The organism is Embleya sp. NPDC025285 (assembly GCF_055558835.1).
This window is the reverse complement of the sequence record NZ_JBVHLU010000006.1, coordinates 1-55,588: the sequence shown is the minus strand read 5'-3', so window position 1 is coordinate 55,588 and position 55,588 is coordinate 1. Positions and strand designations below refer to the sequence as shown.

General features: G+C 71.4%; 49 protein-coding genes and 1 tRNA gene (1 of these 50 cut by a window edge). 26 read left to right on the top strand and 24 right to left on the bottom strand.

Features of this window, described 5'->3' with window-relative positions:
• From ACZ4FV_RS05935 to ACZ4FV_RS05915, 5 genes are all read right to left on the bottom strand, one after another.
• Positions 1-208, bottom strand: the beginning of a protein-coding gene (locus ACZ4FV_RS05935; protein WP_465322019.1) for a DUF6745 domain-containing protein. Its footprint begins 821 nt before the window's first position; only the first 208 of its 1,029 coding nucleotides appear in the window; its start codon is at positions 206-208; its stop codon lies off the left edge, out of view.
• A 1,005-nt stretch (positions 209-1,213) separates the two neighbouring features.
• Positions 1,214-1,540, bottom strand: coding sequence for a hypothetical protein (locus ACZ4FV_RS05930; RefSeq protein ID WP_395868965.1), 327 nt, complete (start codon positions 1,538-1,540; stop codon positions 1,214-1,216).
• Between the two features lie 387 nt (positions 1,541-1,927).
• Complete coding sequence (locus ACZ4FV_RS05925; RefSeq protein ID WP_395868963.1) at positions 1,928-2,596, bottom strand: response regulator; 669 nt, start codon at positions 2,594-2,596, stop codon at positions 1,928-1,930.
• Positions 2,593-3,888: a sensor histidine kinase gene (locus ACZ4FV_RS05920; RefSeq protein WP_395868961.1), complete on the bottom strand. Its 1,296-nt coding sequence runs from the start codon at positions 3,886-3,888 to the stop codon at positions 2,593-2,595. The genes ACZ4FV_RS05925 and ACZ4FV_RS05920 overlap by 4 nt, the downstream gene beginning before the upstream one ends.
• 238 nt (positions 3,889-4,126) lie before the next feature.
• The gene (locus ACZ4FV_RS05915) at positions 4,127-6,295 is read right to left on the bottom strand and encodes a putative bifunctional diguanylate cyclase/phosphodiesterase (RefSeq protein ID WP_395868959.1); all 2,169 of its coding nucleotides are present in this window, start codon (positions 6,293-6,295) and stop codon (positions 4,127-4,129) included.
• A 545-nt stretch (positions 6,296-6,840) separates the two neighbouring features.
• Between ACZ4FV_RS05915 and ACZ4FV_RS05910 the strand changes: the two genes are divergently transcribed.
• Positions 6,841-7,695 carry an ADP-ribosylglycohydrolase family protein gene (locus ACZ4FV_RS05910; RefSeq protein ID WP_465322017.1) on the top strand — a complete coding sequence of 285 codons (855 nt, stop codon included), beginning with the start codon at positions 6,841-6,843 and terminating at the stop codon, positions 7,693-7,695.
• A gap of 258 nt (positions 7,696-7,953) precedes the next feature.
• Here ACZ4FV_RS05910 and ACZ4FV_RS05905 read toward each other — a convergent pair.
• Positions 7,954-8,029: transfer RNA gene (locus tag ACZ4FV_RS05905), tRNA-Thr, on the bottom strand.
• Positions 8,030-8,114: 85 nt separating this feature from the next.
• Positions 8,115-8,924, bottom strand: a complete 810-nt coding sequence (locus ACZ4FV_RS05900; RefSeq protein ID WP_395869252.1) for an STM4013/SEN3800 family hydrolase — start codon at positions 8,922-8,924, stop codon at positions 8,115-8,117.
• A gap of 288 nt (positions 8,925-9,212) precedes the next feature.
• Here ACZ4FV_RS05900 and ACZ4FV_RS05895 point away from each other — a divergent pair, with 288 nt between their 5' ends.
• The 6 genes from ACZ4FV_RS05895 to ACZ4FV_RS05870 all read left to right on the top strand — a co-directional run bounded on the left by ACZ4FV_RS05895 (position 9,213) and on the right by ACZ4FV_RS05870 (position 15,807).
• Positions 9,213-10,061: an NUDIX hydrolase gene (locus tag ACZ4FV_RS05895; RefSeq protein WP_465321953.1), complete on the top strand. Its 849-nt coding sequence runs from the start codon at positions 9,213-9,215 to the stop codon at positions 10,059-10,061.
• On the top strand, positions 10,058-11,347 hold the full coding sequence (locus ACZ4FV_RS05890; protein ID WP_395868955.1) for a lipopolysaccharide kinase InaA family protein: 1,290 nt from the start codon (positions 10,058-10,060) through the stop codon (positions 11,345-11,347). Before ACZ4FV_RS05895 ends, ACZ4FV_RS05890 begins: the two co-directional genes overlap by 4 nt.
• A 66-nt stretch (positions 11,348-11,413) precedes the next feature.
• On the top strand, positions 11,414-12,406 hold the full coding sequence (locus ACZ4FV_RS05885; protein ID WP_395868953.1) for a hypothetical protein: 993 nt from the start codon (positions 11,414-11,416) through the stop codon (positions 12,404-12,406).
• Positions 12,403-13,686, top strand: a complete 1,284-nt coding sequence (locus ACZ4FV_RS05880) for an adenylosuccinate synthetase (protein ID WP_402239903.1) — start codon at positions 12,403-12,405, stop codon at positions 13,684-13,686. The genes ACZ4FV_RS05885 and ACZ4FV_RS05880 overlap by 4 nt, the downstream gene beginning before the upstream one ends.
• A 282-nt stretch (positions 13,687-13,968) precedes the next feature.
• Positions 13,969-14,730, top strand: a complete 762-nt coding sequence (locus ACZ4FV_RS05875) for an electron transfer flavoprotein subunit beta/FixA family protein (RefSeq protein WP_395868949.1) — start codon at positions 13,969-13,971, stop codon at positions 14,728-14,730.
• Positions 14,731-14,847: 117 nt separating this feature from the next.
• A complete protein-coding gene (locus tag ACZ4FV_RS05870) occupies positions 14,848-15,807 on the top strand; it encodes an electron transfer flavoprotein subunit alpha/FixB family protein (RefSeq protein ID WP_395868947.1) in 960 nt (319 codons plus the stop codon).
• A gap of 124 nt (positions 15,808-15,931) precedes the next feature.
• On the opposite strand, the gene ACZ4FV_RS05865 is transcribed toward ACZ4FV_RS05870, so the two are convergent.
• From ACZ4FV_RS05865 to ACZ4FV_RS05855, 3 genes are all read right to left on the bottom strand, one after another.
• Positions 15,932-16,354 carry a PIN domain nuclease gene (locus ACZ4FV_RS05865; protein WP_395868946.1) on the bottom strand — a complete coding sequence of 141 codons (423 nt, stop codon included), beginning with the start codon at positions 16,352-16,354 and terminating at the stop codon, positions 15,932-15,934.
• On the bottom strand, positions 16,351-16,566 hold the full coding sequence (locus ACZ4FV_RS05860; RefSeq protein ID WP_395868944.1) for a type II toxin-antitoxin system VapB family antitoxin: 216 nt from the start codon (positions 16,564-16,566) through the stop codon (positions 16,351-16,353). Before ACZ4FV_RS05860 ends, ACZ4FV_RS05865 begins: the two co-directional genes overlap by 4 nt.
• Before the next feature lie 195 nt (positions 16,567-16,761).
• Positions 16,762-17,706 (bottom strand): EamA family transporter, encoded by a 945-nt coding sequence (locus ACZ4FV_RS05855; protein ID WP_395868942.1) that lies wholly within the window; start codon positions 17,704-17,706, stop codon positions 16,762-16,764.
• A gap of 74 nt (positions 17,707-17,780) precedes the next feature.
• On the opposite strand from ACZ4FV_RS05855, the gene ACZ4FV_RS05850 reads away from it, so the two are divergent.
• On the top strand, positions 17,781-18,704 hold the full coding sequence (locus ACZ4FV_RS05850) for a LysR family transcriptional regulator (protein WP_395868940.1): 924 nt from the start codon (positions 17,781-17,783) through the stop codon (positions 18,702-18,704).
• Positions 18,705-18,721: 17 nt separating this feature from the next.
• Here ACZ4FV_RS05850 and ACZ4FV_RS05845 read toward each other — a convergent pair whose 3' ends face one another.
• The gene (locus tag ACZ4FV_RS05845; RefSeq protein ID WP_395868938.1) at positions 18,722-19,672 is read right to left on the bottom strand and encodes a hypothetical protein; all 951 of its coding nucleotides are present in this window, start codon (positions 19,670-19,672) and stop codon (positions 18,722-18,724) included.
• Between the two features lie 346 nt (positions 19,673-20,018).
• On the opposite strand from ACZ4FV_RS05845, the gene ACZ4FV_RS05840 reads away from it, so the two are divergent.
• Complete coding sequence (locus tag ACZ4FV_RS05840) at positions 20,019-21,746, top strand: choice-of-anchor A family protein (protein ID WP_465321952.1); 1,728 nt, start codon at positions 20,019-20,021, stop codon at positions 21,744-21,746.
• Between the two features lie 101 nt (positions 21,747-21,847).
• On the opposite strand, the gene ACZ4FV_RS05835 is transcribed toward ACZ4FV_RS05840, so the two are convergent.
• Positions 21,848-23,065 carry an amidohydrolase gene (locus ACZ4FV_RS05835; protein ID WP_395868935.1) on the bottom strand — a complete coding sequence of 406 codons (1,218 nt, stop codon included), beginning with the start codon at positions 23,063-23,065 and terminating at the stop codon, positions 21,848-21,850.
• Positions 23,066-23,210: 145 nt separating this feature from the next.
• On the opposite strand from ACZ4FV_RS05835, the gene ACZ4FV_RS05830 reads away from it, so the two are divergent.
• Entirely contained in the window at positions 23,211-24,125 is a 915-nt protein-coding gene (locus ACZ4FV_RS05830; RefSeq protein WP_395868933.1) for an SDR family oxidoreductase, read from the top strand.
• Positions 24,126-24,274: 149 nt separating this feature from the next.
• On the opposite strand, the gene ACZ4FV_RS05825 is transcribed toward ACZ4FV_RS05830, so the two are convergent.
• Positions 24,275-25,489 (bottom strand): amidohydrolase family protein, encoded by a 1,215-nt coding sequence (locus tag ACZ4FV_RS05825; RefSeq protein ID WP_020551241.1) that lies wholly within the window; start codon positions 25,487-25,489, stop codon positions 24,275-24,277.
• Between the two features lie 157 nt (positions 25,490-25,646).
• Here ACZ4FV_RS05825 and ACZ4FV_RS05820 point away from each other — a divergent pair, with 157 nt between their 5' ends.
• Positions 25,647-26,555, top strand: coding sequence for a LysR family transcriptional regulator (locus ACZ4FV_RS05820; RefSeq protein ID WP_395868931.1), 909 nt, complete (start codon positions 25,647-25,649; stop codon positions 26,553-26,555).
• A gap of 215 nt (positions 26,556-26,770) precedes the next feature.
• Here the strand turns inward: ACZ4FV_RS05820 and ACZ4FV_RS05815 are convergent, their stop codons facing one another.
• Genes ACZ4FV_RS05815 through ACZ4FV_RS05805 form a run of 3 tightly spaced genes read right to left on the bottom strand, consistent with a single transcriptional unit; the run spans position 26,771 to position 28,805 of the window.
• Entirely contained in the window at positions 26,771-27,541 is a 771-nt protein-coding gene (locus ACZ4FV_RS05815; protein ID WP_395868929.1) for an AIM24 family protein, read from the bottom strand.
• Complete coding sequence (locus ACZ4FV_RS05810; RefSeq protein ID WP_402239970.1) at positions 27,538-28,158, bottom strand: AIM24 family protein; 621 nt, start codon at positions 28,156-28,158, stop codon at positions 27,538-27,540. Before ACZ4FV_RS05810 ends, ACZ4FV_RS05815 begins: the two co-directional genes overlap by 4 nt.
• Positions 28,159-28,181: 23 nt before the next feature.
• Positions 28,182-28,805, bottom strand: coding sequence for an AIM24 family protein (locus tag ACZ4FV_RS05805; RefSeq protein WP_395869248.1), 624 nt, complete (start codon positions 28,803-28,805; stop codon positions 28,182-28,184).
• 472 nt (positions 28,806-29,277) lie between these two features.
• Here ACZ4FV_RS05805 and ACZ4FV_RS05800 point away from each other — a divergent pair, with 472 nt between their 5' ends.
• From ACZ4FV_RS05800 to ACZ4FV_RS05790, 3 genes are all read left to right on the top strand, one after another.
• Positions 29,278-30,138 (top strand): AAA family ATPase, encoded by an 861-nt coding sequence (locus tag ACZ4FV_RS05800; RefSeq protein ID WP_395869246.1) that lies wholly within the window; start codon positions 29,278-29,280, stop codon positions 30,136-30,138.
• Positions 30,139-30,144: 6 nt separating this feature from the next.
• Complete coding sequence (locus tag ACZ4FV_RS05795) at positions 30,145-31,545, top strand: vWA domain-containing protein (protein ID WP_402239895.1); 1,401 nt, start codon at positions 30,145-30,147, stop codon at positions 31,543-31,545.
• A gap of 230 nt (positions 31,546-31,775) precedes the next feature.
• On the top strand, positions 31,776-31,973 hold the full coding sequence (locus tag ACZ4FV_RS05790; RefSeq protein ID WP_395868925.1) for a DUF397 domain-containing protein: 198 nt from the start codon (positions 31,776-31,778) through the stop codon (positions 31,971-31,973).
• Here ACZ4FV_RS05790 and ACZ4FV_RS05785 read toward each other — a convergent pair.
• Positions 31,936-32,958 carry a helix-turn-helix domain-containing protein gene (locus ACZ4FV_RS05785; protein WP_395868923.1) on the bottom strand — a complete coding sequence of 341 codons (1,023 nt, stop codon included), beginning with the start codon at positions 32,956-32,958 and terminating at the stop codon, positions 31,936-31,938. The genes ACZ4FV_RS05790 and ACZ4FV_RS05785 overlap by 38 nt on opposite strands.
• A 251-nt stretch (positions 32,959-33,209) precedes the next feature.
• On the opposite strand from ACZ4FV_RS05785, the gene ACZ4FV_RS05780 reads away from it, so the two are divergent.
• A complete protein-coding gene (locus tag ACZ4FV_RS05780; RefSeq protein WP_465321950.1) occupies positions 33,210-33,872 on the top strand; it encodes a class I SAM-dependent methyltransferase in 663 nt (220 codons plus the stop codon).
• A gap of 107 nt (positions 33,873-33,979) precedes the next feature.
• On the top strand, positions 33,980-34,729 hold the full coding sequence (locus ACZ4FV_RS05775; protein WP_465321949.1) for an enoyl-CoA hydratase-related protein: 750 nt from the start codon (positions 33,980-33,982) through the stop codon (positions 34,727-34,729).
• A 4-nt stretch (positions 34,730-34,733) separates the two neighbouring features.
• Here ACZ4FV_RS05775 and ACZ4FV_RS05770 read toward each other — a convergent pair whose 3' ends face one another.
• A complete protein-coding gene (locus ACZ4FV_RS05770) occupies positions 34,734-35,201 on the bottom strand; it encodes a YbaK/EbsC family protein (RefSeq protein ID WP_402239889.1) in 468 nt (155 codons plus the stop codon).
• A gap of 41 nt (positions 35,202-35,242) precedes the next feature.
• On the opposite strand from ACZ4FV_RS05770, the gene ACZ4FV_RS05765 reads away from it, so the two are divergent.
• From ACZ4FV_RS05765 to ACZ4FV_RS05750, 4 genes are all read left to right on the top strand, one after another.
• Entirely contained in the window at positions 35,243-35,794 is a 552-nt protein-coding gene (locus ACZ4FV_RS05765; RefSeq protein ID WP_402239887.1) for an NADPH-dependent FMN reductase, read from the top strand.
• A 139-nt stretch (positions 35,795-35,933) separates the two neighbouring features.
• Positions 35,934-38,078, top strand: a complete 2,145-nt coding sequence (locus ACZ4FV_RS05760) for an endonuclease/exonuclease/phosphatase family protein (protein WP_465321947.1) — start codon at positions 35,934-35,936, stop codon at positions 38,076-38,078.
• Between the two features lie 134 nt (positions 38,079-38,212).
• Positions 38,213-39,718 (top strand): MFS transporter, encoded by a 1,506-nt coding sequence (locus ACZ4FV_RS05755; RefSeq protein ID WP_395868911.1) that lies wholly within the window; start codon positions 38,213-38,215, stop codon positions 39,716-39,718.
• 9 nt (positions 39,719-39,727) lie between these two features.
• Positions 39,728-40,456, top strand: a complete 729-nt coding sequence (locus ACZ4FV_RS05750; RefSeq protein WP_395868909.1) for an SMI1/KNR4 family protein — start codon at positions 39,728-39,730, stop codon at positions 40,454-40,456.
• Positions 40,457-40,543: 87 nt separating this feature from the next.
• Here the strand turns inward: ACZ4FV_RS05750 and ACZ4FV_RS05745 are convergent, their stop codons facing one another.
• Entirely contained in the window at positions 40,544-42,409 is a 1,866-nt protein-coding gene (locus tag ACZ4FV_RS05745) for an LVIVD repeat-containing protein (RefSeq protein ID WP_465321946.1), read from the bottom strand.
• A gap of 499 nt (positions 42,410-42,908) precedes the next feature.
• Between ACZ4FV_RS05745 and ACZ4FV_RS05740 the strand changes: the two genes are divergently transcribed.
• The 3 genes from ACZ4FV_RS05740 to ACZ4FV_RS05730 all read left to right on the top strand — a co-directional run bounded on the left by ACZ4FV_RS05740 (position 42,909) and on the right by ACZ4FV_RS05730 (position 46,880).
• Positions 42,909-43,856: a LysR substrate-binding domain-containing protein gene (locus ACZ4FV_RS05740; protein ID WP_395868905.1), complete on the top strand. Its 948-nt coding sequence runs from the start codon at positions 42,909-42,911 to the stop codon at positions 43,854-43,856.
• 336 nt (positions 43,857-44,192) lie between these two features.
• Entirely contained in the window at positions 44,193-45,245 is a 1,053-nt protein-coding gene (locus tag ACZ4FV_RS05735) for a fatty acid desaturase family protein (protein WP_395868903.1), read from the top strand.
• 138 nt (positions 45,246-45,383) lie between these two features.
• A complete protein-coding gene (locus ACZ4FV_RS05730; protein ID WP_395868901.1) occupies positions 45,384-46,880 on the top strand; it encodes an MFS transporter in 1,497 nt (498 codons plus the stop codon).
• Here ACZ4FV_RS05730 and ACZ4FV_RS05725 read toward each other — a convergent pair.
• Complete coding sequence (locus ACZ4FV_RS05725; RefSeq protein ID WP_395868899.1) at positions 46,852-48,408, bottom strand: ABC transporter substrate-binding protein; 1,557 nt, start codon at positions 48,406-48,408, stop codon at positions 46,852-46,854. The genes ACZ4FV_RS05730 and ACZ4FV_RS05725 overlap by 29 nt on opposite strands.
• Before the next feature lie 300 nt (positions 48,409-48,708).
• Here ACZ4FV_RS05725 and ACZ4FV_RS05720 point away from each other — a divergent pair, with 300 nt between their 5' ends.
• Positions 48,709-49,842 (top strand): baeRF3 domain-containing protein, encoded by a 1,134-nt coding sequence (locus ACZ4FV_RS05720; protein WP_395868897.1) that lies wholly within the window; start codon positions 48,709-48,711, stop codon positions 49,840-49,842.
• A 114-nt stretch (positions 49,843-49,956) separates the two neighbouring features.
• Here the strand turns inward: ACZ4FV_RS05720 and ACZ4FV_RS05715 are convergent, their stop codons facing one another.
• Complete coding sequence (locus ACZ4FV_RS05715; protein WP_402239872.1) at positions 49,957-50,598, bottom strand: hypothetical protein; 642 nt, start codon at positions 50,596-50,598, stop codon at positions 49,957-49,959.
• Positions 50,599-50,715: 117 nt separating this feature from the next.
• On the opposite strand from ACZ4FV_RS05715, the gene ACZ4FV_RS05710 reads away from it, so the two are divergent.
• A complete protein-coding gene (locus ACZ4FV_RS05710) occupies positions 50,716-50,901 on the top strand; it encodes a DUF5703 family protein (protein ID WP_395868893.1) in 186 nt (61 codons plus the stop codon).
• A gap of 84 nt (positions 50,902-50,985) precedes the next feature.
• Here the strand turns inward: ACZ4FV_RS05710 and ACZ4FV_RS05705 are convergent, their stop codons facing one another.
• The 3 genes from ACZ4FV_RS05705 to ACZ4FV_RS05695 form a co-directional block, all read right to left on the bottom strand.
• Positions 50,986-51,615, bottom strand: a complete 630-nt coding sequence (locus ACZ4FV_RS05705; RefSeq protein WP_395868892.1) for a chaplin — start codon at positions 51,613-51,615, stop codon at positions 50,986-50,988.
• 452 nt (positions 51,616-52,067) lie between these two features.
• Positions 52,068-52,307 carry a chaplin gene (locus ACZ4FV_RS05700; protein ID WP_395868891.1) on the bottom strand — a complete coding sequence of 80 codons (240 nt, stop codon included), beginning with the start codon at positions 52,305-52,307 and terminating at the stop codon, positions 52,068-52,070.
• A 201-nt stretch (positions 52,308-52,508) separates the two neighbouring features.
• Entirely contained in the window at positions 52,509-53,837 is a 1,329-nt protein-coding gene (locus ACZ4FV_RS05695; RefSeq protein WP_465321944.1) for a M20/M25/M40 family metallo-hydrolase, read from the bottom strand.
• A 351-nt stretch (positions 53,838-54,188) separates the two neighbouring features.
• Between ACZ4FV_RS05695 and ACZ4FV_RS05690 the strand changes: the two genes are divergently transcribed.
• Positions 54,189-55,070, top strand: a complete 882-nt coding sequence (locus ACZ4FV_RS05690) for a TIGR04222 domain-containing membrane protein (RefSeq protein ID WP_395868887.1) — start codon at positions 54,189-54,191, stop codon at positions 55,068-55,070.
• Positions 55,071-55,588 lie beyond the last annotated feature (518 nt).

Sequence of the window (55,588 nt, the reverse complement as noted above, 5' to 3'; positions counted from 1 at the left end):
CGAGCGCCGCGGTGGCCTCGGCCTTGGCGGCCGTCCAGGGGCCGCTCCAGAGCCGTTCCTGCACGGGGCGGCCCGGACGGCCGGGCACCTTCACCGACAGCCGGGTGGCGGCGAGGTCGGCGGGCTTGCAACTGCCGGCCGCCACGGCGGCGGCCACCGCCGCCGCGAGGGGCGAGTCGTACCAGACCACCCGCTCCGGCTCGGGCATGCCGGCAGCCCGGTACACGGCCTTGATGGCCGCCTCGGCGGCGGGTCGGTCGGCGGGACCGGTGGCGGCGGCCACGTGCGCCCAGTCGGTGACGGCCTCCGCCAACGCGAGCCGATCCGCGAGGTCGAGCACGGCGAAGTGGCGGGGGACGGTCGCGTGGTGGGCGGTCGCGGTCGGCCCCGGTCGGCGGGTGGCGGCGGGCCGCGGGGTCTCGGGCCCGGTCGGCCCGGGCTCGTCGGCCGTGTGGGTCGGGGCGTGATGCGGGGCGCGCCTGGCGCGGAGGGCGGCCCGTGCCGCCTGGTCGGCTTCGGAGATCGCCGCTGGGGCGGGAGCCTGGGCGTCGGCTGCCGCAGGAGCCGGGGGAGCGGCCGGCGTCGCCCCTTCGGCCGCCCGGGCCGCCCGTGCTACGCGGTCACGGTGCGCGGCCCAGGACGCGGCGGCCGGGTTGGCGGGCGGAGCGGGTGGAGCCGGCGGGGGCGGGACGACCGCCTTGCGCGGCAGCGCGATCCCGGGCAACTTGCGGGGCGGCGTGGCCATCGTGTCTCCCGTGACTTGCGGTTGCGTCTTGGTCGGCTTGGGACGATCGCGCCCACCGGCTCCGCCCGAAGCATCCGAAGGCGGAGCCTACGGTTCTACCGGCAACGCCGTGCCCGCCTCCACCCGGCCGGCTCGATGGCAGTCGGGGAGCGGCTCCCGGCGTTCGGCGGTGATCCACCGGAACACTTCGGCGGGTGCGTTTCGGCGCGCGGTGGGTGTGGCGACCGGTCGTCGTGCCCTGCGCGCCACGCCGGGCGTGCCGCGGTGTCTCCGCTCCGCGGCTCGGAGTTCGGCGCCGAGCCGCGTCCGGCAGGTCTCTCGCATCGCCCACCGCGCCGGCACCGGCGGAGGTTCGGTGCGGGCCGCCGAAAGCCCCGGGCGGGCCCTACACCCGGCTTCAACCCTCGACAGGGCCCCGCGGATGCGATGCCGCGCGTCGCGGCGCTCGGCGAAGCGTCGAATTCGACGCTAGTCCGCCACCATCCGGACCGCGCCCGGGATGTACTCGCGCTGGCGGACCACGCGATACCAACCCATCGGGAGGTCGATCGTGGCGTGCTCCTCGTGCACGATGCGGGTGGCCTCGTCGAGGCGGAGGTGCCCGATCAGCATCGGCTCCGGGGCCAGGTAGAGCGTGCCGCTGCCCACGACGGCGTGTGCGTGCCCGGTGGCCTCGCCGAGCGCGAGCACCAACCGCCCACGCGCGTCACGGGGTTTGGTCGGCAGCGCCTTCACCCCGTTCGGCACGGTCTGCTCATGGATCGGCTGCAACAGGATGTCGCCCTGACGAAACACGGCGAACCTCCATCGTGATAGTCGAATCAGGGTCGGCTCAACCCCACCGCCCCACACGCTAACCACCCCGACCGACACCCGCGCCCCACCCGTGCGCCGGACCCCGCGTGCGCCGAAGAGCGACAGCCGACTCGGCCATCCGCCGGCGATGTCCCCCAAGCACCGACCGGCCCGTACATCCTCGTCGGCGGCACAGCCCCGAGCGCCCGCCGGCGCCGCCCGGCCACGCGCGCTCGGCCGGGCCCGACCGGCCCCACGTGCCCACCGGCGACACCCACCCCGCAGCCCCGAAGGCCCAGTGCGACACCGGCTCCGCCCCGAACCACCCGATCCCGCCCCGCGCGTCCCACGCACCGACCGCACCGCACCGCCCCGCGCGCTCGCCGCTCAATAGCCCGTCGGGCGGATCAGGCCGGATTCGTAGGCGTAGACCGCTGCCTGGGTTCGGTCGCGGAGGCCCAGTTTGATCAGGATTCGGCCGACGTGGGTCTTCACGGTTTGTTCGGCCACCACCAACGCGGCGGCGATCTCCGCGTTGGACAGGCCCTGGGCGATCAGGGACAGGACTTCGGTCTCCCGCTCGGTGAGGTCGCCGAGGCGCTCCTTGAGCGGGGTCCGGGGAGCGCCGCCGAGCCGGGAGAACTCGGTGATCAGGCGCTTGGTGATGTTCGGCGCCAGGAGCGCGTCGCCGGCGGCCACCACCCGTACCGCGTGCGCGAGTTCCTCTGCGGAGGCGTCCTTGAGCAGGAAGCCGGAGGCACCCGCGCGCAGCGCCTCGTACACGTACTCGTCCAGGTCGAACGTGGTCAGCACGAGGACCTTGGCCGAGCCGTCGCCGGCACCGGTGATCCGCCGGGTGGCCTCGATGCCGCCCAGCCGAGGCATCCGGATGTCCATCAGCACCACGTCGGGGGAGAGTTCGGCCACCCGCCCGACCGCGTCGAGGCCGTCCACGGCCTGCCCGACCACCTCGATGTCGGGCTCCGCGTTCAGCAGCACGGTGAAGCCCTGTCTGACCATCATCTGGTCGTCGGCGATCAACACCCGGATGGTCACGAACGGTCCTCCAACGGAAGCCTTGCCACTACCTCGTAACCGCCGCCGGGAATGGGCCCGTCGGCGAACTCCCCGCCCAGCATCGCGACCCGCTCGCGCATCCCGAGCAACCCGTGCCCGCCGGTCGACGCGGCCGGTTGCCCGGGCGGCTCCGACGCCTCGGCCGCGGTGTTGGCGATCCGGATGGCCAACCCGGTCGCCTGGTAGCCCAGTTCCACCCGGATCGCCGCGCCGGGCGCGTGCCGCAGCACATTGCTGAGCGCCTCCTGCACGATCCGGAACCCGGACAGCTCCACCCCCGGCGGCAGCGCCCGCCGCTCGCCGGTGATCCGGGTGTCGACCCGCAGACCCGCGCCGCGCACGTTGTCGACCAACTCGTCCAGCCGGTCCAACGTGGGCTGCGGGGCGTGCCGCATGGCGTCGGACAACTCGTCCTCCGAGCGCAGCACACCCAGCACCCGGCGCAGTTCGGTGAGCGCGTCGACCGCGTTCGCGCGGATGCCGACCAGGTTCTCCTTGAGCGCGTCGGAGGGGTTCTCCACCAGGTGCGGGGCGACCTGCGCCTGGATGGAGATCACCGACATGTGGTGCGCGACCACGTCGTGCAACTCGCGGGCGATCCTGGTGCGTTCCTCCAGGAGGGTGCGCCGAGCCCGCTCCTCGGCGGTCAGTTCCGCCTGGACCACCAACTCGGTCCGGGCCACCCGACGCCCGCGCAGCGCGGCGCCGATCACCGCCGCGGCCGTCATCATCAGCGCGGCCTGCATCAGGTCGGACCGGGACCCGGGGAGGGGGTCCGCCATGCAGCCCAGTCCGGCCAGCACACTGATCAGCAGCGCCTCGGCCGCGATGCGCGGGCGCGAGCGCAGGGCCACCAGGAACAGCACGCCCGCGTGCACCGCGATCCCGGCTCCGGTCCACGGATAGAGCTGCGGGCCGGCCGGATCCGCCAACAGGGCGGTCAGCACCATCGCCGCGGTCGCCACCCACCAGGCCGGCACCGGCCGGAACATCGCGGCCACCACCGCCGCCGGCCCGATCCCGCCGAGCAGCAGGCCGACATCGTTGCCCAGGCCGTACTGCCACGCGCTCTGGTTGACGTTGATCGCCCCGACGGGGATCACCAGGACCACCAACAGCACCGCGGAAGCCGGTTGCCAGTCCCGCCAGCCACGCGGCAGCGGATCGGGTTTCGGGTTCCACAGGTCGTGCCGCAGCACGCGCGCCACCGCGGTCGCCGCCGTCCCGATCCGCCCGATCCTCCCCTTTCGCACAGGATCAACCCTAGGCATGCCCCACCTCCGCCCTCCGGGCGGGCTCCGAGCACGCCCCGGAGGCGACGCTAGGCGCCCTCCGCACCCGCGGGCGTCCCGCCCAGGGGCCCACCCGCGGGGTAGCTCGGAAGTACGACGGGTATCGGGGCGCGCCCGCCCGCGTGGCCGACCCGCGCCGCCCGGCCCTCGGCCGAACCGCGCACCCCGACCCGCGCAGCCCGGCCCGCACCGGCCCGCGCGCCCCGACCCCGCACCCTCAGCTCCGCTCCTTGACCCCCGCCAGCATGCCCTCGATGCGATCGGGCGGCCCCGGCCGGGAGAAGTACCAGCCCTGCCCCGCGTCGCAGCCGATCGCCCGCAGCCGCTCCGCCTGGACCGCCGTCTCGATGCCCTCGGCCGTCACCGTGAGGCCGATCGCGTGCGCCAGTTCGACCAGGGAGGCCACGATCCGGCCGTCCACCGGATCGGAGTCGCCGGGTTGGCGCAGGCCCTCGACGAAGGAGCCGGCGATCTTCAGCTCGCACACCGGCAGTCGGCGCAGATAGGCCAGGTTCGAGTAGCCGGTGCCGAAGTCGTCGATCGCGATCCGGATGCCCATCGCGGCCAGTTCGCGCAGCCGCTCCAGCGGACCACCGTCGGTGGACATGATCTGACTCTCGGTCAGCTCGAATTGCAGCCGACCCGGATCCAGGCCGGTCTCGGCCAGCACCCGCTCCACCTGACGGACCAGGCCCGGTTCGCGGCACTGGCGTTCGGCCAGGTTGACGCTGATGAACGGCGCGCCGTCCGGCTCCAGGTCCTGCCAGCGGCGCGCCTCGCGGCAAGCCTGCTCCAGCACGTGCATGCCCAGCGGCACGATCAGCCCGGTTTCCTCGGCCAGCCCGATGAATCGATCCGGACCGACCAGGCCGTTGCGCGGATGGCGCCAGCGCACCAGCGCCTCGACGCCGAGCACCCCGCCGTCGGCGAGCGAGACGAGCGGTTGGTAGTCGACGTAGAACTCGCCGTGGTGCAGCGCGGCGGGCATCTCCGCGGACAGCGTGTAGCGGGCCACCTCGCGGTCGTTGCGATCGGTGTCGAAAACCGTCCAGCGCCCCCGCCCGTCGGACTTGGCCCAGTACAGCGTTATGTCGGCAGCGCGCAGCGTGTCCGCCGGGCTGGTGCCGGCCACCGGCCGCTCGACGATGCCGATGCTCGCGGTGACCGTCAGGTCGTGGCCGCGGATCCGGAACGGCTCGCGCAACGCCGCGAACACGCCGTCGGCCAGCGCCACCACCTGCCCGGTCCCGGTGGAGTGTTCGACCAGGATGACGAACTCGTCGCCGCCCATCCGGGCCATCAGATGCCCGGCCTGGCCCGCGTACCGGCTCAGCCGCCGGGCCACCGCGACCAGGAGCTGGTCGCCCACGTCGTGCCCGAGGCTGTCGTTGACCACCTTGAACCCGTCCAGGTCCAGGTAGCACAGGCCGACCCGGTCCCCGGGGCCCGGGTGTTCGAACGCCGCGGTCAGCCGCTCGACGAACAACGCGCGGTTGGGCAGCCCGGTGAGCTGGTCGTGCATCGCCTGGTGGCGCAGCCTGGTGTGCAGGCGATGCCGGTCGGTGACGTCCTCCAGCATGCAGACCTGGTACTCCGGGTTGCCCTTGGAGTCGCGGACCAGGGACAGCGACAGATGCGTCCACAACGTCTCGCCGTCGGCCTTCTCGAACTGCTTCTCCAGGGCGAAGTGGTCGCGTTCGCCGCTGATCAACTCGTCGTAGAGCTTCCACATGTGGTCGGTGTCGCCGTCGTGCATGAAGTCGCGGACCTGCCGCTTGCACATCTCCTCGACGCTGGCCGCGAACATCGTGGTCATCGCCTGGTTGACGTCGATCACGTTGCCGTCGACGTCGCCGATCCCGATGCCGAGCGCGGCCTGATCGAAAACCGCCCGAAAGCGCGCTTCACTCGTGTGCAGTGCGTGCTCGGCACTGTCACGAGCGACCAGGACGGCGGCGTGGATGGCCTCCTGCTCGTCCAGGGTCCGTCTGCGCAGCGCCTCCGCGTAGCCCGCCGCGAGGGCGCCCATCAGCGCGGCGATCCGCTCCAGGTACGCCTCGGGGTCCTGGCCGCGGGCGACCGCGTCGCGGCGCAGGATGGGCCACCACGGGCCGACCAGGCCCAGCGTGCGCTCCAGCGTGCCGCTGCCGGTGAAGTGTTCGCCGACCAGGGACGCGCCCACGTCGCGCGCGGCGGCCGGGTCGAACGGCTCGGTGCGCAGCGCCTGCGCCATGCGCAGCGCCTGCCCGCGCAGGTATTGCTCGATCTCGGCACCGCTCAACGGGACGAAGCTGGTGCCCTCGATGGTGCGGGCCCAGTCGCGGGCGAACCGGCTCAGCGACGCCTCGGCCCCGTCGGCCCGCGCGTCGTCCGTTCCGCCGTTCACCCTGCGCTCCCCACGGTGGTCCGGGCGCACGCGCCGGCCCCCCGGCACGCCTGGACCCACGCTGTGCCCGGCGCCCACGATGGTCGATCCACCGCCCCACCTTTCCTCCTCGGGGGCGATCCGCCACCGCGCAATGTCGGTGCGGTCGCCGCTCGGACGAGCCGGCCGCAATCCCCGGCGGCCGTGTGAACGAGCCATATCACCCGTTATCACCCGTTCGGACGAGCCGGTTGGTACGTCCGGTGCGCCCCGACGATCGCGTGATCATCGTTGACGGTATCCGCCGCGGCGCGGAAACGTCTTGCAGTTGGACACGGCGCGAGGAGCATCACTCCGGAGAGGGACAGGTGGTGCGCGCGGGTCCGTACCGAATTGTGGCGTACGCCCTCGTACTCCGGCGCACGCAGGGCTCCCGACGCGACGACTGACGGACCATCAGGTTGCCACCCCCGGGCCACGGTACGCTCTACCGGCTTGCGTCGGCGAGGTGGGGCGCAGCCGCCGCGGGCGAACGACGCACCACCCGAGTGGGGGTCGTGGTCTCGATGTTGGTGGAACTCGCGGTCGGTGACGCGTACGGGGCCGGGTTCGAGTACGCGGATCGGTCGTTTGTGGCGCGAGGCAACACACTCGCCGGTTATGTGCAGCATCCTCGTCATCGTGACGTGCTGCCCGGCCGATACACCGACGACACGCAGATGAGTATCGCGGTCGCGGAATGGATACTCGGCGACGATCACGGAATCCCGGCGCTCGCGGACCTGTTCGTGCGGGCGTACAAGCGCGACGCGCGCGCCGGATACGCGCGGGGCTTTCGAGGCGTTCTGGAGGAAGTCGCGGACGGGGCGCAGCTCCTGGCGGTGCTGCGGCCGGAGAGCGACAAGAGCGGCGCGGCGATGCGCGCGGGTGTGCTGGGCCTGCTGCCCGACCTTGCCGAGGTACGCCGCACGGCGGCGCTGCAGGCCCGGATCACCCACCGCACGCTCGGCGGGATGACCTCGGCGACCGCCGCGGCGCTCGCGGTGCACTACTGCCGGTACGGCCTGGGCCCGGTCGCGGACCTGCCGACCTGGCTGGCCGCGACGTTGCCGGCCTCCACCGGCCCGGCGGTGTGGGCCACGCCGTGGCGCGGCAAGGTCGGTTCGCCCGGCATGGACAGCACCCGCGCGGCGATCACCGCGCTGGCCGCGAACACCGGCACGGCCGCGCTGCTGAAGGCGTGCGTGGCGTACACCGGCGACGTGGACACGGTGGCCACGATCGCGCTCGCGGCGGCGAGTTGCTCCGCGGAGTACGCCCAGGACCTGCCGCCGGCGCTGTTGGCGGGCCTGGAGAACGGCCCGTACGGGCGGGACCATCTCGCGGGCCTGGACGCCCGGTTGACGGCCCGGTTCGGCTGAGTGTCGCCGCCGGCACCGCCCCGACCGTTTCCGGGGGGTGTGGGCCGGTGAAAGGTCGGCGAAAGACCGCCCCCGAGTCGTCCCGAGGCGCGCGCGGGCGACGCGACGGGATGGGCGGAAAGACGGTCGGCCCGAACCGCCGTCGGGCGACGCGCCGGACGGGCCTGCCGGCGGCTCGGTGACACCCCGGTCGGGCGACGAGCCGGACGCGCGAAACACGAGAGGCCCCCCGGCGGACCGGGGGGCCTCTCGCTTGCCTGGAGCCCCAATACGGAATCGAACCGTAGACCTTCTCCTTACCATGGAGACGCTCTACCGACTGAGCTATTGGGGCCTGCGCGGCGAAAACTTACCGGATCCGCGTTCGGTTCGCCAACTTGATCCACGAGCGGGTCCCGGGCCGGTTCGCCGGAGCGTGTTCACCACTCGCCGGGGCTCATCGTGAACTGCGCGTAGGGGACCGTCCAGACCACGTCGCGCGCGTCGGCCGTGTCCGCTTCGCCGCCCTCGGCGTAGGCGGTTCCGTGGTCGCTGGTGACGATCGCGAAGCAGGGCCTGCGGCAGCTCATGGCGCGAAACAACCGCCCGATGTGTCGGTCGACGTACTCCAGCGCGGCGGCGTGGGTGTCGCGGTTGTCGCCGTCGGCGGCGGTGGCACCGGGGGTGTGGAACCAGTTCGGGTGGTGGATGGCCGCGACGTCGACGAGCAGGAACAGCCGGCGGTCCGGGTCCAGGCCGCCGACCACCAGTTCGGCGCGGGCGACCTGGGCCTCGAACGAGATCGGTGAGGTGACGCCGAGTTCGGGGTCCCAGTGGCTCTCGGCGAACATGCCCGGCAGCACGGAGTCGAGCGCGCCCTGCTTGTCGAAGCAGCCGACGCCGCCGATGCACGCGGTGTGATAGCCCGCCTTGGTCAGCGCGCTGGGCAGGTCCGGGGTGTCGAACTGCCACGTGTGCGCGTTCGTGGACTCGGTGTCGCCGAGCCGGGCGGCGAACAGGCGCGGGTGCGGGCCGGGACCCGCGGGGGTGGGCAGGTAGCCCGCGAGGAACGCGGTATGCGCGGCGAAGGCCAGGCTGGCCGGGGTGAATCGGCGCTGCCAGCCGCCCTCGGGCAGGACCCGGGAGAGGTTGGGCAGCCGGCCGGCCGCGGCGAGTTCGACGGCCACGTCGTACCGCAGCGCGTCGAGCGTGACGAGCAGTAGGTCCTGCTCGCCGACGACGGCGTTCATGTCGGGACCGGTCATATCGGACATGCCACCTTCTCCGCTTCTGCTCGGGTGTTCCGGGCCGCCGCCGGTGGCCCGCACGCGGGCGGCGAATGGATCGCCCATGCCTACCAGAGGGAGGCGACTCTTCGAGGGATAACCCCCTCGCCGGTGTCCGGGTCGCCGTGTATGTTGTTCTCAATCTAAGAACATCTCATTCGGAGAACAACCGTCGCGTCGGTATCGGGAACGTGAACCGCCGGGGCCGCGTCGGACGTGCAGCGCAGTGGGCACATCGGAGGGAAGTGCGACATGGCCGACACCGCCATCACCGAACGCGACTGGCTCGCGTCCTACGACCCCAGAGCCTGGGAACCGATCGCGGTGACCGTCGACATCGTGGCGCTGACGATTCGTCAAATCACCGGCGCGGCCGGGGGCGACCCCGACGGCGCGGCCGAAGGCCCGGCCAAGGCGCTGCACGTGCTGCTCGTGCGGCGCGGCGAGATGCCCTTCGCGGGCCGGCTCGCGCTGCCCGGCGGCTTCGTGCGGCCCGTGGTCGACCCGGACGGCACGCGGCGCGAGGAGGACCTCGGCGAGGCCGCCGAGCGCGAACTGGCCGAGGAGACCGGGCTCGCCGCCGGCGCCCGGCTCGACCGGGTGCACCTGGAACAACTCGGCACCTACGGTGCGCCCGGGCGCGATCCGAGGATGCGGATCGTCTCGGTCGCGCACCTCGCGTTCGCGCCGGACCTGCCCGACCCGACCGCCGGCGGCGACGCCGCGCACGCCCTGTGGGTGCCGGTGGCCGACGTCGATCCCGGCGCGCTGGCCTTCGACCACGCGCGCATCCTGGCCGACGGCCTCGAGCGCGCCCGCGCCAAACTCGAATACTCGCCACTGGCCACCGCGTTCGCGGGTGAGGAGTTCACCGTCACCGAACTGCGCGAGGTCTACCAGGCGGTGTGGGGACAGCCCATGCACGCCGGCAACTTCCATCGCAAGGTGCTGTCGGTGCCCGGCTTCGTCCGCGACACCGGCGCCACCACCGCGCGCGGCGGGGCTCGCGGCGGTCGCCGCGCCCGGCTGTACCGCGCGGGCCCCGCACGTCTGCTGCACCCGGCGCTGCTGCGCCCGTCCCCGGAGGAGGACTCCCGATGACCAGGACGCCCGGCACCACCTCGACCACGCCCACCACCTTCGAAGCCGCGCTCGACCTGCTGGTCGGAGCGCCGGATCCGCAAGGTGTCTTCGGGCCCTACGACGGCACGCCGGAGGCCTGTCTGCGTGCGGGCAACCGCACCTACCGACAGTTGGCCCGCCTGCTCCACCCGGACACCGCCCCGGCCGCCCGCCGGGCCGAGGCCGCCGCGGCCTTCACCGAGCTGGGCGAGTTGTGGAACCGCTATCAGCAGGACATCACCGGCGTGACCGGCCGCCAAGTGGTGATCACCACCAAGCGCCGGGTCTACTCGGTCGGCGAGGAGCGCGCGAGCGGCGACATCGCCACGCTGTACAAGGTCGGCTACCGGGCCGAGGACGACGGCGAGGCGCGCGCGCTGCTCAAGCTGCCGCGCTCGGTCGCCGACAACGACCTGATGGAGCGCGAGGCCACCGCACTGGAGCGGATCGCCCGCGAGGGCGACCCCGAGTACGCGAACTACGTGCCCCGGCTGATCGAGACCTTCCGGCACCGGGACGCCAAGTCGGGTGTCGAACGGCGTGCCAACGTGATCGAACGGGTGCGCGGCTTCCGCTCGTTGACCGAGGTGCGCGAGGCGTACCCGGACGGGCTGGACGCGCGCGACGTGGCCTGGATGTGGCGCCGCCTGCTGGTGGCGATCGGGTACGCGCACCGCGCCGGCGTCGTGCACGGCGCGATCACCCCCGACCACGTGCTGATCCACCCACGCGAGCACGGCCTGGTCCTGGTCGACTGGTGCTACTCGGTGCTGCTCGACGGCCCGGGCGACGCCGCCCGACCGGAGGCGATCCTGCGCGCCAAGGCGGTCGAGCACGTGCCCGCGATGATCGACCGGCACGCGGACCTGTACCCGCCGGAGATCCCCGGAAAGCAGCCGCCGGAGACCGCCGCCGACGTGTACATGGCGACCAAGTGCGTCACCGGCCTGCTCGCCCCGGACGCGCCCAAGCCGCTGCTGCGCTTCGCCCGGGGCTGCTCGTTGCCGGCTCCCGCGCGCCGCCCGCACGACGCGTGGAAGCTGCTCGGCGAGCTGGACGAACTGCTCGGCAAGCTCTACGGCCCGCGTCGCTTCCGGCCGTTCGCGATGCCCACGCGGCGCGAGCCGCGAGCCGCGGGCGGCGCCGACCGGACCGAGCGCGCCGGCGGCGAACCGGCCGACGGCAAGCCGGCCGCGAGCAAGCCGGCCGCGGGCACATCGACCGGGGGCGGGTCGGTCGCCGGCGGGTCCGTCGATTCCGTATAGAGCCGGCGCGGCCCGACGGCCGTCCCGGCGCAGTGATCCATTCGTCCCGATCGGGGAGTGAGCACCATGGGCAGTGGCAACTGGTCCACCAACGTCTACGACGCGGCACAGAGCTACAACGCGGCCGCCGGCCGCAGCGCGTTCCACTACAACCACGTCACCAAGCACAGCACGCCGCGCAGCGCCTGGAAGGCGCACGCGGACCTGGACCCGACCCTGGCGAGCACGCGGGAGAGCCGGGACAGCGACGAGCACCCCACGTCGCTGGCCATCTCGGTGCTCTTCGACGTGACCGGCTCGATGCTTCGGGTTCCGCAGACCCTGCAGACCAAGCTGCCCGAACTGTTCGGCCTGTTGCTGCGCAAGGGCTACGTGCAGGACCCGCAGATCATGTTCGGCGCGATAGGGGACGCGACGTGTGACCGAGTCCCGTTGCAGATCGGCCAGTTCGAGTCGGACAACCGGATGGACGACCAGCTCGGCAACATCCTCCTGGAGGGTGGCGGCGGTGGACAAAAGCGCGAATCCTACGAGCTGGCGCTGTACTTCATGGCCCGGCACACCTCGATCGACTGTCACGAAAAGCGCGGCAAGCGCGGCTACCTGTTCGTGATCGGCGACGAGATGCCCTACCGCAAGGTGCGCCGTTCCGAGGTCAAGGAGTTCATCGGCGACGACCTCGCCGAGGACATCCCGATCGAGCGCATCCTGGCCGAACTCCAGCGGATGTACGAGGTCTACTACATCCTCCCGGCCGGATCGTCCTACGTGGGCGACGCCGAGGTGCTGGGCGAGTGGAAGGGCCTGCTGCGGCAGAACGTGATCGAACTCGACGATCCGGACGGCGTGTGCGAGACGATCGCGCTGACCATCGGACTCGCCGAGGACGCGATCGACCTGGACGAGGGCCTGGACCACCTGCGCGAGGTGGGCGCCACGGCCCAGGTCGCGAACGTCTCCAAGGCGCTGGCGTCCTACGCCCGCGCCGGCGGCGGCGTGGCCGTCTCCGGCTCGCTGCCGGGCCTGGACGGCGACGGCACGGGCACCCCGCGTCTGTGACCCCACGTCATGTCGCGGTCGTCGACCTGGGGTTCGGCGACGCGGGCAAGGGCACCACGGTGGACCGGCTGTGCGCGCGAGCGCGCGAGGAGGGACGGCCGGTCCACGCCGTGGTGCGCTTCAACGGCGGCGCGCAGGCCGCGCACAACGTGGTCACCGACGACGGGCGGCACCACACGTTCGCCCAGTTCGGCTCGGGCACCTTCACCCCGGGCACGCGCACCCACCTGTCCCGGTTCATGCTGGTGGACCCGCTCGCGCTGGCGGCCGAGGCCGAGCACCTGCGCGGGCTCGGCGTGCCCGACCCGTTCGCGCTGCTCACCGCGGACCGGGAGGCGCTGCTGACCACGCCGTACCACGCGGCGGCCAACCGGGCCCGGGAGCTGGCCCGCGGGGCCGATCGGCACGGGTCGTGCGGGATGGGCGTGGGGGAGACCGCGGCGTTCGCGCTGGCCCACCCCGAGGCGGCGCCGCGGGTGGGGGACTGCGGCTCGCCGCGGCTGTTGCACCGCCGGCTGAGCGCCGTACGGGACGCGCTGAGCGCCGAATTCGGGACACCGCTGGGGCCGGACGTGGCGGCCTGCGCGGAGGCGTTCCTGGGCTTCGGGCGGGCGGTGCGGGTGGTGGATCGCGCGTACGCGCGCGAGCTGCTGCGCGGCGGTCCGGTGGTCTTCGAGGGCGCGCAGGGCGTCCTGCTCGACGAGTGGCACGGGTTCCACCCGTACACGACGTGGTCGACCACGACGTTCGCGAACGCCGAGACGCTGGCCACCGAGGCGGGCGAGCCGCTGTATCGGCTCGGCGTGCTGCGCACCTACACCACCCGGCACGGCGCGGGGCCGCTGCCCACCGAGGACGCGGCGCTGACCGCCGCGTTGCCGGACGCGCACAACGGGACCGGGCGCTGGCAGGGCGCGTTCCGGGTCGGCCACTTCGACGCGGTCGCGCATCGGTACGCGGTCGCGGTGTGCGGGGGCGTGCACGGGCTGGCGCTCACCCACGCGGACGTCCCCGGGCGGGCGCCGGTGGGCGTGGTCCGGTCGTACCGGGGTGTCGAGCCCCGAGTGGGTCCGGACGGCGACCTCGCGCATGCCGAGAGTTTGACCGGGCACATGTTCGCCGCGCGGCCGGTCGTGGAGCCGGGGCCGGCGCCCGCGGCGTGGCCGGAATTCGTCGCTGCCGAACTGGGTGCCCCGGTGACCTTGCTCTCGTTCGGACCGCGTACCGGTGACAAGCGTGAGGAGCCGGTACTAGGCTCCTATTACTCTCCGGTAACATAGCTGTCGGGGGGTCCGCGGGAGGTCGAGTTCGGGTCGGTGGTCAGCGGCTTTACCGGAACCGCGTACTCTCGAAGCAGAAGTTGACGGACCGTCAGAACTGAATGTGCCCTGTGTCACGCGTGTGCCCCCGCGCGGGCGTGGCATCGTGGCGCGAAGATCGATGGATCTTGGGGCCGGAACCGTGGGCCTGTCGCCGACCCGGTCGACGGGCATGACACCCTCGGACCGGCACCTGGGTGACCGGACGACCACAGGAGAACTGTTGTGAAAATCGTTGTCTGCGTGAAGTACGTACCCGACGCGACCGGGGACCGGGGCTTCAACGACGATGGCACCACCGATCGCGAGTCGGTCGACTCCCTGCTGTCGGAGCTGGACGAGTACGCGATCGAGCAGGCTCTCAAGATCGTGGAGTCCGGCGTCGAGGCCGAGATCACGTACCTGACGGTCGGTCCGGACGATGCCAAGGACGCGCTGCGCAAGGCGCTGGCGATGGGCGGCGACAAGGCCATCCACGTCAACGACGACGACATCGCGGGCACCGACGCGCTGGGCACCTCGCTGATCCTGGCGAAGGCGATCGAGCACGCCGGCTTCGACCTGGTCCTGTGCGGCATGGCCTCCACCGACGCCTCGATGGGCGTCGTGCCGGCCATGCTGGCCGAGCGCCTGGGCGTCCCGCAGGTCACCTACCTGGACGAGATCGCGGTCGAGGGCGGCACCGTCAAGGGCCGTCGCGAGGGCGACGTCGCCACCGAGCGCATCGAGGCCGCGCTGCCCGCCGTCGCGTCGGTCACCGACCGCACCGGCGAAGCCCGTTACCCGTCCTTCAAGGGCATTATGGCGGCCAAGAAGAAGCCGCTGGAGTCGCTCGACCTGGACGACCTGGGCATCGAGTCGGACCAGGTCGGCCTGTCCGCCGCGTGGTCGATCGTGGACACCGCGACCAAGCGCCCGCCGCGCGCCAAGGGCGAGGTCGTCGAGGACGAGGGCGAGGGCGGCGTGCAGCTCGCCGCGTTCCTCGCCGCCAAGAAGTTCATCTGAGTCGGTCAGCAGCACCGGACTGTTTCGACACGTTTGTGGCGGTCGCTCCCGGAGCGACCAAGCATCGCAACCCGGCCGGAGAAATCCGGGCTGTACCGGACAAGGAGAGAACCCCACATGGCCGAGATTCTCGTTCTCGTCGACCACGCCGACGGCGCGGTCCGCAAGCCGACCCTGGAACTGCTCACGCTGGCCCGCCGCCTTGGTGAGCCCGCCGCGGTCTTCCTGGGCAAGGGCGCCGAGGGCGCCACCGAGACACTGGGCAAGTACGGCGCGCAGAAGGTCTACGTCGTGGACGCTCCCGAGGTCGACGACTTCCTCGTCGCCCCGGCCGTCGACGCGCTCACCCGGATCGCCGAGAGCGGCGAGCCGGGCGCGATCCTGGTCGCCTCCTCCGCCGACGGCCGCGAGATCGCGGCGCGCGTCGCGGTGCGTCTGGAGTCGGGCCTGATCACCGACGCCGTCGACGTCGAGGCCGGCGCCGACGGCCCGGTCACCGAGCAGTCGGTGTTCGCCGCGACCTACCAGGTCAAGGCGCACGTCACCAAGGGCACCCCGATCATCACCGTCAAGCCCAACGCCGCCACCCCGGAGGAGGCCCCGGCCACCCCCGCCGTGGAGGCCGTGACGGTGGACTTCAGCGCCGCCGCCACCGGCACCAAGGTCGTCTCGCGCGCCCCGCGCGAGAAGTCCGACCGCCCGGAGCTGACCGAGGCCGACATCGTCGTCTCGGGTGGCCGCGGCGTCAACGGCGCGGAGAACTTCCACGTGATCGAGTCGGTCGCGGACGCGCTCGGCGCGGCCGTGGGTGCCTCGCGCGCGGCGGTGGACGCCGGTTGGTACCCGCACAGCCACCAGGTCGGCCAGACCGGCACCCAGGTCTCGCCGCAGCTCTACATCGCGGTGGGCATCTCCGGCGCGATCCAGCACCGCGCGGGCATGCAGACCTCGAAGACCATCGTGGCGATCAACAAGGACGAGGACGCGCCGATCTTCGACCTGGTCGACTACGGCGTGGTCGGCGACCTGTTCAAGGTGATGCCGCAACTCGAAGCGGAAATCAACAAGCGCAAGTAGCGCACGGGGGCGCCTTCCAGGCCCCTTCGCGCGCGTGACGACCCCGCACCGGGACGACCGGTGGCGGGGTCGATCCATTCCCGCCGGGCCGACACGGGCGCCGGCGAGTCCCCGCCCCCGGACGCTACTTGCCGGCCGCCGGGCCGTACCACTGGAGTGCCTGCCCGGTAACGGCCGCGATGCAGTCGAAGTCTCGATCGCGGTGCAGGAGTGTCAGGCCCTGGAGTTCCGCCGTGGCCGCGACGACCAGATCCACGGCTCCGGCGCTGCGATGATGCCCCCGATCGGTGAGTTCGCCCTGGACCTGCCAGGCGCGGTCGTACGCCCGGTCGTCCACCGGAACCCAGCCGAACAGCAGCCGCATGTCCTCGATGCCCCGGGCCCGGTCCGCCGCCGTACGGGCGCTGTAGAAGAATTCGAGTTCGGTGATGGGGCAGGTCGCGATGAGGCCGGCCCCGGCGGCTTGGTCCCAGCCGAATTGCTCGGCGTCACCCCGCATGAATCGCGCGAGCGCGCTGGTGTCGATCAGGAATTGCGCGGCGCTCACCGACGGTAGTTTCGCTTGTCCTCGAGGACATCGAGGTCGAAGGCATCGGCGTCGGCCGCCGCACGCAACCGAGTGAGCGCGAGTGCACGCCGCCGATTGTCCAGGACTTCGCGGAGGGCGGTGTTGACCGTCTCCCGCTTCGTGCCGGTTCCCAAGGCCTGGGCCACGGCGGCGACCAGATCGTCGTCGAGGTCGATCACGGTTCGAGCCATCGATGCACCTCCGTTGATATCATCTATTGCGTCAATGATATCCGATCCGGAATCCGGGTGCCGGCCAGTGCCGGTCGCGGGTCCGCACGCGGGACCTCGGCGGCCTCGTTGGGGTGGAGCGCAGCCGCCATTCGTTGAATATGTTCCGAAATCCAGGGTGGCTCGAGGCCGGCCATCGGCGCCCGCGAGGTCGGGTCAGGTTCGGGTGCCGCCGGTGGCTTCGAGGGGGAGTGGGGGGAGTGGCAGGTTGGTGGACGACGCGGTGGGGGTGGTCGGGGGCGGCTTGGGGGTGCCGGTGAAGGTTGCCAGGCCGATGCCGATGAGGACGATCGCGGCGCCGAGGGATTCGAGCCGGCCGGGGCGTTCGCCGAGGATGGCCCAGGCGGTGACGATGCCGACGATCGGGACGAGGAGGCCGTAGGGGGCCACGGCGGAGGCGGAGCGGCGGCCCAGGAGGGCGAACCACAGGCCGTAGCCGAGCCAGGAGGACAGTACGACGGTGAAGGCCAGGCCGCCGACGCCGCTCCAGGAGGCGGAGGTGAGCGCGTCCAGGTCCCGGCCGGGGCCCTCCACCGTCAGCGACAGAGCCAGCAGCGGAAGCGGTGCGGCGAGCGCGGACCACACCACCAGGCCGGTGCCGCCCGGGATGCCCGCCTTCCGGGTGAGCATGTTGCCGAAGCCCCAGGACGCCCCCGCGCCGATCACCAGTACGAAGGGCCACAACGACGCGCCCTGGCCCCGCCCGAACGCGATCACGCCCATCCCGAGGGCGGCCACCGCGAGCGAGATTAGCCGGGTCCGGCCCGGGATCTCGCGCAGCATGACCACCGCGAACAGCACGGTGAACATCGCCTGGCACTGGATCACCACCGAGGACAACCCGGCCGGCATCCCCGCGTGCATCGCGCTGAACAGGAACGCGAATTGGCCCACGTTGACCGTGAGCCCGACCCCGATGATCAGCCACCAACTCGTCTTCGGCCGCTTGATGAACAACACCGCCGGAAACGCGACGAGGGTGAACCGCAGCGCGGCCAGCAGAAAGGGCGGGAAGTCGTCGAGGCTCGCGTCGATCGCGACGAAGTTCACTCCCCAGATCACGCTGACGAGCGCGGCCCACAGGGAATCGGTACGGGTCATGATCAGAAGTGTGTGGCCCGGCCATCCATCAGGTCCATCTACATTTTCCGGACTTCAATCGGTAGTTTTCCTTTATGGAACTCAAGCGACTGAACATTCTGCGCGCGCTCGACGAACACGGCACCGTCGCCGCCGCCGCGCAGTCGCTGCACCTGACCCCGTCCGCCGTCTCGCAGCAGTTGGCCGTGCTCGCCCGCGAGGCGGACGCGGTGCTGCTGGAGAAGCACGGTCGCGGCGTACGCCTGACCGCCTCGGCGCACGTGCTGCTCGGCCACGCCGACGCGATCGCGACCCGCCTGGAGCAGGCCCGAGCCGACCTCGCGGCGCAGCGCGACGGGCGGATCGGCCGGGCCCGGATCTCCGCCTTCCCGTCCGGCATCTCCGGCCTGGTCGGGCCGGCGCTGGCCCGGCTCAAGGTGAGCCATCCGGGCTGGCGCTTCGAGGTGGTCCAGTACGAGACCGAGGAGGCGCTCCCGCTGCTGCCCGCCCGGGAACTGGACGTGGCGGTCGTGATGACGCACCCGGACATGCCCGCGCCCGACCATCCGCGGATCGAACTGCACCCGTTGTTGGACGAGCCGTTCGAGATCGCGCTGCCCAGCGGGCACCCGCTGGCCGAGCGGGCCGAGGTGTCCCTGGCGGCCGACCTCGCCGACGCCGACTGGATCATCACCGCGCCCGGGACCGCGTGCCACGGGTTGCTCCTGACGGCCTGTCATCAAGCCGGGTTCCAACCCCGCCTGGTGCACACCTCGACCGACTTCGGCGCTCAACTGGCGCTGGTGGCGGCCGGTCTGGGGGTGACGATCATCCCCCGGCTGGCCCAGCCGGCCCTGCCGTCCGGCGTACTGCTGCGGCCGATCGCCGCGCCCGCGCCGCGTCGGCATCTGATGGCGGCGGTCCGTCGGGGGTACGGCCCGTCGCCGCTGCTGAGCACGCTGCGGGCGGTCGGCGCGGAGCTCGCGGCCCGGGACCGAGCGGGAGCCGGCCGGCTCTGAGGGCCGGCCGCCCCCGGTCAACCCCGCGCGGCGGCCTCGGGCGTCTCGGCGGGATCCGGATCCGGCGTGCCGGAAGGCTCCTGCGGTTCGTGCTTGCCGAAGTACGCGACGGCCACCGCGCCGGAGACCGCGAGCACGAAGCCCAGCACGGCCATCCAGGCCAGTCCGTCCCGCGAGGTGTCGCCGAGCCACAGCACGCCCACCGCGCCCGGCACCACCGTCTCGCCGACCACGAGCGCCGCCGTCGCGCCGTTCACCGAGCCGATCTGCAACGCGATGGTGTGCAGGTACATCCCGCCGATGCCACCGATCAGTACCGCGTACAGCGCCGGGTCGGCGGCCAGCTTGCCCAGGTCGAACGGGTCGACGCCGTCCAGGATCCGTACGCCGATACCGAGTCCGCCGAAGCCGAGTCCGGAGAGCAGGCCCGCGACGATCGCGCCGTTGGCGCCGAGGAAGCGGACCAGCACCGTGCCGCCGACGATCACCACGAACGTGACGATCAGCACCCACCAGTGCGTGGCGCGCGGACTGTGCCCGTCGCCCTCGGGCCCGGCCGCGATGCCGAGCAGGACCAGCGCCCCGCAGACCACCCCGATCGAGGTCCAGTCGGCCCGGTACAGCTTGATTCCCAGCAGCTTGATCCCGAGTACGGCGGTGATCACCAGGTTCGCGCTGATGATGGTCTGGGACAGGAACAGCGGGAGCAGCCGAGCGGCCAACGCGCCCAGCGCGAAGCCGACGAAGTCGAGCAGGGTCCCGACGATGAACTCCCACGTGACCGCGGCCTTGGCGGTCGAGGACAGGCTCGGACCGCCGTACCCGGTCACCTGGGCGGTGCCGCCGCCCCGCTCGGCCCGCTTGGCCTCCTCCTCGCGCGCGGATCGCCGCGACCCGACCGCTTGCAGCACCGACCCGACGCCGTAACACGCGGAGGCCGCGACAGCGGTGACCAGTCCGACGATCACAGAAGACTCCCATGCACCAAGATTTCGGATGTACCGCGAGGACGGCTACGGACACCCTGCCGGCCACGCGAGGGTGCGACGCACGACCCCCGCGGCGGCCCGTCCGCGCGCGGCTCGATGCCGACCCTCGCGCGGCGCCCTCCCCGCCTCGTCTCGCCACGCCAACGATCGTGTTCCGTACCCGGTTTCCGATTCGGACCGGCGGATCACATCCCATACCTGCGGCGTAGGCGGACCGTACGCATCTCGGTTGACGACGAGCGACGCGCCGCCTCGGAAGAGGCATTCGGGGGAATCTCCTGCGCGCCTTGTGACGATTTGTAGACTTATGTCCGATCTTTCATGAATGCACAGGAAACCGAACGCCCGGATCCGCGCGACGGGCCTCGCGCTGTCCGGAGTCGTCACCCTCGGCGGTGTGATCCTCGTCTGCGTGTTCGCTGTCATGGGCTTCGCCAAGCCGCTGCCCGGCGGCCTCGGCCCCTGTATTCCAGGGACCTGTCCGGACACCTCGAATGTCGAACCCAACTCCGGTCCGATCCTGGGTCGAGACAACGGCATCAACATGTTCGTCGGCGGTGACTGGTCCGTGCGCGGATCCGCCGCGGAGGCCGAGGGCAAGCTGGTCGCCCTCGGCAACTTCGACTTGAACAAGACATCCCCACCCGGGTCCAGCGTCTACAACGTGGGCGTCGTGGGCGTCGGCACCCGGGTGCCCCCCGACAACGGTACGGACTTCCTCACCGTCGGCGGCAACCTCACGGTCGCGACCGGCCAGAGCCTGCTCGCCGAGGAGGGAGCGGTCAGTGGCGTGGTGCGCTACGCGGGCAACTTCACCGGTGGCACCGTGACGCCTGCCCCGGTGAAGGACGGGTCCGCGGCGGCGCCGTACGCCGGGCTGCGGCCCCAGTTGACCGACTCCTCGAGCTGCTACGCGTTCCCGGACGGGAGGCTTCGCGCCGCCACGGGCACTGCCACGAACGTGGGCTTCGAGACGCTGTTCACCGGTGACGGTACGTCCGATCTCCAGGTGTTCAACGTCGACTTCGACATGGTCAATCCCAATCCCATGACCAACGGAGACCAGGGCATCTCGTTCGTCGGAATCCCCGCGACCGCCACGGTCCTGGTCAACCTGACCGGAACGACCCGGGTGATCAGCTCCTTCATCGGCAGCACGAGCATCCCCGCCGGGCTGCGCGAGCGGCTGCTGTGGAACTTCCCCGAGGCCACGTCGGTGACCATCAAGGGCTCTGCCCAGTTCCAGGGCAGCGTGCTGGTGGGCAACCCGGCGAGCACCACGACCGTGTCGGTGCCGGGGATGAACGGGCGGTTCTTCACGGCCGGTTCGTTGATCCACGAGTCGACGTCGGGTTCCGAGTTCCACCGGTACCCGTTCGACGGTGACCTGCCGGACTGCGGCGGACCCACGTCGGCGTCGCCGTCCGTGTCGCCGTCGACCAGCCCGTCGGCCTCGCCGTCGGCCTCGCCGTCGGCGTCTCCGTCGACGTCCCCGTCCGCTTCGCCTTCGGCGAGCCCGTCCGCCTCCCCGTCGGCGAGTCCTTCGGCCAGCCCGAGCGCGAGCCCCTCGGCTTCGCCTTCGGCCTCCCCGTCCGCGTCTCCTTCGGCCAGTCCGTCGGCTTCCCCGTCGGCGTCGCCGTCCGCGTCTCCTTCGGCCAGTCCGTCGGCTTCCCCGTCGGCGTCTCCGTCCGCGTCTCCTTCGGCCAGTCCGTCGGCTTCCCCGTCGGTGTCGCCGTCCGCCTCGCCGTCGGCCAGTCCGTCCGGCTCCTCCTCGGCCTCGCCCTCCGCCAGCAAGTCGGCCGTACCCTCCGGTGCGCACACCAAGCCGCACGGCGGCGCCGGTGGTGGCCACGCCGGCGGCCCGGGCAGCGGCCACGGCGGTAACGGTGGCGGTGGTGACGGCGGTGGGATCGGCGGATCCGGTGGATCGCACCTCGCGCACAGCGGGATGCCCGGCAGTGCCGCGGTACTGCTCGGTGGAAGTGCGATCGTCATCGGCATCGGTGTGGCCCTGATGTTCATCTACCGCTCGCGTGGTCGTAGCCGCGCGTAGCACCCATCCGACCCCCGAACGGCCCCCGATCTCCGAGGAGATCGGGGGCCGTTCCTACCTCCGGCGGCCGGTCCCGTCTCGGCGGCCGTCGTCGAGGGCCGCTACCCGAGCCAGGCGCCCGCCGCGATCAGGAGCGCGCGTACGCCGGTCTCGATGGTCGGCTCGATCACCGGCGCGAAGTACGGCGAGTGGTTGGCCACCACCGGTCGGCTCGGACCGTCCGGACCGAAGTCGGCCGGGTCGTCGCCGCCGAACATCCAGAACACCGACGGCACGCCGGCCTCGGTCGCGAACAGGCCGAAGTCCTCGCTCGCGGACGCCGGGCCCATGATCCGGACCCGCTCCTCGCCCAACGCCGCCGCGTGCGCGGCCCGGACCCGCTCGGTCTCGGTCACGTCGTTGACGGTGACCGGGAAGTTGTGGATCGTCTCGATCTCCGGGTCCCTCGGCGCGCCCGCCCCCTGCGCCTCGGCAACCGTCAACCGCTCGATCGCGGCCAACACCCGGGCCCGCACACCCTCGTCGAAGCTGCGTACGTTGACGCCCAGTTCGGCCTCGGCCGGGATGATGTTGTCCTTCGTGCCGGCCTGCAACCGGCCCACCGTGACCACGGCCTGCTCCATCGGACCCACCGTCCGGGAGACCACCGTCTGCAACCGCATCACCAACGACGCGGCCATCACCACCGGGTCCACCGCGTGTTCGGGCTGCGACCCGTGTCCGCCCCGGCCGTGCAGCCGGATGGTGAGCGAGTCGGCGGCGGCCAGCATCGTGCCCGGGCAGTGCGCGAGCATCCCGGCCGGCCCGGGGGCCACGTGCTGACCGAGCACCACGTCCGGACGGGGGAAACGCTCCAGGAGCCCGTCGTCGAGCATCGCCCGCGCGCCCCGACCGATCTCCTCGGCCGGTTGGAACAGCGCGACCACCGTCCCGTGCCACGTGTCGAGGTGGGTCGCGAGCACCTGGCACGCACCCAGCAGGCAGGTCACGTGGACGTCGTGCCCGCACGCGTGCATCACCGGTACGCCGTCCGCGGTGGTGACCGTCGACGCGTAGTCGAGCCCGGTTGCCTCGCGGACCGGCAGCGCGTCCATGTCCGCGCGCATCCACACCGTGGGTCCGTCCCCGTTGCGCAGCACCGCGACCACACCGGTGCCGCCGACGCCCCGGGTGACCGTCCAGGCCGTGTCGAGCCGTTCGGCGATCACGTTCGCGGTGCGGTGTTCGTGGAAGGAGAGTTCGGGGTGCGCGTGCAGGTCCCGGTAGAGCTCCGCGAGGCCGGGCGGAACCTCGTCCGGTCCGGTCGGCAGGTTCCCCATGGGGCAGCTCCTTTCGCGACCCGCGCGCCGTGCGCGCGTCGTTCGACCGCGTGGTCCGACAAAGGATGTACGCGGCAACGGTCTCAACATACTGTGACCTCCGTAGCGGTCGTCGGAAGCGGTCGACAAGCATCGGAGGGGTCACATGAGCGGGATCTGCGAGGGACGCGTCGTCGTCGTGACGGGTGCGGGCAACGGCATCGGGCGGGCGCACGCGCTGGCGTTCGCGGCCGAGGGTGCCAAGGTCGTGGTGAACGACCTCGGCGGCGCGCGCGACGGCACGGGCGCGTCGGCGGGTCCGGCGCAGGCCGTGGTGGCGGAGATCGTCGCGGCGGGCGGCGAGGCGGTGGCCAACACCGACGACATCTCCGACTTCGCCGGTGCCGAGGCGCTGATCGGGCAGGCGACCGAGACCTATGGCCGGCTCGACGTCCTGGTCAACAACGCGGGCATCCTGCGCGACCGGATGCTGACCAACATGTCCGAGGCGGAGTGGGACGCGGTGATCAGAGTCCACCTCAAGGGCACCTTCGCGCCCGCGCACCACGCGGCGGCGTACTGGCGGGGGCTGGCCAAGGCGGGCGAGCACGTCGACGCCCGGATCATCAACACCAGTTCACCGTCCGGCATCTTCGGCAACGTCGGCCAGACCAACTACGGCGCCGCCAAGGCCGGTATCGCGGGCTTCACCATCATCGCGGCGCAGGAACTGGGCCGCTACGGCGTCACGGTCAACGCGATCGCCCCCACCGCGCTCACCCGGCTGACCGAGGACCTGGCCGGTTTCGCCGACGAGGACGCCGCCGCGAAGCTCGCCGAACAACTCGCTCCCGAGCACATCGCCCCGCTGGTGGTCTGGCTCGGCAGCCCCGCCTCGGCCGGCGTCACCGGCCGGGTCTTCTCCGTCACCGGCAGCTCGATCAGCGTCGCCGAGGGCTGGTCCAACGGGCCCACGATCGACAAGGGCGCCCGCTGGACGCCCGCCGAACTCACCGAGGTGATCCCGGACCTGGTCGCCAAGGCCGCCGGCAACGCCGACATGAGCGGCACCCGCAAGTAGTCCACCCGAAAGTGCTTCGGTCCCTGGGGCGGCCGCCGTCGATTTCGCTTCGGGCGGCGGCCGTTGCCACGGCGAGGGCGCCGCACGAACGAAGCCGCCGGCCGCGCCCCGGGGGAGTGGGGTGCGGCCGGCGGGGGTTGGGCGGTGGGCTACTTCGTGATGCCGAAGCGCTCCAGGCCGAAGGCCTTGATCGCGTTGGTGCGGAAGAGCTTGTCGCACTCGGCCTGGGTCAGACCCGCCTTCGTGGCGATGTCGAAGGCGACCTTGTGGGTGTTCGGGAAGGTCGAGTCGGCGTGCGGGTAGTCGACCTCGAAGCAGATCTGGTCGATGCCGATCACGTCGCGGTTCCGCAGGCCGATCTCGTCGTCGAAGATGCAGCCGTAGATCCGGTCCTGGATGTACGAGCTGGGCTTCTGGGTCAGCGACGAGCCGAACGCGTTGTCGTCGCGCTCCTCCCAAAGCTTGTCCGCGCGCTCCATCACGTACGGCATCCAGCCGACCTGGCCCTCGGCGTAGGCGATCTTCATCTTCGGGAAGCGGTCGAAGACACCGGAGAAGATGTAGTCGACCATCGAGCCCATGGCGTTTTGGAAGGTCAGCACCGAGGAGACGATGAACGGCGCGTCCGGCGACGTGGACGGCATCTTCGAGGACGACCCGATGTGCATGCAGACGATGGTGTTCGTCTCCTCGCACGCCCGGAAGAACGGGTCCCAGAAGCGGTCCTTGTCGTGCACCGACGGCAGTCCCAGCGGAACCGGGTTCTCCGAGAAGGCGACCGCGAACGAGCCCTTCGCCGCGCACCGCCGCACCTCCGCGGCGGCCAGGTTCGCGTCCCACAGCGGGATGATCGTCATCGGCAGCAGGCGGCCCTTGCCGTCACCCGCGCACCACTCGTCGATCATCCAGTCGTTGTAGGCCTGCACGCACAGCAGCGCGAGTTCCTTGTCCTCGCGCTCGTAGAACGCCTGGCCGCAAAAGCGCGGCAGGATGTTCGGGAAGCACAGCGACGCGTCCACGTGGTTCGCGTCCATGTCCTTGAGCCGCTCGGACTGGATCCACGCGCCCGGCCGAATGTCGTCGAAGGTGACCGGCGTCACGTCCAGGGTGTCGAAGCCGACCGCGGCCGAGAGCTTGGGGAACGGGTAGACCAGGTCGTCGTACAGCCACCAGTCGCACCACTCGCCGTCCTCGACACCGCGCTCGTAGGAGAACACGCCGCCGATGAAGTTGAACTTCGCCTTGTCGCGCACCACGCGCGGGCCCCGGTCCTTGTACTTGGCGGGCAGCCGCGAGGTCCACAGGTCCGGGGGCTCGACCACGTGGTCGTCCACGGAGATGATGCGCGGGATCTCAAGCGTCATGACCTGCTCCTAGGTGCACGTGCGGTGGGCCTCGGTGGCGGCGGTGGCCCCGCTTGCTGCGCGTGGACCCTGCGCTCTCCAGGAAACCTGCTGACGGGTCGTCAGCCAAGCCCCTGTTCTTGCTAACGTTATGCCGACACGGCATAGGTGGGTATCCATGGAACTGCGCGACCTGAGATGTTTCCTGGCCGTCGCCGAGGAACGGCACTTCGGCCGGGCCGCGGCACGGCTGTACCTGTCCCAACCGATGGTCAGCAAGGCGGTGCGCCGTCTGGAGCAGCAACTGGGCACCCGACTGGTGGACCGATCCTCGCTGCCGGTGGCGCTCACGCCGCTGGGCGAGGTGTTCCGCAGTCGGCTCGACGAGTCGTTGCGGGTGCTCGACGACGCGTGCGCCGAGGTGCGTCGGCGGGCCAGTTGGGACGCCGATCAGGTGCGCGTGGGATATACCTCGGGCCTGGGCCCATCACTCGTGTCCGCCGCGATCTCCGCGCTGCACATCCGCCACCCGGCGCTGCGCGTGCAGTGGACCAGCGAGCCGACCGCCCGTCAGGTGGCCGACGTGCGCGAGGGTGTCCTGGACGCGGGGCTGGGCTGGCTGCCGGACCTGGGCCCGGGCTTCGAGTCCGCGCGGGTCGGTACGTTCGCCTTCGTCGCGCTGCTCCCGCAGGAACACGCGCTCGCCGGGCGGTCGTCGGTGAACCTGACCGAGTTGGTCGGCAGCGGCGAGCCGGTCGTGGTGTGGCCGCGGCAACCGCACCCCCGGCTGTTCACCCGCGTCACCGAGGCGCTGCGGCGGTCGGGGGCGACCGAGATCGTCGAGGCGTACGGCAGCGTGGACGACGTGATCGCGCGCGTGGTGGATCGCCAGGGGGTGGGCCTGTCGCCGCGCGGGTGGGCCCGGCAGCGTCCCGTGCGCGGGGTCGTCCAGGTCCCGCTGACGGGGGCGCCGGACGTCGCGGTGACCGCCTTCTGGCGGGCCGACGCGGACCACGAGGGGGTCGGCGTACTGGTCCAACTGCTGCGCGAGGTGGCGGCGGCCAGCGACCTGGCCGATCAGCTCTGAGCGTGCCGCACACCGCATCCGCCCGCGCGGCCCCCGGTGACGCGTGCCCGCGGCCCGAGTGCGCTTCCGCACGACCCCGCACACCGCGTCCCGGCGCGCGGCCCCGATGGCGCGCGATCGTGCCCGAAGCGTTGGCGAGGCCCTTCACCGTCCCCAGTAAAGGGCCTCCCCTGCTCAACGGCGCGGCCCCGTCGCCGGTTCCCGCCGCGCCGGACTCATTGCAACAGGCGCCCCAGCCGTCCCGGCAGGTTGGGCAGCCCGGGAATCCCCGGCGTGCCCTGCTGCCCGGCGGGCTGGTTGGCCGCCGCGGCCTGGGTCGGGATCAGATTCGGGTCGATGGAGATCTCCGAGGACTGCATCAGCACCGTTCCGCTACCGACGAAGTCGTACTGGTGCTCCTCGCCGGACGCGCCGCCCAGACCGGTCAACCGCCGCGCCATGCCCAGCGCGCCGCGCATGTACTTGGTGTCGAAGTGGTGGCACGGCGTCGGGCAGTCCGCCCAGCCGAGCAGTGCCTCGGGGTCCACCCGGATCGGCGGCTCGACGAAGTGCACCGCGCCGTTGGAGGCGGCCACGAACTTGCCGGTGCCGATCAGGGTGACGAACCCCGGCACGATCGACTGCTTCAGGTCCAGGCCGGGCTGGAACGCGAGCAGGTTGGCCGCCCGGATGGTCAGGTTGCCCAGTTCCAGGTCGTACGAGTTGACGTCGAAGCCGCGGTCGGCGAGCAACAACCGGCCCTTGCCCTGCGCGACGATCCAGTCCTGGATGTACAGCGGCGAGTTGAAGTTCGCGGTGACCAACCGGTCGAGCGCGCCGACGCCCAGCGCCTCGAACTTGATCCGCCCGTAATAGGCGATCATCTTGCCCTTCTGCACGAACCACTCGCCGTCGAGTGCCACGCAGAAGGCGTACGGATTGACGTTGTCGTCCTCCGGCAGCGTTCGTGCGTCGAACACCGCGGGGCCGGAACCGAGGGCGGTCACAACTTCTCCTCGCTCGCCTGGACGTAGACCGTGCCCGTGCCCGACAGTTCCAATTGGAACGCCTCGCCGGAACCGCGTCCGATCACGTCGCGCCAACCCACGTTGGCACCGATCCGGTTGTCGATTCGGCCGCGATGTGCCACATATGCCTGCGGGTCGACGTGGATCGAGCGGCCCGGCTGGACCGGCAACTCGATCACGCCGCCGTGCGCGAGCACCCCGCACCAGCCGTGGCCGGTCAGCGTCGTGGTGAACAGCCCCTGGCCGGTCACCTGGCCGCGGATCATGCCGCGCACGCCGCCCTGCGAACCCATGAACATCGTGCCCTGCTGCAACGAGTCCTCGAACACGAGCAGCCGGTCCGCCTCCACATGCAGGGTGTCCCCGGTGATCTGGATCAGGTGCACGTGCCGGCCCGCGTGGCCGAACATCACCGTGCCGTCGCCCTCGGCCTTCATCAGCGGTACCGACTCGCCCGCCAGCCGCCGCCCGATCATCCCGCCGACGCCTTGGGCTCCGGTGGTGGTCGGGGTGAAGGAGACCTCGCCCCGGTAGGCCAACATCGCGCCGCGCAGGCAGTACAGCGTCTGCCCCGGACGTACGGTGGCCTCGATCATCTTGGAGTTGACCTGGTCGAACGTCACGTCTGGCCCCCGATGGTCTGCCGCTCGGTGGGCTGTACGTAGACCAGCCCCTCGCCCTGGAAGCGCAGCTGCACGCTCTCGCCGGATCCCTCGCCGATGAAGGTGCGCCAGTTGACGTCCTTGACGAACTCCTTGCGGAGTTGCCCGGTGTGCGCGACATACGCCCCCGGGTCCACCGACAGCGGTTCGCTCTGCGACACCCGCAGTACGATGGCCGGCCCGTCGGAGGTGACCGCGACCGTGCCCTGACCGGACACGGTCGTGGTGAACAGACCCTGGCCGCTGGTCGCGCCGCTGAGACCGGTGAACTCGGTGCCGGTGCGCAGACTCTGGTCGACGGCGAGCAGGTTGCTCGACTCGACGTGCAGTGTCTCGCCGGTCAGCTGGACGAGATTGATCTCGGTGGCCCGGTCGGCGAACCAACAGGTGCCCTCACCGCTCACCTCCATGAGGGTCATGCCCTCACCGGTGAGACGACGGGTCACCATGCCGCGCAGGCCCTCGCCCCCACCCGACAGTCGTTTGAAGGTCATCCGTCCGTCATAGGCGATCATCGTCCCGTTCCGGGCCTTGACCGCCTCTCCGCTCATGCCCACCGCGAGAACTCGCGTGCCATGCATCACAAAGGTCGCCACGGTCCGGAAGCTAGCAGCGGGCCACCGGTTGCCGGAGGGTGGAAACCCCTCATCTTGCCGGGGTTTTACCAGCGGCGGGGCGATCGGCTGCGGGACCGCGGGTGCGGGAGGAAGCGGTGGTGTCGCCGGGACGACCGGGGCAGCGGTGGGGCGTCGTCGCCGGAACCGGCACGCGGTGCGACGGGCGCCTCGGTGGAGGACGCGGACGGCGCCCGCCCGCCGGGTCCGGCCTGCCCGGTGGAGCCGACCCGGGAAGAGCGGAGAACTCCCCACATGTCGGCCGTTCGGCGTCGGGGGTCGGGCATGTGACGGTCTGTCAGGTGCATCGGGTGGCGATTCGGGCGGTACGGCCACGCCGTTGCGTCGGCGCGGAGGGCCTCTTGTAGCTTGAGAGGGCAGCCGGCCGGATCCGGCGCATCGGCAGGCCGCGGACCGCGAGGAGTGCACCACCATGACGATGTTCGCCTCGCCCGAGGACGCCCGCAGTCGGCTCGGCGCCGTCGACTACCTGACCGACCCCGGCATCGCGACCGCCGTCTTCCTGGCCGACGCGCTCGGCAAGCCGCTGCTGATCGAGGGGCCGGCGGGGGTCGGCAAGACCGAGCTGGCCAAGGCGGTCGCCGCGGCCGGCTCCGCCGAGCTGATCCGGTTGCAGTGCTACGAGGGCCTGGACGAGTCCCGGGCGCTGTACGAGTGGGACTACCGCAAACAACTGCTGCGCATCCAGGCGGGCGTGGACGGGTGGGACGAGGCGCGCGCCGGGATCTTCGCCGAGGAGTTCCTGCTGGCCCGGCCGCTGCTGACGGCGATCCGTCGGGACGAGCCGACCGTGCTGCTGATCGACGAGACGGACAAGGCGGACGTCGAGGTCGAGGGGCTGTTGCTGGAAGTGCTCTCCGACTTCCAGGTCACCATTCCCGAGCTGGGCACGATCACCGCCTCACGGCGCCCGTTCGTGGTGCTCACCTCGAACGCGACGCGCGAGCTGAGCGAGGCGCTCAAGCGGCGCTGCCTGTACCTGTACATCGACTACCCGACGCCGGAGCGCGAGCGGGACATCGTGCTCACCCGGGTGCCCGGCATCCGCGCGCAACTCGCCGAACAGGTGGTCCGCACCGTCGCGTCGCTGCGCGCGTTGGAACTCAAGAAGGCGCCGTCCATCGCCGAAACCCTGGACTGGGCACGGACGTTGATCGCGCTGGAGGCCGACGTGCTGGACGAGGAGGCGATCGCGCGCACGCTCGGCGTCGTGCTCAAGCACTCCTCCGACCACACGCGGGCCGCGAAGGAACTCGGCCTGCCCGGCATCGGCGGCTGATCGCCGATGTCCCTCCTGGACCGTCACACCGGATTCGTCCGGGCACTGCGGCACGGCGGATTGCCGGTGTCACTGGCCGAAGGGCTGGACGCCGCCCGCGCGTTGACCGTGCTCGACCTCGGAGACCGGGAGACACTGCGGGCCGCCTACGCCGCGTCGCTGGTCAAGCGGCACACCCACCGGGACGTCTTCGACACGCTGTTCGAACTGTGGTTCCCGGTGGGCACGGCGGCGACGACCGAGGTCGATCCGATGGACGCGGCGCCCGAGGAACCGGCCGGCGCGGCGCGGGGCGGGGCAGATCCGGACGTCGCCGACGCCGAGGTCTTCCGCGACCGGCTGCGCGAACTCCTGCTCGGCGAGGACGACATCGCGCTGCGCCGGTTGGCGCGCGAGGCGGTCGGGCGGTTCGGCGCCTTCGACGGGTCCTCGGGGCCCTCGTGGTCCGCGAACATGGTCGGTCGCGCCCTGGACCCGCGAACGCTGATGGCGGGCCTGCTGCGCGCGGTGCTGGGTGGCGAACTCCCGGGCGGGGTGGCCGAACGCAACGCGCGACGGATGATCCAGACCCGGATGGACCGGCTGAACGGGCACGTCCTCGCCGACGTACGCCGTCGACTCGCCGAGGAACGCGGTGTCGACCGGGTCGCCGAGACCGCGGTCAAGCCGGCGGTGGAGAACCTCGACATCCTGCGCGCGAGCCGGACCGACCTGATCGCGCTGCGCCGGGAGATCCAACCGCTCGCGCAGCGCCTGGCCACCCGGCTGACGATCCGTCAACGGGCGGGCCGGCACGGCCGTCTCGACTTCCGCCGCACGGTGCGCGCGTCGTTGTCCACCGGCGGCGTGCCGCTGACCACCCACCACCGGCCGCGCCGGCCGCACAAGCCCGAACTGGTGGTGTTGTGCGACGCGAGTGAGTCGGTCGCCTCGTTCGCCCATTTCACCCTGATGCTCGCCTACGCGCTGCGTGAACAGTTCGCCCGGGTAAGGGCGTTCGCGTTCATCGACACGGTGGACGAGGTGACCCGGTTCTTCGAGCGACCGGGCGGGGACGTCACGGAGGCGATGCGCCGACTGACCGCCGAGGCGAATCTGGTGCGGCTGAGCGGACACAGCGACTACGGACACGCGTTCCGAGTCTTCGTGGAGCGCTACGGCGACGTGATCGGGCCGAAGACCTCGCTGCTGATCCTGGGCGACGCGCGGAACAACTATCAGGACCCGGCCCTGGCCGCCATCGAGGCCATGGTGGCGCCGGCCCGGCACGCGTGGTGGCTCAACCCGGAACCGGAGCGCGACTGGGACACCGGCGACTCGATCGCGAGCGTGTACGGTCGGCGGATTTCCATGATCGAGTGTCGCAATCTGACCCAACTGGGTTCGTTCATCGGCGAGTTGGCCTGATCGCGAGCAGTCGACCGCAGCCCGGGGATGGCCGCAAAAGGTCGGCCGGAGGGCTCGATCGAACGTGTTCGTACATTCGGGGGAGTGCCTTGACGTGCCGACTTGACTACCTCTCGGCAAGCCGCGAGGGTACGTGCCGTGATCACGGCACACGTCGATGCCCCTGCTCCGCGAGGCGGGCGGGAGAGATGCCTCGACGGTCGCCGCCGGCTTTTGAGGATGGGTGACAAATGCGAGCTCAGGCCGACGCTCCCGCATGGCGCAAGAGTTCGAAGAGCGGCGGAGGCAACTGTCTCGAGGTCGCGGTCCTCGACGGTGTACTCGTGCGCGACTCGAAGCAGTCGGCAATCGGTCCTCGGCTGCGATTCGCCGGAGCCCAGTGGCGGCTGTTCACGACGCTGACGGGTGCGGCCCGGGTATCCCGGTAGAACCCGCGGAGAGATGGTCGAGCGCTCGTCGAATCAACTCCTCCGCCTGATCGAGATGGGCGATCTGTTCGAGTCGCCAGAAATCCTCCAGGTAATTCAACGGCGCCTCGACCTCCGAATTCTCCCGAATGGTCAGATGCTTTTCCTCGGGACCCTCGACGGAGAGCACCAGACCGTCCTCGGGATCGCGGAACTCGAAGATCGTGTAGCCGAGATTCACGATCGAATTCAGTCCGGCGCTCAGCGGCGCGATCCGTACGAAGACCCGAGGGTATTCCCGGACCGTCAGCAGATGGCGCAACTGCTCGCACATCGCGGAAACCCCGCCGACCGGGCGATACAGCACACCTTCGTCGATCACGAAGTTCAACAGCGGCTCGTCCTCGCCGTTCTGCAGGATCCGCTGCCGGTCCAGGCGCAGCCGAACCTGCTCGTCGACGTGCCGGCCCGGGCTGAGGTGTTCCAGGATCGCCCGCGCGTACCCCTCGGTCTGCAACAGGCCGGGGATGCGCAGCGGTTCGAAGTTGCGGATCAGCGTGGCCGAGGACTCATAGCCCAGGAAGGTGAGCAGGGCCGGGGAGACGATCGTGCGATACGCACTCCACGGGGTGCGTCGCCGTGCGCCTCTGGCCAGGGCCAGGAGTTCGTCCACCCGGGTGCGGTCGGTGATGCCGTACTGCTGGATCAGCGCCCGCAGATCGGTGACGGTCACCCCCACGCCGCCGGATTCGATGCGGATCACTTTCGAAAGCGACCATTCCAGACGGGTCGCCACATCGCGTTGGGTCAATCCGGCCGCTTCGCGAAGTCGCCGCAGCTTGTCGCGTAAGCGCCGACGCAAAATCATCGGATCCTGGCTCGTCGGCATCCATGCCCTCCCCGTGGTGGTCGAAAAGATCACCCATCGGCTTTCCGGTCGGCCATCTCGCGTCTGGCGAGGTGGCAGAAAGCCAACGCACGACCGACATATCGAGCTGTACTGCATGGGGATACCCCACGGCAAGAGGCCCGGCACCCGAGGTCCCGCCACGCGTCGTGCCGGGCGGGAAATTCGGCCGGCCGCGCGAACTCGCGAGCCTGGGGCCGAGGTGGCGGGTGGGTGTGCGGATGCGAGTGGGGCGCGAAGCGGGTGGGCGCGAGCGGCCTTCGAGGCGGTCGTACATCCACCCGGTCGGTGCGAACGTGGCCGGTTTGTCGTCGCCCGATCGCCGGGTTCGATCTGTCAGGCTCGATCCCATGGACGCGAATCGGCTCGCCGTGGACTTCTGGGACAACGCCTACGCGGACGGGATGTACGCCGACGCCGGACCCGATCCGTTCGTGGACCGCATCCTAGCGGTGGCCGCGCCGGGCACCTCGGGCGTCGAGATCGGCTGCGGCAACGGACGCAACCTGATCCCGTTGACCGAGGCGGGCCTGGGCCTGGTCGGCGTCGACCCCTCCCGCCTGGCACTGGAGCAACTGGCCGCCCGCGCCCCGGAGTCGACCCTGGTGCACGGCACCCAGGAGGATCTGCCGCCGGGTCGACGCTACGACCTGGTGATCGGCATCCAGGTGCACCAGCACGGCACCCGCGACGCCGCCCGCGAACTGCTGCGCGGCTCGCTGGCCCGGGTCGCCCCCGGCGGCCTGCTCGCGCTGCGGACCGCCTCCGCCGAGACCGAGGCGGTCGAGGCACACGAGGTGCTGGACGTCACGAAGGACGGCGGCAGAACCTTCCGCTACCTGGAGGGCTTCAAGGCCGGCCTCGTCGTGCACTACTACGGCCGACTCGAACTGGAGTCCCTGCTCCGCGACTTCGAACCGGTACTGCCGCTGCGCGCGGAACACACCGAACGCCGCGACCCGCCGGCGGGCATCTGGACCCACTGGGAGACGATCGTGCGCAGGCCGGCGTGACCGGGCCCGATCGGTCCCGCGCGGGCGCGGTCGCTCTTGTGATGGTTGTCGACCTGGGCTAGAGATCATCCGGAGGCGAGAGTCGATCGATCGTGAAGGAGCCTGCCATGACGGTGACCACCGAGCGGCGCGGACGGGTGCTGGTCGTCTCGATCCGGCGGGAGGCCAAGCGCAACGCCATCGATCAGCGGGTGGCCGACGGGATCGACGCGGCGCTCAACCTCCTCGAAGACGATCCGGAGCTGTGGATCGGGGTATTGACCGGCACCCCGACGGTCTTCTCGGCCGGCACCGATCTGGCCGCCGGGCTGAGCCCCAAGGGTGAACGCGGCGGCGAGTACGGGGTGATCCGCAGGCGGCGGAGCAAGCCGTTGATCGCCGCAGTGGAGGGGTTCGCGCTGGGCGGCGGCTTCGAGATCGTGCTCGCGTGCGACCTGGTGGTGGCATCGAGCACGGCGCGGTTCGGACTGCCCGAGGTCAAGCGCGGACTGATGGCGATCTGCGGCGGCACGTTCCGGGCCCCCCGGGCGCTGCCGCTGAATCTGGCCAAGGAAATGCTCCTGGTCGGCGACCCGTTGCCCGCCGAACGGCTGTACCAGGCGGGCGTGGTCAACCGGGTGACCGAGCCGGGCGAGGCGCTGGCGGGCGCCCTCGAGTCGGCCGAGCGGATCTGCGCGAACGGCCCGGTCGCGGTGCGCGCGAGCCTGAAGGCGGTCGAGGACGTGGTCGCGGCCGACGACGAGCTGGGGTGGAGCAGCACCGCGGAGGGGTTCGCGAGCATCACCGCGTCCGAGGACATGAAGGAAGGCGTCGCCGCGTTCCTGGGCAAGCGGGCACCCGAGTGGACCGGCCGCTGAATCGCTACGCCTCCACGTCCGCGGCCGTACCACCCGTCATCCGCAACAATTCGGCGTACGTGGTCGGGTACATGTGGTTGTGGTCGCCGGCCCCGGCCCAGACCACCTCGTGCTTGTCCAGCCAGGTGTCGACCAGGGTGCGGATCCGGAACGGGTGGCCGACCGGGGCCACGCCGCCGACCTCCTGGCCGGTGGCCGAGAGCACGAACTCCGGGTCGGCCCGGCGCATTTTGCGGATGCCGAGCAGGCGGGAGACGACCCGGGTGTCCACCCGGTGCGCCCCACTGGTGACCACCAGCAGCGGTTGGCCGTCGGCGGAGAACACCAGGCTGTTCGCGATCGCGCCCACGTCGCAGCCCAGTACCTCGGCGGCGGCCGCCGCGGTCGGCACCGTCTCGGCGAATTCCCGAATCTCTCCCGTGCCGCCGAGCGCGCGCAGCGCCTCGGCGACCTTCTCGACCGGCGTATGCATGAGGTGAGACTAGTACCCGTGCGGTGCTACCTTGACCGGCCATGACAGCCAATCGTCGGGTGCTCTTGATCAGTGGGTCGTTGCGGGCGCAGTCCACCAATTCCGCGCTGGTGCGGACCGCGCGGGCGGTCGCGCCGGAGGGGGTCGAGACCATCGTCTTCGACCAGTTGCACGCGCTGCCGCACTTCAACCCGGACGAGGACCGCGAACCGTTGCCGCCCGCCGTGGTCGAGTTGCGGACCGCGATCGACGCCGCCGACGCGGTGCTGTTCTCCACCCCCGAATACGCCGGTGCGCTGCCCGGCTCGTTCAAGAACCTGCTGGATTGGACCGTCGGCGGCGTGGAGACCAGCGACAAGCCGGTCGCCTGGATCAACGCGTCCACCAACCCGAACGGCGCGGCCAAGGCACACGAGTCGCTGCGCGTCGTGCTCGGCTACACCGGAGCCGACGTCGTCGAATCGGCCTGCGTACGCGTCGGCGTGGCCCGCGACGCGGTGGGCCCGGACGGCCTGATCGCCGACCCCGAGGTACGCGCGGGCATCTCCGCGGCCTTGACCACACTCACCCACGCGGTTCCCCCACGCGCCTGACCGCCCCGGCCCGTGGAGCGGTCGATGGCCCGGGCGCTGCTTGCCCGGGTGAGGACCGGCTGATCCATCGCCGGAAGTGGCCTCCCGAACGGTGTTTCGCCGCTCTATGCTGACCCCGCCATCGAGACGGGGGTTACGCGTGCCTGTGATCGTGATCGCTCTGGGGATCGTCTTTCTGGTCGACATCCTGCGGGTGTGGTTGCCCTCGCTGATCACCGTGTACGGCGACGCCGGGGCCACTCCCGCCGAACAACTGGGCCTGTTCGCGATCGCGTGGTTCGCGGTCGCCTTCGCGGTGGTGCCGCTGTGCCGTCGGGTCGGCGGACGACCGGTCGCGGTCCTGGCCGGCGTGGCCATGGTGATGCTGCGGCTGTGGCTGCAGTTCACCGACGGCGGCGACGCGCAGCTCTACCTCGCGTGCCTGGCGCTGGTCGCCGCGCTGTGCTGGCTGATCGCGGTCGCGCACACCGGCTGGGACGCGAGCGTGGGCGTGCCGGCCGGCCTGGCGGCGGCGGTCGCGCTGCACGCCGGGCTCGGCACCCTCGACCCGATGTGGCTGGAGGTCTGGCGCGGCTGGGCCGTACTGGGCACGCTCGCCGTGGTGTTCGTCGCCGCGCAGGTGTGGATCCAGGCCCCGGCCGTACCCGCGCCCGGGCCGGTGTTGTGGGCCGTGTTCGGTCCCGCGCTGTTCCTCACCGGCGTGTTGTTCGGCAACGTCGGTGTCGCACATGCCGCCGCCGGTGAACCACGATGGGGCGTACCGGTGTTGGTGGCCGCATGGGCGCTCGCGGTGCCGGTGTCCCGGCTGCGCGGGGTGTGGGTGCTGCCAGTGGGTCTGGCGCTGCTGATCGCCGGCGTGGTCGGCGCGGGCTACCTGGAGACGAGCGCGCACGACGGCGTCGTCGGCCTGGCCCCCACCGGCGCGGCCGGTTGGCAGGCGCTGGGCGTGCTCGGCCTGGGTCTGGTCCTGGGCGACGCCGCCGCGCGGACGCGGCCCGCGGTGCGCTGGGCGCCGGCCTGGAGCATGGTCGGCTTCTTCGCGCTGACCTTCCTGCACTATGCCCGCTACGACATCGAGATCGGCGTACTGGCTCGCGGGCGGGTGCTGCTCCTGGGGGTGCTCGCGCTCGCGGTGCCCGCCGGCCTCGCGGCGGTACGGGACCGGCGCACACCCACCGCGCCCGAGCCCGAGCCGGAGGCCGCGCCCGTGCCCGCCCGGGCGCCGGTGCGTGGTCGGGGCCGGACCGTGGCGCACGGCGGCGGGCACGGCGGCGGGCACGGCGGCGCCCGGTCCGACGTCCCGCTCGGCGGCCGAACCCGCGCCGGCCGGCCCGCGCAGCGACCCGGCCACCGGCCCGGCGCAAAGCCCGCCACCGGTCGTGCGGGCAGCCGACCGGGAGCACCCGCCGTCGGCGGTCCCGCCGGACGCAAGGCGGATCGGGGTCGGGAACTCCCGCCGCCGCCGTCCCTGGCCGAGCGCGTGCACGCGCCACTCGCGCTGGCGACCGTCTTCCCCGTACTGATCGCCCTCGCCGCGTTCGGGCTGCGCCCGGGTGCCGGGTCGGCGCCGGAGCCGGACGTGGCGGCGGGGACGATGCGGGTGGTCACGTACAACATCCGCATGGGGTACGGCGTCGACGGGCGGTTCGACCCGGATCGCACGGCGGACACGATCCGGGCGTTGAAGCCGGATGTGCTGGTGCTCAACGAGGTGGACCGGGCCTGGTTCCTCAACGGCGGCCACGACGTGCTGACCCTGCTCGCGCGCCGGCTCGACCTGCCCTACCGGTTCGCGCCGGCGGCCGACCCGCAGTGGGGCGACGCGGTGCTGACCCGCAAGCCGATCCGGCACCTGGAGTCGATCAAGTTGCCCGCCGGTGGTGCGCCGACCGGTGCGCAGGCGTTGGGCGTGGTGATCGAGGCGGCGCCCGGGAAGCTCGTCGGCGTCGTGTCCACTCATCTCCAGGACGCCGACGACAAGGTCCCGCAGGAGCAGGCGGAGCGGGCCGCGGCGTTCGCCGTGCGGTTGGGGGCGTCGGCGCCGGTGGTGGTGCTCGGCGACATGAACGCGACGATCGACAGCCCCCAGATGCGGGCGTTCACCGGGCGCGGACTCGTGGACGGCCTGGGCCGGGTGCGGCCGTTGCGGACCTATCCGGCGGATGAGCCGAAGCAGGAGATCGACCAGGTCCTGGTGGACCCGCGGTTGCGGGTCGCGGCCGTCGACGCGCCGCCGTCGACGGCGTCCGATCACCTTCCGGTCGCGGTGACGCTCGTGTATTGACCCGGATCGGGCGCGGGCGGGAGGGCCCGCGTACGGTCGACCGCCGGGCGGCGGCAGGCGAGCGGACCGCCCGGGATCGACGGGTCACCCGGGCGGCGGCCTTGCGGGTGGGGAATGTGGGCACCGTCCTTCGGATGGCCACCATCGCGGTGGCTGCGGAGGAGGGGTGTGGGACGGTGACCGAGCGCGACGAGCCCGATCCGCATCGGTGGCAGGCGCTCGCGGTCTGTCTGATCGCGGGGTTCATCACCCTGCTGGACGTGTCGATCGTCAACGTCGCGCTGCCGTCCATCCGCGAGGGCCTCGGCGCGAGCGAGAGCGAGATCCAGTGGGTGCTGTCCGGCTACGCGCTGACCTTCGGACTCGCCCTGGTACCGGCCGGGCGGATCGGCGACGCGCGCGGTCGCCGGATGATGTTCATGACCGGCCTGGCGCTGTTCACCGGCGCCAGCGCGCTGTGCGGCGCGGCGCAGACCTCGCAGTGGCTGGTCCTGGCCCGACTGCTCCAGGGCATCGCCGGCGGCATTCTCACACCGCAGGTGTCCGCGCTGATCCAGCAGATGTTCTCCGGCCGCGAACGCGGCCGCGCGTTCGGCATGTTCGGCACGGTGATCGGCATCTCCACGGCCGTCGGCCCGCTGCTCGGCGGCCTGATCATCAAGGCGTTCGGCGCCGAAGAGGGCTGGCGATGGGTGTTCTACGTCAACCTCCCGATCGGCATCGTCGCGTTCGTGTTGGCCTGGCGCCTGCTGCCGGGGCCCGACCACGCGCATCGGGCCTGTCTGCGCGAACTCGACCCGATCGGCGTGCTCCTGCTCGGCTCCGGCGTGGTGTCGCTGCTGCTTCCGCTGGTCGAGGAACGCCAGTGGAAGGGGCCCGCGAAGTGGCTGCTGGTGCCGGTCGCGGCGGCGTTCTTCGGTCTCTTCGTGCTGTGGGAGATCCGCCAGGGCCGACACGGTCGCAAGCCGGTGGTCGACCTGGCGCTGTTCAAGGTGCGTTCGTACACGCTGGGCCTGCTGGTGATGTTGTTCTACTTCGCCGGATTCACCTCGATCTTCTTCGTCTTCACCCTCTACTTCCAGTCCGGACTGGGCTACAGCGCACTGCTCGCGGGCGTGGCGATCACCCCGTTCGCGCTCGCCTCGGCGGTGGGCGCCTCGATCGGCGGACGCCTGGTGAACCGCTTCGGACACGCGCTGGTGACCGGCGGCCTGGTGCTGGTCGCGGTCGGCCTGGGCGGCGCGATCCTGGCGGTGTACGAGGTGCCCGGGGAGGGGGCCGGCTGGGCGCTGGTGGCGCCGCTGGTGTGTGCGGGGCTGGGCAGCGGAATGGTGATCTCGCCCAACCAGACGCTGACCCTGGCCGAGGTGCCCCCAGCGCAGGGCGGGTCGGCGGGCGGGGTGTTGCAGACCGGCCAGCGGATCGGCTCGGCGATGGGGATCGCGGCGGTGGGGGCGGTCTTCTTCTCCCGACTGGCGGCCGTGCACGGGCAGGACTGGGCCGGGCCGCTGCGTCACGGGCTGGTGGTCTCGGTCGGGTTCGTGCTCGCCGCGTTCGTGGTCGCGTTCCTGGATCTGCGCAAGGAACGCGCGCCGGCGCCGGCCGAGGCGGGCCGGGGCGGCTCGCGGGTGACCCGGTAGCGTCCGGGCATGACCTTCGACATCCACGCGGCACTGCCCTCCGCGCTCGCGGATCGGGCCGGAGCCTGGGAGTTCATCCGCGCGTTCGCCGCCGACCGGTCCCGGGCGATCGGCGCCTCGGACGGCTACGACCCGACGGAACTGGACGCGAGCGCCGCGCGACTGGGCGTCCCGTTGCCGACCGCGCTCCGGGAGCTGTACGAACTGGTGGGGCGGCGCGCGGACCTGACGAGCAATCACGATGTGCTGCTGCCGCCGGACAAGCTCTACATCGAGGACGGCGTGCTGGTGTTCCGCGAGGAGAACCAGGGCGTCGCGTGGTGGGGCATACGGCCGGACGGCGACGATCCCGCGGTGATCGCGAGCTACAGCCTGGCCGAGCCCGACGTGGAACGGTGGTCGGCCTGGCTGCCCCGGTTCTCGCTCGCGGCGATCGAGACGGTGCTGTCCGAAGTGCTGCTGTTCGACGACGAACTCGTCGAGGCGATCGAGTTCGCCCCCGAGGAAGTGGAGCAACTCCCGGAGGGACTCACCGAGTTGGCTTTTCCCGGATATCCCGAGTGCGAGGACCCCGGGAACCGGGTGCGCTGGTTCGCCGGCCCCGACCTGCTGGCCCGCTACGACGGCGGGATGATCCTGGTCCGCGCCCGCACGGAGGAGGACCTGGAGCGGTTCTTCGACGCGGTCTGCGGCGAAGAGGAGGACGAGGACGGGGAAGAGGACGGTAGGGACGGCTGACCCGCCGTCACCACGCGCCGAGGCCCGGAGCACCCCCGACGGGGCACCCCGGGCCTGGGCGATCGCAACGACCCGATCGCGACGAGATCAGGACTGACTGTTGCGGAACGGCTCCTTGGGCTTGCCCAGGTTCGGCTTGCCCAGCACGTCCTTGGACGACAGCGCGTAGATGCCGTGATTGGTCAGCACCCACACCACGTTGCGGTCCCACTCGACGTAGACGCCGTGCGTCTGGTTGCCCATCGCCCACTCCGGGAAGGTGCCGTCCTCGGTGGGCCAGTCCTTGGTCTTGGTGCCGAACGCCTTCGGCACGAAGTACGCCTCGATCTCCGGCCGGGCCGGGTTCCCGACGTCGAAGACCTGGGCGCCCGCGTTGTAGAAGCCGTACACGAGCGTGCCGTCGTCGTGCCGGCCCGGGTTGGTGTAGTAGCCGGTGCGCTTGGGGCCGAAGCTGCCCCGACGCTGGCAGTAGTCGGTGATCCCGGCCGACCTCGGCGGCGTGGGTCGGGGTAGTTGGCCGACGATTCGGGGGTTGGCCACGTCCCGCGCGTCGATCTGGTAGATCGGCTTGTACGGCTCGTAGCAGTCCTCGGTCAGCGGGTACCCGGAGAGGTAGATCATCCCGGTCTTCTCGTACTGCGACACGTCGATGTTGTCGCCCTCGGTGCCCGCCACCGACGGCGGCAGGTCCACGTGGCCCACCTGACGCATCCGCGCCGGGTCCGAGATGTCGAGGATGGTCATGCCCAGACCGCCCTGCACCGCGAAGCCGTACCGGCCGCCCTGCTCGACCGGCTTGGGCACGAACAGCGACATCCGTGCGCCGAGCCAACTGGTTCGGTTGCCGCAGCGCGGGTTCTTCGCGTACGCGTCGTCCTCGCCGGTGACCTGGCCGGGCAGGTGCCAGGTGTCCAGGAGCTTCGGCCTGGTCGGGTCGGACATGTCGTAGGACTGGTAGCCCGCCGAGTGCAGGTTGGTCGGGTACTCGGTGTTGGCGAAGGTGTCGTTCGGCGCGACGGCGATGAACATGTACTTGCCGCCGTCCCAGTACGGCACGTCCAGTGAGCCGGAGCCCTGCTGGGCCCTGGTCGGGTCGCTGTTCAGCGGGTCCGGTTGGGTCGAGTCGGTGCTGACGGTCGAGATCAGCCGCCAATCGGCCTTCCGGGGCCCGTCCAGGCGATAGACCTTGAAGCCCTTGAGCCCGGGCTTGGTGCGCAACTTCTCGACACCGGCGGGGTTGCCGTACTTGTCGTGACCCGGCTCGTCGGTCAACTCGCTGATCTGCCGCTTGTCCTCGAAGGACTGCACCATCACGTAGGCGTTCAGCCGTTTGTTCCACTGGATCGTGGACGCGCCCCAATAATCGCCCGCCGCCCATGTGCCGTTGGCCTTGAGTTCGTCGCCGCCGACGTCCTCGCGGGTCATCCGCTCCACCACCGTGACGTGCTTGACGTCGGTGATGTCGTAGACGCGGCCTTCGGAGCGGTCGTACTGGAACATGTACCGGCGCCCGCCGAAGTCGACGATGTTCTGCCACGTGTGGAAGAAGTCCGGGGTGAAGTCGTAGCCCTCGTAGGCGGCTTCGACGTTCATGTTCTTCACGTACTGCCTGGCGTCGTACTCGGCGCGGCGGCCCGGGAACGGGTGCGGGTTCTCCTCGTCGAGCGGGGTCGCCGCGGGCGCCAGGAACGTGCCGTCGAGCTGCATGCCGTAGGCGTTCGGGTCGGCCGGTTGCGGACGCCGCTCCTGGCACACGAACGGGATGTTGGGATCCTGCTTGCCGGCCGCGGCGTTCGCGGTGTGCGGCGAGGGACCGGCGGCGTCGTCGCCGTCGGGGCCGCCTGGGTAGCCGGCGGTGGTGACCGCCACCAGGGCGGCCACCGCGAGGGCGCCGGATCTGCGATATCTGGCGGATCTACCGGATCTGTTGCCGGGGGCGGGCTTGCGGCGCATCTGACGAACCTTCCGACACGGGACAATGACGGGGAAGTGCGCTTGCGGTGGGACGGGGTGCCACGCGGGGACGGCGCCGAGGTCGCCGGCGGGTTCGGCCCGCTTTCCAGCAGGCGGCAGCCTCCGAACGCGCCGTGATGGCCGGCCGCACCGCTCCCCGTTACCTCTTCGCAGGCGAATGCCACATCCTGCGAAGCAACCCGACCCGGTGGCCCCGGAAGCTCCGGTGCCACCGCGCGTTGGTCGAGGACCGCGGTGCCGACGGACCGGCACGCTCCGCGGCGCGGAACGCGTCGGCGTCGTGGCCGAACAACAACGGCGCGTCGTTACCCGACCCGATCGCCCGTATCCGGGCGAACGGCTCGTCAAGAAGCTGTCGCCACGTGCATGATGGCTGCGTTGGCGCATGTCCATCCAATGCCGATCCGGCGCCACAACATCACCAAACAGGTATGCGTCCCCGTCGGGTTCGCACCATCGGACCGGTACGGGAGCCTGCGTGGACCTGCTCGACGGACGCCTCAAGTTCCGCCATCTGACCCTGATCACGGCGATCGCCGAGCACGGGGGAGTCAGCCGGGCCGCCGAGGCACTGCACCTGACCCAGCCCGCCGCGACCCGCACCCTGCGCGAGTTGGAGACGATGGTCGGCGTCCCGTTGTTCGAGCGGGGCCCGCACGGGATGAGCCCCACGCTGTACGGCGACGCGCTGGTGGCCCACGCGCGGGTGATCCTGGCCGAGGTGCGCCGGGCGGGCGACCACATCGCGAGCCTGCGCGAGGGGCAGACCGGTACGGTCACCGTCGGCACGCTGCTCGCGGGCACCAGCGTGCTGCTGCCGCGCGCGGTCTCCGCGCTCAAGCGGGACCGGCCCGGGATCACCGTGATCGTCCGCGAGGCCACCTACGACGTGCTGTACCCGCAACTGCTCGCGGGCGAGATCGACGTGGTGATCGGTCGGCTCGGCCGGGCCGCGGACGCCGGTCGGGTACGGCAGAGCGCGCTGTATCGCGAGCCGATCCGGCTGGTGGTGCGGCAGGGCCACCCGCTCCTGGACAGCGCGCGCGCTCTCGCCGACACGATCGCGCATCCGTGGATCCTGCCGCTCGAACAGACCGCGTTGCGCAGTGAGTTGGCCCAGTTGTTCGTGCGCAGCGGACTGCCGCTGCCGGCCGACCGGGTGGAGTGCACCTCGATCCTGACCATCCGGGCGCTGCTGCTGGCCACCGACATGATCGCCGCGCTGCCCGAGCTCGTGGTCACCGGCGACGAGCGGCTCGCGGTGTTGCCGGTGCCGCTGGAATCGGTGCGCCGCACGGTGGGCACGACGCTGATCGCGGACCGCACGCCGACGCCGGCGGTGGGTGCGTTCCTGGCCTGTATCGGCGAACAGGCCGTCGCGTTGCGGGCCGCGCTCGGCGACGAGGCGGCGCTCGACCCGGACTGAGCACGCCCGACCCCCGGCCGCGGGGCCACGAACCGCGGCGCTTCGGTACGGTTCGGTCGATTCCCGGATATTCCCCGTCGCAACGGGTAGCCGGCACCCCGATCCGGGTGCGACAGTTCCTGCAACGCGTCAAGGGTTTCCCGAGCCCCGTGCCGGCCACCTACCGGATCGCGCCGCGCGTGTCCATGGTGCTCGACCCCCTCGCGGGGTATGCAGCCTCCCCCCACGATCGGGGGGCTTGTCGGATCGTCCCTCGGGCGGTTGATCAATAGCGTCGAGATGGCGCCAAGCCACCGCGCTCACCCGACCACCCCTCACCCAGAACCGGGACGCCCCATGACCTTGACCGCACCAATCCTGGATAAGCCGGATATATCGCAAGAGCGTCGGGGCAGTGACTTCGCACCGCTGCTCGCCGAACTGAAGACGGCGGGGCTGCTGGAGCGGCGCACCGCCTGGTACGCCCGGATGATCGGCCTGAACCTGCTCCTGCTGCTCGGCTCCTGGGCCGCGGTGCTCTGGGTCGGCGACTCCTGGTGGCAGCTCGCCCTGGCGATCCCGGTCGCGCTGTTCACCACCCGGGCGTCCTTCGTCGGCCACGACGCCGGTCACCAGCAGATCGCCCGCAAGGCGCGCACCCACCGCGTGCTCTCGCTGCTGCACGGCAACCTGCTGATGGGGATGAGCTGCGGCTGGTGGAACGCCAAGCACAACAAGCACCACGCCAACCCGAACCACCTGGAGAAGGACCCGGACGTCTCGGTCGGCGTGCTGGTCTGGGACGCCGACCAGACCGCCGGCCGCACCGGCCTGATGGGCTGGCTGACCCGGCACCAGGCCCGGCTGTTCTTCCCGCTGCTGCTGCTCGAAGGGCTCAACCTCAAGGTCAACGGCCTGATGGCGCTCAAGGAGCGCACCCCGCGCGAGCGCCTGGTCGAGGGCTCGGTCTTGGCCGTGCACTACGCCCTGTACTTCTCCGTACTGCTGATCGCGATGTCGCCGGTGAAGGCGCTGGTCTTCGTGTTCGTCACGCACGCGCTGCTCGGTCTGCATCTGGGCATGGCGTTCGCGCCCAACCACAAGGGCATGCCGACGCCCGAGCCGGGCGTGAAGTGGGACCACCTGCGGCGCCAGGTGCTGACCTCGCGCAACGTCACGGGTGGACCGGTCACCGACTGGATGCTCGGCGGCCTGAACTACCAGATCGAGCACCACCTGGTGCCGAACATGCCGCGCGTCAACCTGCGCCGGGCGCAGCCGATCGTGCGCGCGCACTGCGACCGGCTCGGGGTGCCGTACCTGGAGACGAGCCTGGTGCGGTCCTATCGGCAGGCGCTGGGTCACATGCACGGCGTGGGCGCGTCGCTGCGCGCCGAGCACGCCGGGTAGGCCGGCCGCGGCGGGATGCCGCGGGCGAAGGCCCGCGGCAAGGTGCGCGGAAACGGTGCGCGGAAACGATTGATGTGTTGTACATCTATCCCTAGGGTGGGGCCGACCATCCCCTTCCCCACCCAGGAGCGCCGTCCCGTGGCCGGTCCCGCCCCCACTCCGCAGGACCCACGGCAACGCTTCCTGGTACCGGTCCTGGGCGCGTGCGGCATCGTCGCCGCGCTCATGCAGACCGTGGTGGTACCGCTGCTCCCGGATCTGCCCGCGCTGACCGGCAGCTCGGCGTCGACGGTCAGCTGGACGCTGACCGCGACCCTGCTCAGCGGCGCGGTGTGCACGCCGCTGCTGGGCCGGGCCGGCGACATGTTCGGCAAGAAGCGCATGCTCGTCGTGGCGATGAGCGTGCTCTCGATCGGCTCACTCATGTGCGCGCTCACCTCCGACATCGGCGTCCTGATCGTCGGCCGCACCCTTCAGGGCATGGCCACCGCGGTCGTGCCGCTGGGGATCAGCATCCTGCGCGACGAGCTGCCGCCGGCCAAGGTGGGCGGCGGCGTGGCGATGATGAGCTCGACGCTGGGCATCGGCGCGGCCATCGGGCTCCCGCCGGCCGGTCTGGTCGTCGATCACGCCGACTGGCACGCGCTGTTCTGGGGAGCCACCGCGCTGGCCCTGCTGGTCCTGGTGTCCATCGTGCTGGTCGTGCGCGAGTCGCCGGTGCGCAACCCCGGCCGATTCGACGTGATCGGCTCGCTCGGCCTGGCCGCGTTCCTGGTCTGCCTGCTGCTCGCGGTGTCCAAGGGCACCGCGTGGGGCTGGACGAGCACCCGCACGCTGGGCCTGCTCGGCGCGGCCGTGCTGATCCTGCTCGCGTGGGGCGCGCACCAGTGGCGGGTGAGCACCCCGCTGGTGGACCTGCGGGTGACCGCGCGGCCGGCCGTGCTGCTGCCCAACATCGCCGCGCTGTTCATCGGCTTCTCGTTCTACGCCAACAGCCTGTCCACCGCCCAACTCGTGCAGACGCCCAAGGACAGCGGCTACGGGCTGGGCGTGTCGGTCGCGGTCGGCGGCCTGTGCCTGCTGCCCGGCGGGGTGATGATGGTCGCGCTCTCGCCGATCTCCACCCGGCTCACCGCCACCCGAGGGCCCAGGTTCTGCCTCGGCGTCGGCGCCATCCTGCTCGGCCTGGGCTACGTGGTGCGGATCTTCACCAGCCACGAGTTGTGGACCATCATCCTCGGCGCGACCGTGGTCGCCTCCGGCACCGCGATGTGCTATTCAGCGCTGCCGATGCTGGTCATCCGGGCCATCCCCGCCGCGCAGACGGCCGCCGCCAACGGCATCAACGCGCTGATGCGCACCATCGGCCAGGCCGTGTGCAGTGCGGTGGTGGCGGCCGTGCTCACGTCGTACACGATCGACGTCGGCGGCCTCGTGCTGCCCGCCCTGCACGCTTACATGGTCGTCTTCGTGATCGCCGGCGTGGTGGCCTGCTGCGCGCTCGTCGCGTGCCTGTGCATCCCCGAGCCCACCGGCCAGACGGCCGCGGCCATTCCGCCGCAGCCGTCGAGCTCCGCTCAGGAGAGCAAGCCTTGGTCGGCCGCCCCTAGCCCAGACCCAACCGGTCGAACATGATCAGCCCGTCCTCGAACACGGTCAGGTCGAGCACCTTCGCGTCCTTCGCCTGGATCGCCGCGGTGAACGCCTGCTCGTAGGCGAACATCGGTACGTCCTTGGCCAGTTCCTGTTGCACCAGCGCGTACGCGGCGCGCCGGCCCGGCGCGTCGGTGCCCGCCCGGGCCCGATCCAGCGCCTGGTCCACCGCCGGGTTCTTCCACTGCATGTGGTTGTCCTGGCCCTTGGAGTGCAGGAAGTTGTACAACACCGGCTCCGGGTCGTCGAAGGACAACACGAACTCACCCGCGTCGAACTGCCGCTGGATCTGCACCTTCTGCAGGTATTGGGTGCCCTCCAGGAACTCGGTCTTCATGGAGATGTTCTTCATCTCGGCGAGTTGCGCCAGCCAGTACTCGGCGGTCACGTGCGAGCCGGGACTGTTGTACGTGCTGTAGGTGAAGGACAGCGGCTTGCCCTCGGCCGCGAGCGCGTCCAGGAGCCGCTGTGCCTCGGCCCGGTTGTTCGCCGGCATCGGCGCGTCCGGCGCGGCGAAGTCCGAACCCGGGCGCAGGAACGTGCTCAGCGGCTTCCCGGCGTTGTCGGTGACCACCTTCGCGCGCTGGGTCGGATCCATGATCAGCGCGAACGCGCGGCGTGCGCGGGGATCGTCGAACGGCGGCCGACTGGTGTTGAACAGCGTCATGAACCCGCCGCTCTTGGCCTCGGTCAGCACCGGCAGGCCCGCCTTGCGGGCGTCCCCCATCAGCTTGGCCTGGGCCGTGGTCAGCACCTGGGCCTGGTTGGCGCTCAACATGGCCAGCCGCTGCGTCTGGTCGACCACCGGCTTGAGGGTCAACTCCTTCAGCGGCGGCCGTCCGCCCACCTGCCAGTACTTGGGGTTGCGCTCCAGGACCATCTGCTGGTCGCGCACCCAGCTCTTGAGGCGGTACGGCCCGGCGCCCACCGGCTTGGCGCCGAAGCCCTTCGGGTCGGCCTTGATCGCGGTGGGCGAGCCGATGAACGCGAGGTTGTGCGCGATCACCTTGTCGAAGTGCGCGTTCGGCGCCGGCAGCGTGACCTTGAGGGTCCGGCTGTCGGCGACGGATATGCCGAGCCCGGCGACCACGCGCGCCTGCATCGACTTGTTCGCCGGATCGGCGTGCCGCTCCCAGTTGAACCGGACCGCCTCGGCGTCCAGCGCGGTGCCGTCGGAGAACTTCAGATCCGGCCGCAGACGCAGCGTCCAGACCCGGCCGTCCTCGGCCGCGGTCGCGCTCTCGGCGAGCTGGGGTTGGGCCCGCCCGGTCTTGGGATCGATCCACAGCAGTACGTCGAACACGGCCGCGGCCTGGGTCCCACCGGTGATCTGGGACAGGCTCGCCACGGTCGGGTCCAGGCTGCGCGCCTCCTGGGTGACCAGGACGGTCATCGCGGCACGCGACGAGCCGCCGGTGCCCGATGATTGCGAGCCGCAGGCGGCGGTGGTCAGGGTCAGCCCGGTCAACGCGGCGAACAGGGCCGCCTGCCGGGGGAGCACGGATCGCACGGTGGTCGCTCCTCGCACGGGCCCATCCCGGGTCGGGCGGACCCTGGGTCTCCATGGGTGCTGCGTCTCGACGAGCAATGGGGATCAACCTAGGGTCACTCCTGACTCACCGTCAACAACCGTTCCATGCAGAGTGATCGCCCCGGGGCGGTGGGTGATCGACGCGGAGCCTGCGGGCCGGTCGGGTGATTCATGCGATTTCCGTGGTAAATCGGGCATAGGACGCTGTGTTTGTCGGCCCTCGACGGACACGGCGTCCAAGCCCGAGACCCCCGAACGCAACGCACGCCAGGAGACCGCATGACGACCGCCGCACTGTCGCCGGAACTGCTCGCCGAGCTGCGCCGCCCGCGCGCGTACCCCGCGGTGTCCTTGACGCTGCCCACGCACCGGCACCGCCCGGAGAACCAGCAGGACCACATTCGGCTGCGGAACGTACTGGCCGAGGCGGAGAAGCGGCTCTCGGCGGATCCGGAGGTCGGTCGGGAGGCGCGGATCAAGACCGTGGACCGCCTCAAGGCCGCGGCGGCCGAACTGGATCCCGAGCACTTCCTGGACGGCCTGGTGCTGTACGCGTCGGCCGAGGAGCACTACGCGTTCACCGTGGAGGCGCCGGTGAGCGAGCGGGTGATCCTGGCGACCACCTACCTCACCCGCAATCTGGTGTCCGCGGCCGAGCGGCTCACCCCGTACTGGGCGCTGGTGCTCAGCGAGCACGAGGTAAGGCTGTGGCACGGCCGGGGCGACGGGGTGCACGAGATCCGCGACGGCGGCTTCCCGGTCACCTCGGGCGGCCCCGAGCGGGACGGACCGCCCACCCGCGAAGGCGGCGGCATGGGGGTGAGCGAGGACTTCCGGCGGCTGTTGAACGAGGCCGACGAGCAGTTGGCGCGCGCGCTGGCCGGGCGCCCGGGCAAGGTCGTCGTGGTCGGGCTGCGGCCGCAGGTCAAGGCGTTCCGTGAGGGCACCCGTAACGGCGCGCACCTGGCCGGGACCGAGTTGGAGGTCGGCGGCGTCGTGGAGGCCACTCCCGCGCAATTCGCCGAGATCCTCGCGCCGGCACGGGCCGCGCTGGCGGCCGAGGCGACCGCGGCGGCGCTGCGCGGGTTGGACGACGCCCGCAGCGCCAAGCGGTACGCCGGCGGCATCCAGGAGACGTGGGCGCCGGCCCGGGCCGGTCGCGGCGCCCTCCTCGTGGTCGAGGAGGGGCTGCGGGTGACCGGGCGCCTGGTCACCGTCGACAGCACCGGGGAGATCGCGCTCCAGGTGCTGACCGGACCGCACGCCGAGGACGCGGTACTGGCCGGCCGGGCCGAGGACGACATCGTGGACACCGTGGTCGAGGCGGTGTTGGAGGCGGACGGCGAAGTGGTCTTCGTACCCGACGACACCCTGAAGGAGGCCGGCGGCATCGCGCTGGCGCTGCGCTACTGAGCCGCGCCGGCGGGCGGACGACCGGCGGGCCCGGAACGTGACGAGTGCGGCGGCACCCCGAGGGGGCGCCGCCGCACTCGTGTGACACGTGTCATGGTGAGGGTGGGGCGGCGATCAGTGCAGATCGCGTTCCAGCGCCTCGAGATCGTCCTCGTACGCGGTGCTGGTCTCGAATCGGTAGATGATGCTGCGCGGATCCGCGTCGTCGAACGGCGCGTCCAGCCACTCGCCCGGTTCGGTCGGCTCGATCGCCGACACCCACAGGGTGGAATCGCCGGGTTCGAGGCCGAGTTCATCGGCGCGCTGGGCGATCTCGTCCGGGTCGTAGACGTCGAACAACACCGCGACCGCGCTCGACGCGCTGTCCGTGCCGGTGTCGCGCGGGGACGTCGGCGGTTCGGCGTCGCCGGCCTCGGCGTCGGCCCGGCGGGCGTGGTCGACGAGCGTGATCAGGTCCTTGATCGCATAGTCCCGGCGGATCAGAACGGTGACCGCCTCCGGGTTGGTCGGACCCTCGTACTCGGCTTCCTCGCTGCTGCCGGGCACCTCGAACGGGGTGACCTCGTCATAGGCGTCGTACAACAGCTCGTCGTACGCCTCGGCGGCGGCGGCGAGCGCGTCGTACGCGGCGAACACGGCCGGGTCGCTCTCGCCCTGGCGGGCTTCGACGGCGGCCAAATGGTCGTCGATCGCCGATTTGAGAACGTCCGCGGCGGCACGGACCTGCTCTGGCGTGGGCTCTGCGACACCGGTCATGGGCTGACGTTATCCGCAAGAGCCCCACGCGCGCACAATGGTTCACTGATGGCGGAGTCGGAGAGTCACCAAAAGGCCGGTCACCGCGCCTCGGCGCGGCCGCCGGGGAATGGAAACATGGCGGACTACGAGTTTCGGCAACTGGACATTCCGCGCGGCACGTCCCGCACCGACGCGTGCCGGATCCTGACCGAGCATGCGGAGTACGGGTATTGGGAGCTGGATCGGTTGCTCCTGCGCGGCGACGGGAGTCGCCGGGTGGTGCTGCGGCGCCGCATCATCCGGCAGGTGCGCACCATGTGACGGATCGTCACAAAAAAGAGGACTGCCCGCCCCTGTCCTCCCAGGGGCGAGCGGTCCTCGGGTCGTGCGTCGCGTCCGTCGTGCTCAGTCCTGCACGGGGCGCGAACGGCGGTAGAGCACGAAGCCGCCGAGCAGCAGCGCGGCGCCGATCGGGGCCACCACCAGTGCGTCCGAACCGGTCTGCGCGAGCGAGCCGCCGTTGTTCGTGGACCCGCCGGTGCCGCCGCCGCTGGTGCCGGTGGTGTCGCCACCGGTCGTACCGCCCGTGACCCCACCCGTCGTGCCACCGCTGGTGCCACTGGTGGTCGGCGGCTTCGTCGTCGGCGGCTTGGTGGTCGGCGGCTTGGTGGTCGGGGGCTTCGTGGTGGGCGGCTTCGTCGTCGGCGGCTTCGTGCACGGGGGGCACGAGGTCGGCGGCTTGGTGGTCGGGGGCTTCGTCGTCGGCGGGTGCGTGGCGGGCGGGTTGTGCGACCCGTTGACGCAGTTGTTGCCGAACGCCGGGTTCAGCGCGCCGACCACGTTCACCGTGTTCCCGCACACATTCACCGGGACGTGGATCGGGACCTGGATGTTGTTGCCCGACGCCACGCCGGGTGAGCCGGCCGCCGCACCCTGGGCTCCACTGCTGGCGCCGGCCACGCCGACCGCCGCGGACGCGAGTGCGCCCGTGGTGGCGACGACGACCAACAACCCCTTCTTGGCGAGCTGGTGCATGTAAGTACCCCTGTGTCTCTCTCGCGAGGGGCGGGGGATGTTGACCCCGCACGGACGTCAACGAGAGCCGACGCAGGAGGTCACCGGGGCTGGGTCGATTCGCTCGTACGGCTGAGTTTCGGGATCCTCCGGAACCGGATTCCGATCGTTTTTGATCGCTCCGATTCCCAGGCGGGCGCTTGGTCGACCGATGGCGACCGCGCTTCGGGATACGGGAACATCGGTGCGAAAGCACCGTCGCGGGCCCGCCGGCGGTCGCCGCGCGGCCTCGTGGGGAGCGCCGGGGTCGGCCCGGGTGATCCCGATGAGGACCTGCGCGGTCCCGGCGCGGACCGCCCCGTCCGGCCCGCTGCCCGCGGGCGGTCGTACCCGCACGGACCACACAGCGGGACGGCCCCGAGACCGCGTGGGTCTCGGGGCCGTCCGCACGCCAACGAGCGTGTGGGCCTGGATCAGGCGTTGATGCAGGTGTTGCCGAACGCGGGGTTGAGCACACCGATGATGTCGACGGTGTTGCCGCACAGGTTGATCGGGATGTGGATCGGAACCTGGAGGTTGTTGCCCGAGAGCACACCGGGGGAGCCGACGGCCGCACCCTCCGCCTCGGAGTTCGCCATGGCGCCACTGGCGCCGGCGAGCACAAGACCACCGCCGGCCGCGACGATGAACGCGACCTTGCCCATCTTCTTCATAATTCTTCCGTCCTCCTTGTCGACACCACGACGCGCTTGCGCGCCGCACAAGGGGAAACGACGGGATCGGGCAGAGGCTACGCGCGAGCCGAGGTATTCACTCGATCGGGCCCGAACCCGGTGAACGCCCGGGCTCCGGGACCAACCGGCGTGCGGCCGGGGTGCCGGGAGCCATCCCGGGCCCGACCGCACGCCGTTCGCTCACACGTTGTCGAGGAAGTGATCCAGCACCCGCACGCCGAACTTGAGCCCGTCCACCGGGACCCGCTCGTCGACACCGTGGAACATGCCCGCGAAGTCGAGGTCGGCCGGCAGCTTCAGCGGCGCGAACCCGAAGCAGCGGATACCCAGATCGGCGAAGGACTTGGCGTCGGTGCCGCCGGACAGGCAGTACGGCACCGCGCGCGCGGCCGGGTCGTGCGCGCGCAGCGCGGCCGACATCGCCTCGACGAGCGCGCCGTCGAATCCGGTCTCCAGGGCCTGGTCGGTGTGCACCGTCTCGCGGCGCACCCGCGGGCCCAGCACCGCGTCCAACTCGGCGTGGAACTCGTCCTCGAAGCCCGGCAGGAACCGGCCGTCCAGGTGCGCGGTGGCCTGCCCGGGGATCACGTTGACCTTGTATCCCGCGTTCAGCATGGTCGGCTGCGCGGTGTTGCGGATGGTCGCGCCGATGATGCTCGCGATCGGGCCCAGCCGCTCGATGGTGGACTCGATGTCGTCCGGGTCGAGTTCGATGCCCAGCGCGTCCGAGATCTCGTCCAGGAACGCGCGCACGGTCTTGGTGACCCGGATCGGGAACTTGTGGCGACCCACTCGGGCGACGGCCTCGGCCAGTTCGGTGATCGCGTTGTCCTTGGCGATCATCGAACCGTGGCCGGCGGTGCCGTCCACGATCAGCCGCATCCAGTCCATGCCCTTCTGGGCGGTCTCGACCAGGTACAGGCGCAGATCGTCGTTGACCGTGAAGGAGAAGCCGCCGACCTCGCCGATACCCTCGGTGACCCCCTCGAACAGGTCGGCGTGGTTGTTCACCAGGTGCCGTGCGCCGAACACGCCGCCGGCCTCCTCGTCGGCCACGAACGCGAGCACGATGTCGCGCGAGGGCAGCCGGCCGGTGCGGACCCGGTCGCGCAGCACCGCGAGCACCATCGCGTCCATGTCCTTCATGTCGACCGCGCCGCGGCCCCACACGCAGCCGTCCTCGACCTCGCCCGCGAACGGGTCGTAGGTCCAGTCCGCGGCGTTGGCGGGCACCACGTCGAGGTGACCGTGGATCAGCAGCCCCGGCCGGGAGCGGTCGGTGCCCTCGATCCGCACGATGGTGCTGGCCCGCCCGCGCTCGGATTCGTAGATCTTCGGTTCGAGGCCGACCTCGGCGAGCTTCTCGGCGACGTACTCCGCGGCGGCGCGTTCTCCCGGACCCGAGCCGTCACCGTAGTTGCTCGTGTCGATCCGAATCAGATCGCGGCACAGGTCGACGACCTCGTTCTCCGCGGTGGTGGTGGGCTGGGGACGGACAGCCTCCGTCATGACGGGCTCCTCGGGAAAGGCGGAACGGCACGTGTGTACGGGTGTACCACCATCCTGCACCCGTACGCGGGGTCGGCATGGACCCGGGCGGTGTTCTGACGACCAGTCAGTTGAATGGGACGGCCGAGCGGGTCGCGCACGGGGCGGCGACAGCGTGGCGACAGGGCGGCGAAGGAGCCGCGACGGGCCGTCGACGAGGCGGCGAAGCAGCCGCGGCAGGGGCGGCGGCGAGGACCTCCGCGGAACGTAGGGAGATGCCTCTGACCGGGTGGATCGAGCCGCTGCTACCTTCCGGATCAGGATGAACAAGCAGACCAAAACGGCGAGTCGGACCATCGGGAGGGACGTCACATGAACGGCACCGCGTGGGGCCTGACCGGTCCCGAATTCCTCAAGCTCTACGGCGGGATCCTGGCCGGCCTGTTCGTCCTGGCGATCGTGCTGCGGATTGTGATGGCGTGGGCGGTCCGCGGCCAGGCGAGCCGGGCACCGCTGGGCGCGTACGACGCCGCCTACCTCGCGGGCGGGCCGATGCGGGTCGCCGACACCGCGCTGGCGTCGCTGATCACCGAGGGATACGTACACGTACAGCGCGCCGGCAGGGTCACCGTCGCCACCGGATCACGGCCGGCGGAGCCGGTCGCGGCGGCCGTGATGGACTGCCTGCGCACCACCCGGGGCACCCGATTCGCGCTGCTGCGGGCCTGGTCGCGCAGCAGCATGATGGCGCAGATCGAGGGCAGCCTGGTCGAGCGCGGGCTCGCGCACTCCCCGTTGGCCCGTCGGATCGGCAAGATGCCGGCGCGGCTGATGCTCGTGCTCGCGCTGGTCGGCATCGCCCGCTTCGTCAACGGCCTGGCGCACAGCAGGCCGGTCGTATTCCTGGTCCCGCTGTTGGTGCTCACCTTCGTCCTCGCGGGCCTGACGAGTGCTCCCTTGCGAGCCACCGGGGCGGGCCGCAGGGCACTGCGCGAGTTGACCACGCAGCTGCGGGCGGACCGGCGCTCCGGTGCCCTGGTCGGCTCCGGCGCGTTGGTGGGCCTGTTCGCGGTCGCCTGCCTGGGCATGGCCGCGCACCCGGACCCGGAGGCCCGGACCGCGCTGGTGGCCTACGGCGGCAGCAGCGGCGGCGGCGGAGGTGGTGGTGGCGACGGCGGCGGCAGTGGCTGTGGTGGCGGCAGCAGTTGCGGTGGCGGCGGGGGTTGTGGCGGCGGCGGGGGCTGCGGAGGCTGACCTCCCGACGGGGAGCGGGAGCGGGGGTGTGGCGAGCGGATCGGCCTTCGGGCCGATCCGCTTTCGCGTTGTGCCGTCGCCGTGTTGTCCCGCCACACACGCAGGACAGGCACATACGCGGTTCCCACCGACGATCGGGAAGAGCCGCGCCCGAAAAGGAGTTCTACGTTTCGCCGTTCCTTCCCGGTGCGGGCAACCACCCACCGTGCTGCCCGAGTCGGGCGGAATCAGGCGCCGACGGTCACGTTGCACCATCCGGGTGCGCGGCCGTTTGTGGCTCGGGTGCGAGGGGAGCGGCGCCCATACACGGTGCGACCCCTGCTCGGTCCGATCCCGCGTCACCCGGTGGCGCCGCACCTCGGCGCGGCTCGGAACCGCCGGTTGCCCGGGCCGTGGCCGCGCGGCGCGCCCGTGGTGCGGCACAGGACTGGAGGGAGTCTGCGTTGAGTGTGATCGAGGTTGCCCCGACTCGGATCGACCCGGTGCGTTGGCCCGATGTGGCCGAGGTGCCGAGGCGG

What these genes read in the sequence shown, in the direction of transcription:
- ACZ4FV_RS05920 (WP_395868961.1), bottom strand. Translation starts at nt 3,888, where the DNA reads ATGCCTAGGGTTGATCCTGTGCGAAAGGGGAGGATCGGGCGGATCGGG.
- ACZ4FV_RS05910 (WP_465322017.1), top strand. Translation starts at nt 6,841, where the DNA reads ATGTTGGTGGAACTCGCGGTCGGTGACGCGTACGGGGCCGGGTTCGAG.
- ACZ4FV_RS05900 (WP_395869252.1), bottom strand. Translation starts at nt 8,924, where the DNA reads ATGAACGCCGTCGTCGGCGAGCAGGACCTACTGCTCGTCACGCTCGAC.
- ACZ4FV_RS05895 (WP_465321953.1), top strand. Translation starts at nt 9,213, where the DNA reads ATGGCCGACACCGCCATCACCGAACGCGACTGGCTCGCGTCCTACGAC.
- ACZ4FV_RS05890 (WP_395868955.1), top strand. Translation starts at nt 10,058, where the DNA reads ATGACCAGGACGCCCGGCACCACCTCGACCACGCCCACCACCTTCGAA.
- ACZ4FV_RS05885 (WP_395868953.1), top strand. Translation starts at nt 11,414, where the DNA reads ATGGGCAGTGGCAACTGGTCCACCAACGTCTACGACGCGGCACAGAGC.
- ACZ4FV_RS05870 (WP_395868947.1), top strand. Translation starts at nt 14,848, where the DNA reads ATGGCCGAGATTCTCGTTCTCGTCGACCACGCCGACGGCGCGGTCCGC.
- ACZ4FV_RS05860 (WP_395868944.1), bottom strand. Translation starts at nt 16,566, where the DNA reads ATGGCTCGAACCGTGATCGACCTCGACGACGATCTGGTCGCCGCCGTG.
- ACZ4FV_RS05855 (WP_395868942.1), bottom strand. Translation starts at nt 17,706, where the DNA reads ATGACCCGTACCGATTCCCTGTGGGCCGCGCTCGTCAGCGTGATCTGG.
- ACZ4FV_RS05850 (WP_395868940.1), top strand. Translation starts at nt 17,781, where the DNA reads ATGGAACTCAAGCGACTGAACATTCTGCGCGCGCTCGACGAACACGGC.
- ACZ4FV_RS05840 (WP_465321952.1), top strand. Translation starts at nt 20,019, where the DNA reads ATGCACAGGAAACCGAACGCCCGGATCCGCGCGACGGGCCTCGCGCTG.
- ACZ4FV_RS05835 (WP_395868935.1), bottom strand. Translation starts at nt 23,065, where the DNA reads ATGGGGAACCTGCCGACCGGACCGGACGAGGTTCCGCCCGGCCTCGCG.
- ACZ4FV_RS05830 (WP_395868933.1), top strand. Translation starts at nt 23,211, where the DNA reads ATGAGCGGGATCTGCGAGGGACGCGTCGTCGTCGTGACGGGTGCGGGC.
- ACZ4FV_RS05825 (WP_020551241.1), bottom strand. Translation starts at nt 25,489, where the DNA reads ATGACGCTTGAGATCCCGCGCATCATCTCCGTGGACGACCACGTGGTC.
- ACZ4FV_RS05820 (WP_395868931.1), top strand. Translation starts at nt 25,647, where the DNA reads ATGGAACTGCGCGACCTGAGATGTTTCCTGGCCGTCGCCGAGGAACGG.
- ACZ4FV_RS05810 (WP_402239970.1), bottom strand. Translation starts at nt 28,158, where the DNA reads ATGATCGAGGCCACCGTACGTCCGGGGCAGACGCTGTACTGCCTGCGC.
- ACZ4FV_RS05805 (WP_395869248.1), bottom strand. Translation starts at nt 28,805, where the DNA reads ATGCATGGCACGCGAGTTCTCGCGGTGGGCATGAGCGGAGAGGCGGTC.
- ACZ4FV_RS05800 (WP_395869246.1), top strand. Translation starts at nt 29,278, where the DNA reads ATGTTCGCCTCGCCCGAGGACGCCCGCAGTCGGCTCGGCGCCGTCGAC.
- ACZ4FV_RS05795 (WP_402239895.1), top strand. Translation starts at nt 30,145, where the DNA reads ATGTCCCTCCTGGACCGTCACACCGGATTCGTCCGGGCACTGCGGCAC.
- ACZ4FV_RS05790 (WP_395868925.1), top strand. Translation starts at nt 31,776, where the DNA reads ATGCGAGCTCAGGCCGACGCTCCCGCATGGCGCAAGAGTTCGAAGAGC.
- ACZ4FV_RS05785 (WP_395868923.1), bottom strand. Translation starts at nt 32,958, where the DNA reads ATGCAGTACAGCTCGATATGTCGGTCGTGCGTTGGCTTTCTGCCACCT.
- ACZ4FV_RS05780 (WP_465321950.1), top strand. Translation starts at nt 33,210, where the DNA reads ATGGACGCGAATCGGCTCGCCGTGGACTTCTGGGACAACGCCTACGCG.
- ACZ4FV_RS05775 (WP_465321949.1), top strand. Translation starts at nt 33,980, where the DNA reads ATGACGGTGACCACCGAGCGGCGCGGACGGGTGCTGGTCGTCTCGATC.
- ACZ4FV_RS05770 (WP_402239889.1), bottom strand. Translation starts at nt 35,201, where the DNA reads ATGCATACGCCGGTCGAGAAGGTCGCCGAGGCGCTGCGCGCGCTCGGC.
- ACZ4FV_RS05765 (WP_402239887.1), top strand. Translation starts at nt 35,243, where the DNA reads ATGACAGCCAATCGTCGGGTGCTCTTGATCAGTGGGTCGTTGCGGGCG.
- ACZ4FV_RS05755 (WP_395868911.1), top strand. Translation starts at nt 38,213, where the DNA reads ATGGCCACCATCGCGGTGGCTGCGGAGGAGGGGTGTGGGACGGTGACC.
- ACZ4FV_RS05750 (WP_395868909.1), top strand. Translation starts at nt 39,728, where the DNA reads ATGACCTTCGACATCCACGCGGCACTGCCCTCCGCGCTCGCGGATCGG.
- ACZ4FV_RS05745 (WP_465321946.1), bottom strand. Translation starts at nt 42,409, where the DNA reads ATGCGCCGCAAGCCCGCCCCCGGCAACAGATCCGGTAGATCCGCCAGA.
- ACZ4FV_RS05735 (WP_395868903.1), top strand. Translation starts at nt 44,193, where the DNA reads ATGACCTTGACCGCACCAATCCTGGATAAGCCGGATATATCGCAAGAG.
- ACZ4FV_RS05720 (WP_395868897.1), top strand. Translation starts at nt 48,709, where the DNA reads ATGACGACCGCCGCACTGTCGCCGGAACTGCTCGCCGAGCTGCGCCGC.
- ACZ4FV_RS05715 (WP_402239872.1), bottom strand. Translation starts at nt 50,598, where the DNA reads ATGACCGGTGTCGCAGAGCCCACGCCAGAGCAGGTCCGTGCCGCCGCG.
- ACZ4FV_RS05710 (WP_395868893.1), top strand. Translation starts at nt 50,716, where the DNA reads ATGGCGGACTACGAGTTTCGGCAACTGGACATTCCGCGCGGCACGTCC.
- ACZ4FV_RS05705 (WP_395868892.1), bottom strand. Translation starts at nt 51,615, where the DNA reads ATGCACCAGCTCGCCAAGAAGGGGTTGTTGGTCGTCGTCGCCACCACG.
- ACZ4FV_RS05700 (WP_395868891.1), bottom strand. Translation starts at nt 52,307, where the DNA reads ATGAAGAAGATGGGCAAGGTCGCGTTCATCGTCGCGGCCGGCGGTGGT.
- ACZ4FV_RS05695 (WP_465321944.1), bottom strand. Translation starts at nt 53,837, where the DNA reads ATGACGGAGGCTGTCCGTCCCCAGCCCACCACCACCGCGGAGAACGAG.
- ACZ4FV_RS05690 (WP_395868887.1), top strand. Translation starts at nt 54,189, where the DNA reads ATGAACGGCACCGCGTGGGGCCTGACCGGTCCCGAATTCCTCAAGCTC.